Annotated in this window: 40 protein-coding genes and 1 pseudogene; 23 read left to right on the top strand and 18 right to left on the bottom strand. The window is 52.2% G+C overall.

What is annotated here, in order from left to right; genetic code table 11:
• The 4 genes from B157_RS36030 to gndA all read left to right on the top strand — a co-directional run.
• On the top strand, nucleotides 1-265 hold a 265-nt coding region (locus B157_RS36030), incomplete at its 5' end, for a transposase (RefSeq protein WP_041952281.1).
• Between the two features lie 191 nt (nucleotides 266-456).
• Nucleotides 457-1,713, top strand: coding sequence for an Hsp70 family protein (locus B157_RS0125960; protein ID WP_020606237.1), 1,257 nt, complete (start codon nucleotides 457-459; stop codon nucleotides 1,711-1,713).
• A gap of 133 nt (nucleotides 1,714-1,846) precedes the next feature.
• On the top strand, nucleotides 1,847-3,886 hold the full coding sequence (locus B157_RS0125955; RefSeq protein ID WP_020606236.1) for an alpha/beta hydrolase domain-containing protein: 2,040 nt from the start codon (nucleotides 1,847-1,849) through the stop codon (nucleotides 3,884-3,886).
• Nucleotides 3,887-4,195: 309 nt separating this feature from the next.
• The gene (gndA, locus tag B157_RS0125950) at nucleotides 4,196-5,641 is read left to right on the top strand and encodes an NADP-dependent phosphogluconate dehydrogenase (protein ID WP_020606235.1); all 1,446 of its coding nucleotides are present in this window, start codon (nucleotides 4,196-4,198) and stop codon (nucleotides 5,639-5,641) included.
• Between the two features lie 212 nt (nucleotides 5,642-5,853).
• On the opposite strand, the gene B157_RS38550 is transcribed toward gndA, so the two are convergent.
• Complete coding sequence (locus B157_RS38550; RefSeq protein ID WP_020606234.1) at nucleotides 5,854-6,018, bottom strand: hypothetical protein; 165 nt, start codon at nucleotides 6,016-6,018, stop codon at nucleotides 5,854-5,856.
• A 197-nt stretch (nucleotides 6,019-6,215) separates the two neighbouring features.
• On the opposite strand from B157_RS38550, the gene B157_RS0125940 reads away from it, so the two are divergent.
• The 4 genes from B157_RS0125940 to B157_RS0125925 all read left to right on the top strand — a co-directional run bounded on the left by B157_RS0125940 (nucleotide 6,216) and on the right by B157_RS0125925 (nucleotide 11,319).
• Nucleotides 6,216-8,687, top strand: coding sequence for a TonB-dependent receptor (locus B157_RS0125940; RefSeq protein WP_020606233.1), 2,472 nt, complete (start codon nucleotides 6,216-6,218; stop codon nucleotides 8,685-8,687).
• Between the two features lie 21 nt (nucleotides 8,688-8,708).
• Nucleotides 8,709-9,551, top strand: coding sequence for a DUF4249 domain-containing protein (locus B157_RS0125935; protein WP_020606232.1), 843 nt, complete (start codon nucleotides 8,709-8,711; stop codon nucleotides 9,549-9,551).
• Nucleotides 9,552-9,744: 193 nt separating this feature from the next.
• The gene (locus B157_RS36990; protein WP_020606231.1) at nucleotides 9,745-10,956 is read left to right on the top strand and encodes an OmpA family protein; all 1,212 of its coding nucleotides are present in this window, start codon (nucleotides 9,745-9,747) and stop codon (nucleotides 10,954-10,956) included.
• 60 nt (nucleotides 10,957-11,016) lie between these two features.
• The gene (locus B157_RS0125925; protein WP_157618594.1) at nucleotides 11,017-11,319 is read left to right on the top strand and encodes a hypothetical protein; all 303 of its coding nucleotides are present in this window, start codon (nucleotides 11,017-11,019) and stop codon (nucleotides 11,317-11,319) included.
• 184 nt (nucleotides 11,320-11,503) lie between these two features.
• Here B157_RS0125925 and B157_RS0125920 read toward each other — a convergent pair whose 3' ends face one another.
• Entirely contained in the window at nucleotides 11,504-12,055 is a 552-nt protein-coding gene (locus tag B157_RS0125920; RefSeq protein WP_020606229.1) for a hypothetical protein, read from the bottom strand.
• 850 nt (nucleotides 12,056-12,905) lie between these two features.
• Here B157_RS0125920 and B157_RS0125915 point away from each other — a divergent pair.
• Nucleotides 12,906-13,742 carry a lytic transglycosylase domain-containing protein gene (locus B157_RS0125915; protein WP_020606228.1) on the top strand — a complete coding sequence of 279 codons (837 nt, stop codon included), beginning with the start codon at nucleotides 12,906-12,908 and terminating at the stop codon, nucleotides 13,740-13,742.
• Between the two features lie 68 nt (nucleotides 13,743-13,810).
• On the opposite strand, the gene B157_RS0125910 is transcribed toward B157_RS0125915, so the two are convergent.
• Complete coding sequence (locus tag B157_RS0125910; protein WP_020606227.1) at nucleotides 13,811-14,662, bottom strand: CvfB family protein; 852 nt, start codon at nucleotides 14,660-14,662, stop codon at nucleotides 13,811-13,813.
• Nucleotides 14,663-14,984: 322 nt separating this feature from the next.
• Between B157_RS0125910 and B157_RS0125905 the strand changes: the two genes are divergently transcribed.
• The 3 genes from B157_RS0125905 (at nucleotide 14,985) to B157_RS0125895 (ending at nucleotide 17,670) form a co-directional block, all read left to right on the top strand.
• On the top strand, nucleotides 14,985-15,722 hold the full coding sequence (locus B157_RS0125905; RefSeq protein ID WP_020606226.1) for an MlaE family ABC transporter permease: 738 nt from the start codon (nucleotides 14,985-14,987) through the stop codon (nucleotides 15,720-15,722).
• Between the two features lie 17 nt (nucleotides 15,723-15,739).
• Complete coding sequence (locus tag B157_RS0125900; RefSeq protein WP_020606225.1) at nucleotides 15,740-16,507, top strand: ABC transporter ATP-binding protein; 768 nt, start codon at nucleotides 15,740-15,742, stop codon at nucleotides 16,505-16,507.
• A gap of 107 nt (nucleotides 16,508-16,614) precedes the next feature.
• Nucleotides 16,615-17,670 (top strand): MlaD family protein, encoded by a 1,056-nt coding sequence (locus B157_RS0125895; RefSeq protein WP_020606224.1) that lies wholly within the window; start codon nucleotides 16,615-16,617, stop codon nucleotides 17,668-17,670.
• 87 nt (nucleotides 17,671-17,757) lie between these two features.
• Here B157_RS0125895 and B157_RS0125890 read toward each other — a convergent pair whose 3' ends face one another.
• Nucleotides 17,758-19,203, bottom strand: coding sequence for a glycoside hydrolase family 125 protein (locus tag B157_RS0125890; RefSeq protein ID WP_020606223.1), 1,446 nt, complete (start codon nucleotides 19,201-19,203; stop codon nucleotides 17,758-17,760).
• A 134-nt stretch (nucleotides 19,204-19,337) separates the two neighbouring features.
• On the opposite strand from B157_RS0125890, the gene B157_RS0125885 reads away from it, so the two are divergent.
• Nucleotides 19,338-19,961, top strand: a complete 624-nt coding sequence (locus B157_RS0125885) for an HAD family hydrolase (protein ID WP_020606222.1) — start codon at nucleotides 19,338-19,340, stop codon at nucleotides 19,959-19,961.
• 262 nt (nucleotides 19,962-20,223) lie between these two features.
• Here the strand turns inward: B157_RS0125885 and murI are convergent, their stop codons facing one another.
• From murI to alaS, 3 genes are all read right to left on the bottom strand, one after another.
• Complete coding sequence (gene murI / locus B157_RS0125880; protein WP_020606221.1) at nucleotides 20,224-21,072, bottom strand: glutamate racemase; 849 nt, start codon at nucleotides 21,070-21,072, stop codon at nucleotides 20,224-20,226.
• A gap of 24 nt (nucleotides 21,073-21,096) precedes the next feature.
• Nucleotides 21,097-22,371, bottom strand: a complete 1,275-nt coding sequence (locus B157_RS0125875) for a M20/M25/M40 family metallo-hydrolase (RefSeq protein ID WP_020606220.1) — start codon at nucleotides 22,369-22,371, stop codon at nucleotides 21,097-21,099.
• A gap of 77 nt (nucleotides 22,372-22,448) precedes the next feature.
• Nucleotides 22,449-25,109 (bottom strand): alanine--tRNA ligase, encoded by a 2,661-nt coding sequence (alaS, locus tag B157_RS0125870; RefSeq protein ID WP_020606219.1) that lies wholly within the window; start codon nucleotides 25,107-25,109, stop codon nucleotides 22,449-22,451.
• Nucleotides 25,110-25,344: 235 nt separating this feature from the next.
• On the opposite strand from alaS, the gene B157_RS0125865 reads away from it, so the two are divergent.
• The 4 genes from B157_RS0125865 to B157_RS0125850 all read left to right on the top strand — a co-directional run bounded on the left by B157_RS0125865 (nucleotide 25,345) and on the right by B157_RS0125850 (nucleotide 28,300).
• Entirely contained in the window at nucleotides 25,345-25,731 is a 387-nt protein-coding gene (locus B157_RS0125865) for a MerR family transcriptional regulator (protein WP_020606218.1), read from the top strand.
• 89 nt (nucleotides 25,732-25,820) lie between these two features.
• Nucleotides 25,821-26,288: an FKBP-type peptidyl-prolyl cis-trans isomerase gene (locus B157_RS0125860; RefSeq protein WP_020606217.1), complete on the top strand. Its 468-nt coding sequence runs from the start codon at nucleotides 25,821-25,823 to the stop codon at nucleotides 26,286-26,288.
• A gap of 100 nt (nucleotides 26,289-26,388) precedes the next feature.
• Nucleotides 26,389-27,342, top strand: coding sequence for an L-threonylcarbamoyladenylate synthase (locus tag B157_RS0125855; protein WP_020606216.1), 954 nt, complete (start codon nucleotides 26,389-26,391; stop codon nucleotides 27,340-27,342).
• A gap of 76 nt (nucleotides 27,343-27,418) precedes the next feature.
• The gene (locus B157_RS0125850; RefSeq protein WP_020606215.1) at nucleotides 27,419-28,300 is read left to right on the top strand and encodes a sugar phosphate isomerase/epimerase family protein; all 882 of its coding nucleotides are present in this window, start codon (nucleotides 27,419-27,421) and stop codon (nucleotides 28,298-28,300) included.
• A 167-nt stretch (nucleotides 28,301-28,467) separates the two neighbouring features.
• On the opposite strand, the gene B157_RS0125845 is transcribed toward B157_RS0125850, so the two are convergent.
• The 5 genes from B157_RS0125845 to B157_RS0125825 all read right to left on the bottom strand — a co-directional run bounded on the left by B157_RS0125845 (nucleotide 28,468) and on the right by B157_RS0125825 (nucleotide 34,643).
• A complete protein-coding gene (locus tag B157_RS0125845; RefSeq protein WP_020606214.1) occupies nucleotides 28,468-28,662 on the bottom strand; it encodes a hypothetical protein in 195 nt (64 codons plus the stop codon).
• Between the two features lie 147 nt (nucleotides 28,663-28,809).
• On the bottom strand, nucleotides 28,810-30,384 hold the full coding sequence (locus B157_RS0125840; protein WP_020606213.1) for a M81 family metallopeptidase: 1,575 nt from the start codon (nucleotides 30,382-30,384) through the stop codon (nucleotides 28,810-28,812).
• A 48-nt stretch (nucleotides 30,385-30,432) separates the two neighbouring features.
• Nucleotides 30,433-32,055: an amidase gene (locus B157_RS0125835; protein ID WP_020606212.1), complete on the bottom strand. Its 1,623-nt coding sequence runs from the start codon at nucleotides 32,053-32,055 to the stop codon at nucleotides 30,433-30,435.
• A gap of 73 nt (nucleotides 32,056-32,128) precedes the next feature.
• Nucleotides 32,129-33,217 carry a phosphotransferase family protein gene (locus B157_RS0125830; protein ID WP_020606211.1) on the bottom strand — a complete coding sequence of 363 codons (1,089 nt, stop codon included), beginning with the start codon at nucleotides 33,215-33,217 and terminating at the stop codon, nucleotides 32,129-32,131.
• Between the two features lie 142 nt (nucleotides 33,218-33,359).
• Nucleotides 33,360-34,643 (bottom strand): acyl-CoA dehydrogenase family protein, encoded by a 1,284-nt coding sequence (locus B157_RS0125825; protein WP_020606210.1) that lies wholly within the window; start codon nucleotides 34,641-34,643, stop codon nucleotides 33,360-33,362.
• A 340-nt stretch (nucleotides 34,644-34,983) separates the two neighbouring features.
• Between B157_RS0125825 and B157_RS0125820 the strand changes: the two genes are divergently transcribed.
• On the top strand, nucleotides 34,984-35,754 hold the full coding sequence (locus B157_RS0125820) for an SDR family oxidoreductase (protein ID WP_020606209.1): 771 nt from the start codon (nucleotides 34,984-34,986) through the stop codon (nucleotides 35,752-35,754).
• A gap of 45 nt (nucleotides 35,755-35,799) precedes the next feature.
• Nucleotides 35,800-36,669 carry a helix-turn-helix domain-containing protein gene (locus B157_RS0125815; RefSeq protein ID WP_245565263.1) on the top strand — a complete coding sequence of 290 codons (870 nt, stop codon included), beginning with the start codon at nucleotides 35,800-35,802 and terminating at the stop codon, nucleotides 36,667-36,669.
• Between the two features lie 241 nt (nucleotides 36,670-36,910).
• On the opposite strand, the gene B157_RS0125810 is transcribed toward B157_RS0125815, so the two are convergent.
• The gene (locus B157_RS0125810) at nucleotides 36,911-37,807 is read right to left on the bottom strand and encodes a 1-aminocyclopropane-1-carboxylate deaminase/D-cysteine desulfhydrase (RefSeq protein WP_020606207.1); all 897 of its coding nucleotides are present in this window, start codon (nucleotides 37,805-37,807) and stop codon (nucleotides 36,911-36,913) included.
• A 47-nt stretch (nucleotides 37,808-37,854) separates the two neighbouring features.
• Here B157_RS0125810 and B157_RS0125805 point away from each other — a divergent pair, with 47 nt between their 5' ends.
• From B157_RS0125805 to B157_RS0125790, 4 genes are all read left to right on the top strand, one after another.
• Nucleotides 37,855-38,883: an RluA family pseudouridine synthase gene (locus B157_RS0125805; protein ID WP_020606206.1), complete on the top strand. Its 1,029-nt coding sequence runs from the start codon at nucleotides 37,855-37,857 to the stop codon at nucleotides 38,881-38,883.
• 94 nt (nucleotides 38,884-38,977) lie between these two features.
• Entirely contained in the window at nucleotides 38,978-39,430 is a 453-nt protein-coding gene (locus B157_RS0125800; RefSeq protein WP_020606205.1) for a GNAT family N-acetyltransferase, read from the top strand.
• Nucleotides 39,431-39,577: 147 nt separating this feature from the next.
• Nucleotides 39,578-41,818, top strand: a complete 2,241-nt coding sequence (locus B157_RS0125795; protein ID WP_020606204.1) for a transglycosylase domain-containing protein — start codon at nucleotides 39,578-39,580, stop codon at nucleotides 41,816-41,818.
• A gap of 23 nt (nucleotides 41,819-41,841) precedes the next feature.
• Nucleotides 41,842-42,213 carry a hypothetical protein gene (locus tag B157_RS0125790; protein WP_020606203.1) on the top strand — a complete coding sequence of 124 codons (372 nt, stop codon included), beginning with the start codon at nucleotides 41,842-41,844 and terminating at the stop codon, nucleotides 42,211-42,213.
• 35 nt (nucleotides 42,214-42,248) lie between these two features.
• Here the strand turns inward: B157_RS0125790 and B157_RS0125785 are convergent, their stop codons facing one another.
• From B157_RS0125785 to B157_RS39445, 5 genes and pseudogenes are all read right to left on the bottom strand, one after another.
• Nucleotides 42,249-42,881 carry an NAD(P)-dependent oxidoreductase gene (locus B157_RS0125785; protein WP_020606202.1) on the bottom strand — a complete coding sequence of 211 codons (633 nt, stop codon included), beginning with the start codon at nucleotides 42,879-42,881 and terminating at the stop codon, nucleotides 42,249-42,251.
• A 35-nt stretch (nucleotides 42,882-42,916) separates the two neighbouring features.
• On the bottom strand, nucleotides 42,917-43,615 hold the full coding sequence (gene trmD, locus B157_RS0125780; RefSeq protein WP_020606201.1) for a tRNA (guanosine(37)-N1)-methyltransferase TrmD: 699 nt from the start codon (nucleotides 43,613-43,615) through the stop codon (nucleotides 42,917-42,919).
• Nucleotides 43,605-44,231 carry a ribosome maturation factor RimM gene (gene rimM, locus B157_RS0125775; protein WP_020606200.1) on the bottom strand — a complete coding sequence of 209 codons (627 nt, stop codon included), beginning with the start codon at nucleotides 44,229-44,231 and terminating at the stop codon, nucleotides 43,605-43,607. The genes trmD and rimM overlap by 11 nt, the downstream gene beginning before the upstream one ends.
• A 126-nt stretch (nucleotides 44,232-44,357) precedes the next feature.
• On the bottom strand, nucleotides 44,358-45,182 hold the full coding sequence (locus tag B157_RS0125770) for a 30S ribosomal protein S16 (protein ID WP_020606199.1): 825 nt from the start codon (nucleotides 45,180-45,182) through the stop codon (nucleotides 44,358-44,360).
• A 198-nt stretch (nucleotides 45,183-45,380) separates the two neighbouring features.
• Nucleotides 45,381-45,679, bottom strand: a pseudogene (locus B157_RS39445) (IS4 family transposase); the annotation flags it as partial.

Raw genomic sequence — 45,679 nt, 5'->3', positions numbered from 1 at the left:
CTCACTGAACTTGCCCATTCAGTTATTGCCTTTACCGACCTATGCCTCCTGGCTCAATCCGATTGAGCGGTTGTGGAAGTTTCTCAAGAAAGAGGTCATTCATAATCATCGCTGGTCGGCTTGTGCCGATTTGCTCAAGTCCCGTTTAGGCAGCCTGTTGACTGGTTTGGAGGGCGGTTCTGATGAATTGCTTTCCTACTGTGGTCTGTTCAATCCCAAGGGTATCTATGCCCATGCCCTCAAAAGGAACTCGGCGGTTAATTAATTCAAATCAATAATTCGCCCGCTTACGGAAAATGGCGGGTAATCGGCTCCGCAGGCCGACATATCATTGCTTTCGGCGTACATTTACGCCCTTTTTCTCTCAAAATCTGACCGACCCTGCTCTGGTTGCTCGTAGTCTCCTGACACAGCAAAGACCGGATTCAGGACCGATACATGAAGACACCAGTGAGCATGACAACCTTTTCCTGCGGAATTGACTTCGGCACGTCCAATTCAAGTATTGCCCTGGCCAGAAACGAAGCTATCAGCCTGGTTCCGGTAGAGGGAGCGCAGGTGACGATACCAAGTGCCCTTTTTTTCCAACGTGTCGATAACAAGGCATTTTATGGCCGAACGGCCGTCGCGATGTTCTTTAACCGGCAGCCGGGTCGGTTCATGCGGAGTTTGAAACGGGTGCTCGGCACACCCCTAATGAAGCAGGGAACGCTCGTAAACGGGGCATCGATGGGCTTTTCGACCATCATCACCGACTTTCTGAAGCACCTCAAAACAAAGGCCGACCTGGTAGCCGGGCAGGAGATCGAACACGTGGTGATGGGGCGGCCCGTCCACTTCGTCGATAATGACCCCGGGGCCGACACCCGGGCGCAGGCAGAACTGCACGCCATTGCCCAGCGACTCGGGTTTAAACACATCGAGTTTCAGTTTGAACCCATTGCAGCGGCCTTCGCGCACGAAGCCCGGCTGCGCGGAGAGAAGCTGGCGCTGGTAGCCGATCTGGGTGGGGGTACATCTGATTTTACGGTGATCCGGCTCTCGGCTGAATCGAGGCATAAACCAGACCGCTCGTCGGATATTCTGGCCAATACGGGTATTCGGATAGGTGGCAACGATTTCGACAAGGCGCTGAGTCTGGCCACCATCCTGCCCGAACTGGGTTACCGGAGCACCTACGGCCCCAAGAATCTGGAAGTACCCCTGAAACCATACCACGATCTGGCAGAGTGGAGTAAGGTTAACTTTCTGTACACCCCCAAACTCATCATGCAGATCCGGCAACTGCTCCATGAGTCGCACGACAAAAAGCGGTACGCCCGCCTGTTGAGGGTGCTCGAAGACGAAACCGGGCACACGCTGCTGGCGGTTGCCGAAAACGCTAAAATTGCCCTCTCGGCACAGACGATACACTACGCCGGATTCGACTTTATTGAACCCGATTTTTCCATCCCGATTCAGCGAACCCTCTTCGACGAAGCAATCCGGGAGGATGTCACTGCCATCGTTGCGTCAGCGAAGCAGTGCCTTCAGGATGCGGGAATTAGTCGGGAAGCCATCGAACTGGTTATTCTGACGGGGGGCTCCACCGAGGTGCAGGCGATTCAGGCCGCTTTCCGAAGCCTGTTCCCGAAAGCGGCCATCGCCGACGAAAACAAACTCTCCAGCGTTGGTCTTGGTTTGGCCTACGCCAGCCACTACACCTTCGGCTAAAGGCCGTTAGGCCGCCCGGCAGTGCATCCGGGTACGGGCTAACAGCATTGGGGCGCGCGTTAATTCATACCTATTGCGGCTGTATTGAGTAGGTCAGCCGAGGGAATGGTTTCTTACGAAAATAAATCACCCAATGCCTACCCTCACATTCCTTCGCTGCATCCTGCTGGTTACCCTGTTCGTTTTGTCGGGCTGTCTGGCGTGGGCGCGTATCATTCGTATCGAAATCACCAGCCGGGAGTCGCCAACGTTCGGAGGGAAGTCGTTCGGAATGGTGGGCGCGTACGAAAAACTGCGCGGCAGAGCGTATGGCGAACTGGACCCCAATAGTCCACAAAATGCGCTCATCACCGATATTCAACTGGCTCCCCGCAACGCGAAGGGTATGGTGGAATACGCCATGGATATTTATATCCTCAAACCCATCGACCTCACAAAAGGCAATCACAAACTATTTCTGGAAGTGAACAACCGGGGTAGTAAACTGGTCGGTGGACTGAATAAAAGCAGCGGGGGTAACGACCCAACGACAGAAGCCCATGCCGGAGACGGCTTTCTGATGAATCGGGGCTACACGCTGGTCTGGAACGGCTGGGACCCGTCGGCCGCGCCGGTCAATAATAACCTGACCATTAGCGTACCACTGGTCAAAAATCCGGACGGTTCATCCATTACTGGCCCGTCCTACGAGTACATTGTGTATGATAACACCACCACGCTGACTCATCCCCTCGCCTACCCGACCGCTGCGCTGAACAAAGCAACAGCGACGCTCACCGTACGCGACCACCTTGCCGATGCTCCCACGGTCATTCCGGCAGATGGCTGGGAATACGCCGATGACCACACGATTCGTCTGCTGCCCATCGGTACCCCATTTCGGCAAAGTGCCATTTACGAATTCAGCTACACCGCCCGCGACCCAATGGTGGCGGGCATTGGACTGGCCGCTACGCGTGATTTCGTTTCGTTCCTGCGGTATGCCACCGCCGACGACGCCGGAAATCCGAACCCACTGGCGAGTGACATTCAGTTTACGTTCTCTTTTGCCCTATCGCAACCCGCCCGATACCTGAACGATTTCCAGACGCTGGGATTCAACGCTGATGAAAAAGGCAGACGCGTACTCGATGGCATCGAAAACTGGCTGGGTGGCGGTAACGGTATTGGGCTGAACGTTCGGTTTGCCCAACCCGCCCGTACGGAGCGCAACCGGCAAAATCAGTTATACCCGGAAGCCGGTTTCCCCTTCGCCTACCCCGTCCTGACCGACCCGCTTACGGGTAAAACCGCTGGTCGGCTGGCGGCCTGTTCGGCCACGAATACCTGTGCGAAAGTGTTCGAAATTAACTCCGCCAATGAATACTGGGTGAAAGCCGCATCGCTACTTCACACCGATACGCAGGGCAACGACCTCCCCGACCCCGCTACTGTACGGTTCTACCTCGTTTCGGGTGCTCAGCACGGCACGGGGAATGCCACCTCGCGCGGGACCTGCCAGCAGTTCCAGAACCCGACCAATGCCGAACCGCTACTACGGGCACTTTTCGTAGCCCTGGACGATTGGGTTACGAAAGGTACTCCTCCCCCACCGAGTGCAGTACCCCGCCGGGCAGACGGCAACGCCGTTCTGGCTTCACACCAGCCCGGCTCACCCACGGGCATCGTGCCCAGAGAGGCACTGGGCTGGCCTGCCATTCCCGACGTTACCTATACCGGGCTTATCACCACCCGCTACCAGCTTGACTTTGGCCCGTCGACCAGCCAGGGCATGCTGACTACCTTCCCGCCCACCATAACCGGGAGGCCGGTTTACGTTAATTTCGTTTCCAAAGTCGATCAGGATGGCAATGAAGTGGCCGGTATCCGGTTGCCTTCGGTAGCCGTTCCGGTGGCAACGACTACGGGCTGGGCCTTACGGCGGGCGGGCTTTGGCGAGAATGACGGGTGTGAAGGGGCCGGGCAATCCATCCCGTTCAAAAACACAAAAGCCGAACGGCTACAGGTAAACGATCCCCGTTTATCGCTGGAGGAGCGCTACCGCACCCACGATGGATACGTTCGGGCCGTTACGAAAGCAACAGACGAACTACTGAAACAGCGCTTGCTCCTGCCCGCCGATGCACGGCAGTACAAGCAGGAGGCCGAAGCCAGTCCGGTATTAAGTAGGTAGTTACTTGTTGTCAGGTATTGTCATGACTTGTCATTTACTGGTAAGTTTTCGATCGTTATCAGCGTACGATCGATGCCAGATGACAACTCCTGACTACCAAAGACAACGTACGTAAAGTAGGCATGGTGTCGGTTTTAATCGGGCGGAGAAATGCTATACTAAGGACCGGTTAATCCGTTTATAGTAAGTTAATGGCACTGTTTCCTGCCTTCCGCCCGATTTTCCGTAAATTGGCCCCGCGCCCCTGATCAGCCTTTGCCGACAGGGATATGCTTACCTTACACAGACGCTTTAACTTACTCTTCTCCTATGATGAATACCAACTCATCCGCCGACCAGTTTACGTTTGGCATGATTGGCCTGGGAACGATGGGCCGCAATCTCCTGCTCAATATGGCCGACCATGGATTTGCCGTGGCTGGTTACGATAAAGACCCTGAAAAATCGGTCCTGCTGGAAAAGGAAGGAGCCGACAATGTAGTGAAAGGCTTTACGGATATAAAATCCTTTGTCAATAGCCTGCAGCATCCCCGTTCGATTATGATGCTGGTGCCTGCCGGTCCCATCGTTGACAGCGTTATTGCGGAATTGACACCGCTGCTCGACAAAGAGGATATTGTTATTGATGGGGGCAACTCGCATTTTACCGATACGACCCGGCGCGATAAGGAAATGGCCGACAAAGGGTTTCATTTCTTCGGGATGGGTATTTCGGGGGGCGAAGAAGGAGCACGGAAAGGCCCCAGCATGATGCCTGGTGGCGATGAAGATGCCTACCAGTTTGTTGAGCCGATTTTAACTGCCGTAGCCGCCCACGTAAACGGTGACCCCTGCGTAACGTACATTGGACCGGGTGCCGCCGGGCACTTCGTAAAGATGGTCCATAACGGCATTGAATACGCCATCATGCAGTTACTCGCCGAAACCTACGAAGTCATGCGGAAAGGGCTGAAGATGGATAACGAAGCGATGCATGCCGTTTTCAAGAGCTGGAATGAAGGGCGCTTACAGTCGTTTCTGCTGGAGGTAACCACCGATATTTTTGCTTACAAAGAGCCGGGTTCTTCAACCCTGTTGCTGGACGGTATCAAAGACGAAGCCAAATCGAAAGGTACCGGCAAATGGACATCGCAGGTGGCCATGGACCTGGTAACGCCCATTCCGGCCATCGACAGTGCCGTTTCTATGCGTGACTTATCCAAGTACAAAGCCATGCGTGTTGAAGCCGCTTCGCTGTATGCCGATGAACAGGCGGGTCTATCGGTTGATAAGGCCGCTTTTCTGGCGCAGTTGGAACAGGCCTTTTTCTTTTCCATGATTACGACCTATGCGCAGGGCATGCACCTGCTGGCATCGGCATCGACGCAGTTTGCGTACAACCTGAACCTGGCCGATATTTCCCGCATCTGGCGCGGAGGCTGTATTATCCGGTCGGCCTTTTTGGAAACGATGCTCAGTGCCTGGGAGAAGAACCCTGAACTTAAGCACCTGCTGCTCGCTCCGGCCGTACAGGAAACTATTAAGGAAACCCAACCCGGCGTTCGGGCCGTGGTGACTACGGCTATAGCGGCTGGCATTGCCGTACCGACTTACGCTACCTGCCTGAGTTATTTCGACGCGTTCCGGAGTGCCAGTATGCCGTCGAACCTGATTCAGGCGCAACGGGATTACTTCGGTGCCCACACCTTCGAACGGATTGGGCAGGAAGGCGTTTTCCATGCCGATTGGCAGGGCGAAGCATCGGTTCAGCCGTAGTCGATTCAGAATACATCATTGAGAAGCCGTGCTCTTTCAACAAGGGCACGGCTTTTTCCATGCGATTTCTTCTATCATTCCGCGTCCCGGTCGAAATGACCAAAAAGCGATTCGGTTTTAACTAACTCCGTATTCACGTTAAAATAGGTTCAGGAATAGAAATTCATACCCCGCCCGGGCTATGGCCTACACAACAGCCGGTTTCATACGTGTTATGACCGGCTATTTTTCTGAACGACAAGGCCTGATGCACTCCCCCAGCCAGCCGTGCCTTGTAGCCAGTCTCCATCCATCGCCGTCAAACCTGTCAGCACATAGTCTATACCATCCTGAAAGCAACCATTTTTTGCAGAAGCCGTAACAAAGTTGTCGGTCATAATCGCTCCACTGAATACCAGATGTAAAACCCAAAAGGAAAGAGGGTTTAAGCAGCAGGGAGCCGTCTTTTATCCGGTGGTGAAAGCCAGCAGACTTTAACAGCATTTTAAGAATGATTAGCAACGCATTGCGTAGTATTGGCGTATTCCTCTCTCAGAGGTACCCCTCCCCATTCATTTACCTGCCGTAAGTCATTATGAACCTACCCTTTACTGTCTTTTTCTACTTACTGCTTGCATTTTCTACGTCCGGGCTGGCTCAGGAATTACCACCCATGCGGACGCAGAACATCAGGCCCGGCCGGTTCGATTTCACCGTAAGCGGACGCATATTCGACACCAAAACGGGCGAAAGCCTGCCCTACGCCTACGTCCGGCTGGCCACCACCCGAAAACTAATCCATACAAACGTGGACGGGTATTTTACCCTGCTCCGGGTACCAACGGATACGTCCACCCTGGTGATTAGTTATTTAGGCTACCACGACCTCCGGTTACAGCTGCACCCCGACGAGTCGGTGCGTAACCTCAGGATCGAACTGGAACCCTCAGTCGTTGACCTGACGGCGGTGACAGTGGCCGCTCAGAAAGCCGAGGTCATGAAAATACCGACCGACGAAGTAGGCCTGATTCAACTGACACCCCGCAACCTGACCAGATTGCCCAACATTGGCGAGCGCGACGTGTTTCGCGCCCTGCAACTGATGCCCGGCGTGAGCGCAGCCAACGAATCGTCGTCGGGTTTGTACGTGCGGGGTGGTACCCCCGACCAGACGCTGGTGCTGTACGATGGCTTTACAGTTTATAACGTCGACCACCTCTACGGCTTTTTTAGTGCCTTCAATTACAACGCTCTGAAAAGTGTGCAGCTCTACAAGGGCGGTTTCGACGCCAAATACGGAGGTCGTTTGTCGGGCGTGGTCGAACTGACCGGTAAAGAAGGGAACCGCAACCGATTCAATGTCGGGGGTGATGCCAGTTTTCTGAGCGTCAACGCGTTTACTGAAGGCCCTATTGGCAATAAAGTGACGTTTATGGTAGCCGGTCGACGGTCGTTTAAGGGACCGTTATACCAGAAATTGTTCGATCAGTTTCAAACTGCCACCACCACGCAGCAGGTACCTGCCCGCGTTCGGCGAAACGGCAATCAGTTGCAGACCAGTCAGCAGGTAGCGTCCTATTTCTACGACCTTAACGGCCGGGTCACGTTTCGACCTACCGAACGCGACCAGGTGACGCTCAGTGTCTATAATGGACAGGATCATCTGGATAATTCGCAGTCGATTACCCTGCCTGCTTTTGGTCGGCAGGGGCAGGCCGCAGCGGCCACCGGCACCACCAACAACAGCCTGAGCAACACCGATTTATCGAACTGGGGAAATACGGGCAGCAGCCTGAAATGGTCCCGCCGGTGGAGTGATCGGTTGTATATCAATACCTTAGCCAGCTACTCCAACTACTTCAGTGAACGCGATTTGTCGAATACTACCTCTATCCGGCGGGCCGCCACGAGTGCGAATCAGACGGTTAAATTTGGTACGTTCGAGCAGAATAACCTAACCGATCTTACCGCCAAAAGTGACCTTGAATTCAAAGCCTCCGAGCATCATTTTTTCGGGGTGGGCGTTCAGGTAACGCAGAACACCATTGACTACACCTACAGCTCGAACGATACGGTTACCCTGCTTCAGAAACACGACCGGGGCACCTTTGCAGCCGCCTATGTACAGGACCAGATTCGGCTGCTGGACAACCGGCTGACCCTGAAACCCGGTCTGCGGGCCACGTATTACAACGTGACGGGGAAACTCTACTCCGAACCCCGCCTGTCGGCGACGTACCAGGTTACGGATCGGTTCAGGTTGAAAGGGGCCATCGGGCAGTATTACCAGTTTGCCAAGCAGGTGACGCGGGAAGATATTTCGCAGGGCAACCGCAATTTCTGGCTGCTGGCCAACAACGATTACCTGCCCGTGGGGTCGGCGGTGCATTTTCTTGGGGGAGCGAGTTACGAAACAGCTGGATACCTGTTCGATGTAGAAGCCTACGCCAAAAACCTGACTGGCGTTACGGAATATACCCTGCGCTTTGCCTCGCAGATTGGCCGGGGTCTGCTCCCCACCGAAACGTTCTATACCGGCACCGGCACCGTGCGGGGCATTGATTTTCTGGTGCAGAAAAAACTGGGTGATTATACCGGCTGGGTGGGCTATACCTACGCGGTGACGCTCAACAACATAGCCGCCTACTCCGACAAACCCTACTACGCCAATCAGGACGTTCGGCACGAATTCAAGTCGATCAACAACTACCACTGGAAACGGTTCGACTTCGCCCTGACCTTCATTTATGCATCCGGTCGGCCTTACACCTCCATTGTGGGCGAGTATTCGGTTACGCTGCTGGACGGATCGAGTCGGACGTTTACGAATCCATCGGCCAAAAATGCCAATCGGTTTCCGGCTTATAACCGCCTGGATGCATCGGTCACCTATACCCACAAGTACGGCAGCATCGGCCTTTCGTGCTTCAATCTTTACAACCGGGAGAACGTCTGGTACAAAAAATTCACCTCGGTCAGCGACGGGCAAACCAGTCAACTGGTCGTTTCGGACATTACATATCTTGGTATCACTCCCAACCTGACGCTGTCGTTCCGGCTTCGGTAGGCTTCCCTCCTTTTCACGATCATGCTACATAGTTCTCCTTTTTTTCTGTTTATTTTTTCGCTCGCAGCAATCAGTGCCTGTACGCCCGACGTTCAGGATACCCTGTCACCCGATGTGCAGCCCGTGGTGCAGGCGTACCTGACTCCCGGTCAGCCCATTTCGGTGCAGGTAACGAAGCAAATTCCTTTCGTGGCCGATACCACCGGGCAGGGTGAGCCTATCAACGGGCTAACGCTATCCATCAGTACGGCGGGCAAAGCCTATACCCTACGGGCAATGGGCAACGGAACCTACGTGGCAAGCCCCGATCTGGTAGTAAGAACCGGGCCAACCTACCAACTGGATTTCGACTATTCGGGCAGGCACGTATCGGGTAGTACGGTTATACCCACCCACCCCGTTAGTTTTTCGGCGGATCAAACCGTGGTGTACCGAACGGCCATTACCCTTGGAGGGGGCGTGGGTGGTTTTGCCGGAGCGGGGGCACAGGCGGCTACACCCGTTCGGCTAACCTGGCTCAACCCCATCGGTGATTACTACTTTGTGGTTGTCGATAACATCGAAGCTAATCCGGTAGAGATTATCACCCGTCCAAACGGCAGCAATACGCAGGCTGCCAATCGTCGCTTTCGTAGTCAGCCGGTGCAGAGTGATTTCACGACCATTCAGGCGCAGAGTTTTCAGTACTTCGGGCGGCACCGGGTGGTATTATTTCACCTCAATCCCGATTATGCGGCCCTGTACAAACAGAACAGCACCTCTACCCAAAACATCAGCACTCCGCCCACCACACTCACCAATGGCCTTGGCCTGTTTACGGGCATCAATACCGATACGTTGTACGTAAATGTAAAGCAGCAATAGATGAGGAAGGGGCATAAACGGTGAATTCAGGCGTATGTACAGCATACATTCCCCATTTATTTACCCCCGCAAGGAAGTTGATTTTACCTTCACCCTGCTCTACAGCCACCCACATTAATTTGATTATTTTTATAATTTCTTTAAACATACCGGACAGAGGACAGTTTTTTTACTAGTACTCAATCTGTTCGTTATGACAAATACGCTCCTAAATCATATACAATCCGTTTTTACGCCTTCCGCTGCCAATGGTCTGGCGGGTACCCTGAACGAAACAACGGTAGCCACCCAAAAAGCCCTCGACGGACTGTTACCAACCATAACGGCTGGCATCCTGAATAAAGCCCAGACCGATGAAGGTGTTTCCTCGCTGTATAACCTGTTCAAAAGCACACCTTTTGGTACTGACCCGTCCATTGAGGAACTGGTTGAAACAAACAGCCACCGGCAAAAAGCCGCCGAATCGGGAAACGACCTGCTGAAACAGCTGTACGGAAATCGCGTTCATGAGGTTTCAGAAGTGACCGCTCAATACAGCGGTGTTAGCTTAGGTTCAGCCATTACCCTGACGGGCCTGGTTGCGTCGGTACTGATGGGTTATCTGTACCGACAGGTAGCCGCTGCTAACCTGACCGAAGCGCAGTTGGCAATCCTGCTCCGTGGCGAAGTAAACGACACCCGTCTGGCCGTGCCGGCAGCTATGGCCGGGCCGCTGGGTTGGTTTATTGGTTTAGTTACTGTTCGGGAAGTACCCGCAGCCGTGCTCGCCAACGATGACAAAGGCGGTGCAGCCTGGTTGCCCTGGCTGTTGCTGGCCTTAGGCCTGATAGCTCTGTTCTGGTTTCTGACCAAAAGCTGCAGCAGCGATACGAGCACTACAGCCGTTGTGCCGGTGGTTGTCGATTCCGTTGCCGTCGTACCCTACACTGCCGAAAGAAACGATACACTACCCAAGGTGCGGGTCGCCGTTGATGTGCCGGGTGGACGCAAACTGTTACTGGCCGATAGTTCATTCAACTACGAACTGGCGCAGTATCTGGCAACGGAAGGCAGCGAACCGAACCGGGTTTTCTTCTTCGATGACCTGACTTTCCCGCTCAATACCGACCGCCTTGACGAGTCGTCCCGTGAGGAAATAAACAACCTTGTCGAGATTATGAACGCCTATCCCAGGATGAAAATCCGCGTTGTGGGGCATACCGACAGTCAGGGGCCTTCCTCCATTAATCAACCTCTTTCCGAAGCGCGGGCAGAAGCCGTAAAAACGGCTCTGGTAAACAGCGGTGTTGACGCGAGTCGCATTACAACGCGGCATCAGGGAGAAACCGAACCCATTGCCACCAATGAAACAGCAGCCGGTCGACGGAAGAACCGGCGTATCGACATTATAGTAACAGAGCTGTAAAAGTCCCCTGGTGTCAACTCTCCAGTTCAGTAAATCGGGGCGTTGACACCAGGGGATCTTTTGGATAATCATTCAGAATTGCAACAGGCTGTTGACCAGTTCTTCAGTCACGGTTTCGACCATAATGCGATTGCCATCTCAACTCAGAAGGGGCAGTTTTCCAACCGGGATGCAAAGGCAGGCCATTCGGATGATAGATTCGGTAACGAACAGTTTGGTGTTATGACCAGCCTGACCCAAAAACCCAGTACATCAAGGAGGGCTGTTTTTCTGAGCGATAGGGAACCTACCGGAGTTCCGGTTACGTCCAAAACAGCGTGTATTGTTGACGAGATCATCGTAAGCAGAAAAACAGGTGTGTAGGAGGAGGTAATCAGGGATACCAGAGGTCGATGTCGATCAACTTAACGCCACTGACCGCACTGGCCTGGATCCTGATAACACGCCCGACCAAATAACCGATGCTGGTTTTGCATCACGATCAAAACAAAAAAGGGAACAGCTTCGCGAAGCTGTTCCCTTTTTTGTTTTGATCGACTATATGGATTTAGTGAAATCCGTTTTGCCGCAGGAAGTTTGCATCGTCCTGGTTTCTGGGATACACACCCATAACGATAGCTCCATTCTTGAGGGCCGTTTCATATTCTTTGGCCCGATCTTCCGGAATACCTGAACCAACTAAGGCGCCAATGATGCCGCCGGTTAAACCACCAGCACCGGCACCGGCAAAGGCAGCCGCCAGCGGTCCCGCTACAACTAAGCCTAAACCGGGCAAAATCAGGTTTGTACCAATAGTGGCAATAGCGGCTACTACCGCCCCAATAGTGCCTCCTATTGCCGAGCCAACCCCAGCCTTCTCCATAGCCTTGTTGCCCAGATCCGTATCGTTATCGTCGTCATCATCATGGCGATCGGCAAAATGGCTATCGCGGGTTTCGTTTGTCATCAGCAGATTCACGTCCTTGTCAGAGTAGCCCCGACCGCGTAACATATCGTAAGCTTCTTCAGCACGGTCACGATCGTTGAACATGGCTGTCATCATCTGGTCACTGTAACGGGTTGTTGTAGTGCCCACAGTTTCGTTTGTGTACGTAGTCATACTAGTTGAGTTAAGAATAGTTAAATTAAGCGTTAAATAAATTGCATCTAAATTCATAGAGTACATATAGTAAACAGCTCTAGCTGGTCAATGTTTGGCAAAATCAGCTCTTTTTTTTATAAAATCAATTGCCTGACGGACGCTTCTGACTAAACAATCGCTTAGCCAAAGAAGCCACCAAACGGAAGATACTGGTCGACTTCCAGGGGTGTTCTACGCTCGAAGGCTGGGGTGTACCCGCACAAACCATTAACTGTTATGTACGCACATATTATTCAGGTTCACCTCATTCCCGGCTAGGCTACCGATTACTTTCGTGATTCAGTCGGACCTGCACTCAAGCAGCAGCCTGGTTTTGCCAACAGTTGCGCACTATTCAATGAAGAGATGAACAAATGCCTGCTGGTCATACTCTGGGAAACCGCCGAAGCGCGGACGGCATCAGAAACGAATGGGTTCCTTCAGAGAGTCATGACGAGCGTAAACAATTTTTTGCCAGTCCACCAGCTATTGATTATTACGAGGTAAAGGTTCAGGTTGTTTAACGAACTGGCTTCTTTGAGCGGAAAACAGTCCGCTGTTTTTCCCAGTTTAAGACACCACACTCTTTAGAGAATGTGGTGTTTTTTATTCGCGGTTAAGCACCGGATTTCGGGACGACATACTCTCCATTGTCTATTTTATTGATACGCTCTTCCGGTCGTACAACTCAATCGGCACATTGTCCAACTCTCTGTTAAAATAGGATAATCATTTCATCATCAGTAAACTATTCTGTCCCCGACGTACGTTAACCAACATTACCATCCTGAAATTAGATTTGTTTAATCGAGTTCAATTCCCCTTACTGATGGCCATCGTTCGTCCGGCGGTCACGGTTGCGGCCAAGCTAATTGCTCCTGCGGTGGGGTCATCCGCGGTTCCCCAGTCTTCATTTTCCAACGCCCATGCAGTAACCCGGTCCGATGCGACCGCTCTGTTCAACAGCCGGTCCGGCGACCGGGGTCTGCTCAAGCCGGTAGTCACCAATTCGCCCGAATTGCCCCTGCTGGATGTTAATTTTTGTGGTGAGTGTCTGCCCTTCGGGCAAACCGACGTGGTGAGCCGCTGGAAACATGTCTTCACGCTTTTCCGGAGTAGTACCGGCGACCTGAGCAAACTACGGGCGCGGGCCGATAAATTCTTCCCGATTATCGAGCCGATCATGGAGAAGTATAATATTCCCGACGATTTCCGCTATATCCCGATGGCCGAGAGTGACCTGCGCCCCCGGGCCGTATCCAGAGCGGGTGCCGCCGGGTACTGGCAGTTGATGCCGGGCACCGCCCGCGGGCTTGGTCTAAAAGTAGGGGGTCGGAACGATGAACGCTTCGATGCCCGGAAATCGACCGAAGCCGCCTGCAAACACCTGCGTGATTTGTACAAACAGTTTGGGTCCTGGTCTTTAGTGGCTGCGGCTTACAACGCCGGTTCGGGCTACGTAAAAAACCAGCTTCGGCACCGGAAAGACAGTGATTACTACAGCATGAAACTCCCGCGCGAAACCCGCTATTACCTGTTTCGGGTGCTGGTGTACAAGGAAGTAATGTCGCGTCAGGACGATTATGCCTCGTTCCTGTGGCCGGATTCCGGACTAAAGACAGCGTACGTCCATCTGCCGGGTATGGGATTAGGATATTCTGGTTGATACGTTGAAATGTCCTCTTTGTCATGACGTGACAAAGAGGACATTTCATTAACACATACAAGGCTTTATCAAACCAGACGGATACCTGTATCTTCAATCAGAATCTTCCGCTCTCGATACAGGGTACCGATGGCCTTTTTGAACGTTTTCTTGCTCATTTCGAGCGATGCATAAATCGCTTCGGGGGGGCTGTTGTCGTTCAGGGGCAGGAAACCGTTTTCGGCTCTGAGCGTGGCCAGAATGCGCTGGGCGTTCGGTTCTACGTTCTCGAAACCAACTTTTTGCAGGCTAATATCCACCAGTTTGTCATCCCGAACTTGCTTGACGTAGCCAATAAGTGGATCGCCGGGCCGAACGGTACGGAAGATTTCGTTACCGTACACCAGCCCTTTATGACGGTTATTGATAATGACATTCACGCCCAAATCGGTGATTTCGTAGGCCAGTAGCTGCACCTCTTCACCCGCCTGCAGGTAACTCACGTCGGGGTCCAGAAAACGGCTCAGCTTGCTCGATGCCACAAGCCGGTTTGTGACCGTATCGAGGTACATGAACACCACGTACCACTGGCCGGTTTCCATGGGCCGGGCCTGTTCGCGGTGGGGCACTAGCAGGTCTTTTTCCAGCCCCCAGTCCAGAAAAGCCCCGGCACTGCTGACCGCCACCACCTGCAGGGCGGCAAACTCGTTGCGATGAATAGCCGGGGTCAGCGTAGTGGCAATGGGTCGGTCTTCGGAATCAGTATACACAAACACGTCAATGTCGTCATCAACGGAAAGCGTGTCGGGAACGTATTTATTGGGCAGCAGGATATCGTTGTTAAAGTCCTGGCTTTTCCGGTCCGACAAATCGCCAAGAAAAAACCCGACGCTGGTCTGGCGCAGGGCCGTTAAGGTGTTTATTCGTCCAATGTCAATCATAAGTAAAGGCTTACTGGCTCTTTGTCGAACAAAGGTCGTTTTTTTATGTTGATGTAACGCTGTCCGTTATTCGATTGGTAGGGTATTGGTTTACGGCGCTGGTCAACTATTTCTTGGGTTCTAACCGTTTCGCCAATACATTGACAGGGACTGTTTAGTAACTTGCCGGTAAAATAAACCCTAACCCGTTAATCTGGTTATTAATCAAAAGCCGCCGGGCCTGTCCGACGGTTCGCCTTTTTTTAGTCTTTAAATGCCGTCAGACACGACTAAATCTACTTCTTCACCATCGGGCAGGGCCACGCCTGGTCGGTTCGAGCGAATGTTTCTGGCGCTGGCCGATGTGTTCGCTTTTATCAGTCGTTTCTTTCGGGAGCTTTTTCTCCCCCCGTACGAATTCAAGGAAATTATCCGGCAGTGTTACGAAGTGGGTTTCCGGTCGTTGCTACTGATTTCTACGACGGGCTTCATTACGGGTATGGTATTCACCAACCAGTCGAGGCCCTCTTTGTCCGAATTCGGGGCTACTTCCTGGCTTCCGTCACTGATTTCGATTGCCATTGTGCGGGCACTGGGGCCACTGGTAACCGCCCTGATTGCGGCTGGGAAAGTGGGGTCGAGTATTGGGGCCGAAATAGGATCCATGAATGTAACCGAGCAGATCGACGCCATGGAAGTGTCGGGCACTAATCCGTTCAAATTTCTGGTCGTTAGTCGGGTACTGGCCACGTCCATTACGGTTCCGATTCTGACGATGTACACCATCTTTGTGGCCCTGATTGGGGCTTTTCTGAATGTTAGCATGAACGAGCAGACGAGTTTTACTTCCTATATCCAGGAAGTATTCGGCGCTATTTCGTACGTCGATATTTTCGCATCGTTGCTCAAATCCATTGTGTTTGGTTTCACCATCGGCATTGTTGGCTGTTATAAAGGATATAACTCATCGAAAGGCACAGAGGGTGTTGGGAAAGCAGCCAACGCGGCAGTGGTAACGTCCATGTTTTTAGTATTCATTGAAGAGATGTTATCGCTACAGATTGTACAGTCATTCCGGTGAGCAGAACGAATTCAGCTATGAGTAAAACCAGTAAAACCGGCGAGGAGTCTGTTATCTCCATTCGTAACCTGCGCAAATCGTTTGGTGATTTGCACGTGCTTCAGGGTATCGACCTGGAAGTAAAGCAGGGCGAAAACGTAGCCGTGCTGGGTCGGTCGGGAACGGGAAAATCGGTCCTGATAAAAATCGTCGTCGGCCTGCTCAAACCCGATTCGGGCAGCGTTATTGTTCTGGGTCAGGATGTGGAGCGGCTCACCGCCAAGGAAATGGACGCTTTCCGACAAAAGGTAGGCTTCTCGTTTCAAAGCAGTGCACTGTATGACAGCATGAGCATTCGGGAAAATCTGGAGTTCCCGCTGGTACGAAACATTCGGAACTTGAGCCGGGCCGACATCAATAAGGCCGTTGAAAAAGCCCTGGATGATGTGGGCCTGTCGCAAACCATCAATCAGATGCCGTCGGAACTATCCGGTGGGCAGCGTAAACGTATAGGTATTGCCCGCACCCTGATTCTGAATCCCGAAATTATGCTGTACGATGAGCCAACCTCCGGGCTTGACCCCATTACGAGCATTGAAATCAATAACCTGATCAACGAAGTACGGGAGCGCATCAACGCAACCTCCATTATCATTACCCATGACCTGACTTGTGCCAAAACCACCGGCGACCGGGTAGCCATGCTGCTGGACGGCAAATTTGAACGTATAGGGCCTTTTGATGAAGTATTCGCCGACCCCGATGAACGGGTGAGGCAGTTTTATAATTACAATTTTATTAACTGAACTAGTTTGTCGTTTGTGGTTTAGTGTTTGTTGTCCCTCCGTTGGCAGGTCTGACGGGACGATAAATGAAAACATCAAACTACAAACGACAAACCACAAACTAGCATATGAGTACAGATTCAACTAAGCGTAATGTCACGGTCGGTGTTTTCGTGCTGTTAGGTATTATCATTTTTGTTGCCGGCATATTTGTGCTGGGGGGGCAGCAGAAACGCTTTACCAAGAGTATCAAGATAATAGCGGTTTTTAGCGACGTAGGCGGCCTCAAGGCAGGGAACAACGTCTGGTTTTCGGGAGTCAAGATCGGCACCGTCAAGCGCATCAGTTTTTATGGTGCCGCGCAGGTGGAAGTAGACATGAACATCGAGCAGAGTTCGCAACAGTTTATCCGCAAAGATGCCAATGCCACCATCAGCAGCGATGGCTTGATTGGCAACAAGATCGTGGTTATTACGGGCGGAACAACCAGCCATCCCGAAGTAGAAGACGGCGACCGGCTGAAAACGGTAGCGGCCCTTAGTTCGGACCAGATTCTGGAAACCCTTCAGGAAAACAACAATAACCTGCTGCGGGTCACCAAAGACTTTAAAGAACTGGTGGGTAATCTCCGTAAAGGGAAGGGCACCGTGGGGGCAGTACTGACCGATTCTGTCGTAGCCGATAATTTCAAGCGGGCCATGAGAAACCTGGAAAGGGCCTCCGATAATACGGTTAACCTGACGGGTTCGGTATCGAAATTTGCGTCCAGACTTAACACGCCCGGTAGTCTGGCGAATCAGCTGGTGACCGACACGACCGTGTTTCGGAGCTTGAAGCGGTCGGCCACCCGGTTTGAATCCGCCATGACCTCGGCCGACCAGAGTATCAACACCCTGAGCCGGACAGCCGAAAACGTGAACAGGGCATCCGAAAAACTGAACAACACGAACAGCCCACTGGGCGTGCTGCTCACCGATAAGGAAACAGCCCAGAGCCTTAAGTCTACGCTTAAAAACCTGAATACCAGCACTGTATTACTAAATGAAGATTTAAAAGCGGCCCAGAACAACTTCCTGCTGCGGGGATTCTTCAAAAAGAAGGCAAAAGCCGAAGAAAAACAAAGAGCCGACAGTCTGAAAGCGGTACAGCAGCAAATGGCCGATAGTACGGCCAACAAACCCTGATTTGGCACGCAAAGTAGAATACGGGTTAATGGTTACTGAATAAAGTAAATCGCCCCGGCTATGCACTAGCCGGGGCGATTTACTTTATTAAAGCACCTGACTCAGGATGTCGGGATGTTCGGCCGCTACTTTCAGCACCATCTCGCCGAATAGCGTGTTGGCCCAGGCAAACCATTTCCGGGTAAATTTCGTCGGGTCATCTTTGTCGAAGGATTCGTGCATGAAGCCAGTGCCCGCGTGGGTCCGCTTCAGCATCTGTAACTGCTGTTTTATTTCGGCGGGGTCGGTGGAGGTAAGTGCCCGCATTGTTACGCCGATGGGCCAGATGTTGTTAATCAGCGTGTGCGGACTGCCAATGCCTTCGCCCGCTTTGCCCCGGAAGAAATACGGGTTATCTTCACTCAGCACAAACCGGCGCGTGTTTTTATAAATCGGGTCGGTGGTTGAAACAGCCCCCAGGTACGGGAGCGAAAGCAGATTGGGCACGTTGGCATCGTCCTGCAACAGGCGATTGCCGTACCCGTCCACCTCCAGCGCATACATCTTGCCGTATTTCGGGTGGTCGTATACCGCGTATTTTTTCAGAGCGGCTTCTACCTCGTCGGCCAGTGCCCGGCACTCCTTACTAAACATAGCATCGGGCGTGGACTCGCCCCGCCGGATGCTATCGGTCATATCGGCCAGTTGCCGTAGCGATACTACCGCAAACCAGTTGGACGGTACGTAGAAGGGGAAAATCGTGGCATCGTCCGATGGGCGAAAAATGCTGTGAATCATTCCAACTGGCCGCGTCAGGTTACCGTATCCATCACCCGGCACAGTGTCCGTCGACCAGAAGGTATCGCGGCCAAATTTGTAGGGGCCACGGTCGTTTTTGCGTTGTTGCACCCGCATGGTCTGCACCGCCAGTTGCATGGTTTTTGCCCAGTTCTCGTCAAACGGACTTGTATCGCCGGTGCGCTTCCAGTAGCCATGCGCCAGCCGGATAGGGTAACACAACGAATCGAGTTCCCATTTGCGCTCGTGCAGACCGGGCTTCATATCGGTCCGGTCTTTTTTCCACTCGCCCTCCTGCTTAGGATCGGCGTAAAAAGCGTTGGCATAGGGATCGCGCCGGATGCACTGCGTTTGCCGACGAATCAGCCCGGCCACCAGCTTTTGAAGGGTAGCATCAGTTTTGATGAGCGATAAATAGGGCCACACCTGCGCCGTGCTGTCGCGGAGCCACATGGCGTCGATATCGCCGGTGATAACGAATGAATCCGGCTTCCCGTCAATGACCGAATAGGTAACGGTTGTGTCAATGGTGTTGGGAAAGCAGTTTTCAAAGAGCCAGGCCAGTTCAGGGTCGCGAATCGTTTTTCGCATCCGCCCGATGGCCTGCTCCACGGCTTCACTGGTGAAATTGCGTTTGGCGGGCGCTTCCCGCACCACCGGGAACGTGGGTTCACCAGCCTGCACCTGCCTCAACCCACCCACTAAAACACCGACTCCCATACCGGCTGACTGCTGAACAAAACGACGACGATTCATGACTATCTCTGCTGTAAAAAACGTTTGGCCTGTAAACTAACGACCGTAAGCCGCCATTTGCAACGCACGGGCAACTTTTGCTACGACACGAAAAATTCATGCGCCCATCTCAGCCGAAACTGTTTACTTGCAGTATGACAACGCAACAACCCATTCGCGCGCTCTTTTTAGACATCGGGGGCGTGTTACTCACCAACGGCTGGGACCGCAACGCCCGCCGACGGGCCGCTCAGAAATTTGATTTGGATTATGAACAACTCAACGAGCGGCACCACCTGACCTTTGACACCTACGAATCGGGCAAACTAAGTCTGGACGAGTACCTGAGCCGCATCGTTTTTTACCAGCCCCGTGCCTACACCCGGGCCGAATTCACGCAATTTATCATGGACCAGTCGGAGCCTTTTACCGATATGATCGATCTGGTTTGCCAACTCAAAGCACAGCATAACCTGAAGCTGATGGCGGTGAATAACGAAGGGCGGGAAATAAACGAGTACCGGATCAGACACTTTGGGCTGGGTACCTTCATCGATGCCTTCGTATCGTCCTGCTACGCTCATTTTCGCAAACCCGACACCGATATTTTTCAGCTTGCCCTCGACATCGCCCAACTCGACCCCGCACAGGTGCTTTACATCGACGACCGGCTGATGTTTACGGAAGTAGCCGGTACGCTGGGCATGCAGTGCATCCATCATCTCGACTATGCAACAACACGGCAACAACTGGCTAATGCCGGACTAGTGCTTGGGTAAAAAATTGGGGCAATTCCGTCCATTACGTGCGTTCGTTCCGTAAGCGGGCGAATTATTGATTTGAATTAATTAACCGCCGAACCAACAATCGCTTTTTCGCCCATGCTGACCACCCCCAACCCCCTCCTAAAACAGGAGGGGGCTACGCTGAAGGGTCCCCTTTTTCAAGTCCCCTCCTGTTTTAGGAGGGGGTTGGGGGTGGTCGCAATCCGGCGGTTATTTGCGTCAAATCAATAAGCCGCCTGCTTATGGAAAGGTCTGACTACAAAGCCAGATGCTCCGAACGAACGGACTCGCCATAGAAAACTGTGGCCTGCCGGTCGAAATCCTCCGTTGAGTCCGTGGTCAGGAAGGTACGCCGACCATGCTGACTGATTTGCTGTTCCAGTTCGGGGTGGCGGATCAGGTAGTCGGCCAGGCTATAGGCCACAATGCTACCCTGCGTCAGAATCGTAGTATTGTCAGGACCATCCAGTCCGGGTACATACTGCCGGATTTTATCCAGCAGTAACGGGTAGTGCGTACAGGCCAGCAGGATGGTATCAATGTCCGGCGATTGGGCTACCAGCCGGTCAATATGTTGCTGCACAAAATAATCGGCTCCGGCACTGGCATACTCGCCATTTTCGACCAGCGGTACCCACATCGGGCAGGCTTCCTGAAACACCTGTAACCCCGGAAAGAATTTCTCAATCTCTACCCGATACGACTCCGAGGTTACGGTTCCCCGCGTAGCCAGAATCCCGACCTGGCCAGTTTTCGAGTAGGTACCAATCACTTCCGTTGTGGGTCGAATCACGCCCAACACCCGCCGGTCCGGACCATCCAGTCCGGGATACATGGTCGGCAAATCCAGCTGCTGAATGTTGCGCAGGGCTTTGGCCGATGCCGTATTGCAGGCCAGTATCACCAGCCGACAGCCTCGGTCGAACAGATGACGAACACATTCGAGGGTGTACTGGTACACCGTATCGAAGGAGCGGGTTCCGTAGGGCGTACGGGCATTATCGCCGAGGTATAGGTAATCGTATTGAGGGAGTGTATGAACAATCTCCCGCAACACGGTCAGGCCACCGTAGCCAGAGTCAAATACACCAATAGGTTGATTCATAGCAAGATAAACTACCCGTGTCGGCTAGCGCGTTAGCCGGTAGAGCAGAATGGCCGTGCGCTGAATCAGTTTCGGAAATTCGGCCATATTCATGGTTTCTTCGATGCTGTGCGCCCCCTTGCCCGACGCGCCCAGCCCATCCAGACAGGGTACGTAAGCCGCCACGAACGATACGTCGCCCGCACCACGCGAGCCGGGGTCACCCGCCGTAACCGGGCCGAAGCCCATGTCCCGACTGACGTTGTCAACAACCGCACGAAGTTTGTCATTAGCCGCTGACGGCTCCATGGACGGAATACCATCGGCGAACGTGATTTTCGAGCCAGTGAGGGGCAGGCTTTTTTCCACAATCTCCTGCATCCGGACGCGGGCTTTTTCTTTCTGGGCTTCGCCGAGGAAACGTAAATCGCCCTTGACCAGTGTTGATCCGGCCACGATATTGGTTTTGCCGATGGCATCGGCTTTGGCCGTTTGGGGGTCGTAATGCACCTCGGAGCCCCCCACAATAAGGCCCGGATTGAAGGTGAGGTACTGCTCCTGCCCCAGCGTCCGCCGAAACTCGGTGAGCACGCGGGCTGCTTCATAGATGGCCCCATAGCCGAGGTCGCTGAAGATGCGCGACGAGTGACCGGAGCGGGCTTTTACGGTTAGTGTCCAGCTACTCGACCCCCGCCGACCCGTTGTAACACTCTTGAGGCCCTGCGCCGTTTCAAAGGCCAGAGCCGCATCGGACTGTTTGGCCCGCTCGATGAAATCCAGGCGGCTTTCGATTCCGCCCGAACTCTCTTCGTCGCCGGTAAAATAAACGGTGATACTGGTATCGTCCAGCAGTTTTTGGGTATGCAGTGCTTTAAGGGCGGCAATAACCAGTACGTCGCCCCCTTTCATGTCGTTTACGCCCTGCCCCGAAGCGGTCGAGTCGTTCAAGCGGGTGAATGGCTCCATCGGCAAACTCTTCTCGAACACCGTATCCAGGTGGCCAATCAGGAACAGTTTTTTACCCTTGTTACCCCGCCGGGTGGCTACCAGATGCCCCGCCCGGTTGAGCGAGTCGGGCAGGGTAACCCACTCGATGGTGAAGCCAAGTTTTTTCAACTCATCCCCCATCATATCGCCTACCTGCCGTACGCCCTCCTTGTTGAGCGTGCCGCTGTTTATATTGACAACCTTTTCCAGAAAGGATTCGGTTTGCGGCATTTGCGCTGTTACGGTAGTCAGAACACTTTTTTCAGCGGCAGAGAGTGACTGGCCGACAACAGCCTGACTAACCAACGCCAGCAATAACACGAGTTTTTTCATGGACTTTGTTACGGTTATATAAAAACCCTACAAGGTCTCAAAGACCTTATAGGGTTGAAAAATCATCAAATAATGGGTTACCCCAGCAACTCTTTACCCTGCGCCAGAGCGGCATCCAGCCCGGATGAGTCAGTCCCGCCCGCCGTGGCAAAGAAAGGCTGTCCGCCCCCGCCCCCTTTGATGTTTCTGGCGAGTTCTTTCACGACCTGACCGGCGTTCATTTTCTTGTCCTGAATGAGCGAATCGGGCAGCATCACCGCCAGTTGCGGTTTGCCGTTGATGTCGGCACCCAGCACCAGCGCGAGGTTATCCACTTTGGCCTTCAGGTCGTAGGCCAGTTGCTTCAGCGCGTCGGCGTTGGGAACGTCTACCCGCTCTACCAGTCTGCTGTGGCCATTCACAGCTTCTATTTTCTCCAGCAACTGGTTTTTCAACTGCTGGACCTTTTCATTTTGCAGGGCTTCAATCTGTTTCTGCAACGCAGTCCGCTCATCGAGCAACGACTGCACCGCTTTTATGATGTCTTTAGGGGCTTTCAGTAGCTCTTTCAATTCCGAAACCACCGCCATCTGCTCATTGATAAGGGCTTCGGCACCCGCCGAGGTTTTGGCCTCCACTCGCCGGATACCCGTCGAAACAGACCCTTCGCTGGTGAGTTTGAACAGACCAATGTGGCCCGTAGCCGGTACGTGCGTGCCCCCGCAAAGCTCCACCGAGTAGCCGGGATCGAAGGTGATGACGCGAACAAAATCGCCGTATTTCTCACCAAACAGGGCCGTAGCGCCCAGTGCTTTAGCCTGTTCGATGGGCACGTTGCGTTTCTCATCCAGCTTGATATTCTCCCGGATTTTCTCGTTTACAATGCGCTCTACTTCGGTTAGTTGCTCGTCTGTCACCTTGCTGAAGTGCGAGAAATCGAACCGCAGGGCATCGGGACCAACGTACGAACCCTTCTGGGCTACGTGCGTACCCACCACCTCGCGCAAAGCAGAATGCAACAGGTGCGTAGCCGAGTGGTTGCTGGCGACCAGGTCGCGACGCTGGACGTTGATGGCGGCATAGACCGAATCAACTTCGGTCAGCAGCTCGTCAATACCCGTCACGGCCTCCACGATATGAATGACCAAGTCATTTTCTTTCTTCGTATCCAGCACCGTAAGCGAACCAATCTCTTCTGGCCCAACGAACAGACGCAGCGTGCCCGTATCGCCGATCTGCCCGCCCGATTCGGCGTAGAACGGCGTTTTATCGAGCACGACCTGTATTTGAGTCCCCTGTTTATTCTGGATTTTACGGTATTTCACCACATGCGCTTCCGTTTCGGGCTGGTCGTACCCAACGAATTCGACTTTATCATCCAGTTCAGCCAGTTCAATCCAGTCGCCTGCCGACGAGGTAGCATCTTTCCGCGACCGGGCCTTCTGCTCCTGCAACGCCTTCTGGAAGCCGGCTTCGTCGATACTTAGCCCCTTTTCGCGGGCAATCAGCGCGGTCAGGTCAGCCGGGAAGCCGAAGGTATCATTGAGTTCAAAAACCGTTTCACCGGGAATCTCTATCTTCCCGTCTTTGCCCATATCAGTAATAATCTGATCCAGACGGCCCAGACCGGTACCAAGCGTCCGCAGGAACGCGATTTCTTCTTCGCGGATGACGGTAGCCACAAAATCGCGCTGGGCGTTCAGTTCGGGGAACACATCGGCAAACTGCAGGGCCAGCGTGGGCACTAGTTTGGTCATGAACGGCTCGGTCAGGTTCAGGTATGAGTACCCGTAGCGGATGGCCCGGCGCAGAATCCGCCGGATAACGTACCCGGCTTTGGCGTTGCTGGGCACCAGCCCATCGGCAATGGCGAACGACACCGCCCGAATGTGGTCGGCAATAACGCGCATGGCTACGTCCTGCTTGCTGGTTCCTGCTTCGTAGGTAAGGCCTGAAATCTCTTCGATAACACGAATCGTTCCGGTAAATACGTCGGTATCGTAGTTCGAGCGCTTCTGTTGAATGGCCATGCACAACCGCTCGAAACCCATACCCGTATCGACGTGGCGGGCGGGTAGCGGGTCCAGTGAGCCATCGGCCTTGCGGTTAAACTGCATGAATACCAGATTCCAGATTTCGACCACCTGCGGATGGTCAGCGTTGACCAGTTCCTTACCCGATTTTTCGGCGACTTCTTCCGGCGACCGTAAATCGACGTGAATCTCGGAGCAGGGACCGCAGGGACCGGTCTCGCCCATCTCCCAGAAATTATCTTTCTTGTTGCCGTAGATGATCCGCTCTTCGCCCACGATGGGTTTCCAGAGGTCGAACGCTTCCTGGTCGAAGGGTACATTGTCTTTCTTATCGCCTTCGAAAACCGACACGTAGAGCCGGTCTTTGGGCAGGCCATATACGTCCGTAAGCAGTTCCCACGCCCATTCGATGGCTTCTTTTTTGAAGTAATCCCCAAACGACCAGTTACCGAGCATCTCGAACATGGTATGGTGATAGGTATCGAAGCCTACATCTTCCAGGTCGTTATGCTTTCCCGATACGCGCAGGCACTTTTGGGTATCGGCCACCCGTTTGGCCGGGGGAGTGCCGTTGCCGAGGAAAAAATCCTTGAACTGCGCCATGCCTGAGTTGTTGAACATCAGGGTGGGGTCATTCTTGGCAACGAGTGGGGCCGACCCCACAATCAGGTGTTGTTTGGATTGGAAAAATTCGAGAAAGTGCCGACGTATTTCGTGGGAAGTCATAATACAGTTTATCAATCAGTCAGACAGTTAGTGAGTCAGACGGTTTATTAGTCAAACAGTTGATAAATCAGTAAATCGATCAGTCAGTAGGTTAATCCAATAACTAAATGCTGGCTAACTTGTTGACTCAGTAAGTGGTTAACGGATCGACTCACCGACTGGCTAACTTACCAACCGAACGACAAATTTACGCCAAAAACTTGCAGGTTTACCCGAAGGTCAGCAAGTTTGTAGCATGGAAGGTAGCGGCAAATTGTATTACAGCATCACAGAAGTAGCCGAGCGATTCGGCATCAATGCCTCCAAGCTTCGTTATTACGAAAAAGAGTTCAAAACGCTCCAGCCAAAGAAAAACCGCTCCGGCGACCGCATTTACGCCCAGGCCGACATCGACCACCTCACGGAGATTCTTGACCTGATCGACCGGCAGAAATATACCCTTCCCGGTGCCCGCGAATACCTGAAACAACGGGATGAACGGCGACGAGAAAACGCCCGCTACATCGGGAAGCTGCAAAAAATAAAGTCGTTTCTGGAAAAAGTCCGCGATACGCTTGACGACGAACCCGAAGAATTCGACGACAAACCAACCGACCAGTCAATGACCGAATTGCCGGAATAAATCAACCTTTCAAAAATTATGACCCGATCAAAAGTAACTTTGTCTATTCTGTTGTTGTAGTAAAGAAAAAAAATTCAGCAGAAAATACCATGATTATAGCAAAAGACAAAGTAGCGGGCATCCACTATACGCTACGTGATAGCAAAGGCAATGTGCTGGATACCAGCGAGGGAAGCGATCCGCTCTACTACCTGCATGGCGCTAACAACCTGATTCCAGGCATGGAAGAAGGGCTGGAAGGACATAGTACAGGCGATCATTTCCAGATTGACGTTTCGCCCGAAAAGGGCTACGGGGTAAGCGATCCCGCTCTATTGGAAGAAGTACCCCGCAAAGCGTTCGGCGGACAGGAGATCGAAGTAGGTATGCAGTTTGAAACCAACGAAGGGCAGGTTATTACCGTCACGAAAGTTGACCCCGAATTCGTAACTGTCGACGCTAACCACCCGCTGGCTGACCAGAATCTATTTTTCGACGTCGAAATTATGGAAGTTCGGGAAGCCACTGAAGACGAACTGGCGCACGGGCATGTTCATGGACACGGCGGAGATCATTAAACCAGTTTATGGTTTATGATTTGCGGTTTACGATGGGCTGACGCATCAGAATTTTACGCGTCAGCGCACCGTAAACCGCAAACCATAAATCCAAAACCGAATGGCACAGATTGGTACCGATATAGCGGCAGCAAAAGCATTTCTGGAAGCAGGCCATGTGGTAGGCATTCCTACCGAAACCGTCTACGGCCTGGCGGGCAACGCTTTTGACCCGGATGCTGTACTGACGATTTTCCGGGTCAAAAACCGCCCCTCCTTCGATCCGCTCATTGTTCACACGGACTCCCTCAGTAAACTGGACCGCTTCGTTACCCATATTCCCGAACCGATCCGGCGGCTGGCCGAAACGTTCTGGCCCGGTCCACTCACGCTGCTCCTGCCCAAACGCGACCTGATTCCCGACCTCGTTACGGCGGGGCTACCAGCCGTAGCGATTCGTATTCCAAGGCATCCGCTGACCCTTAGTCTGCTACGCTCACTCGATTTCCCCCTGGCCGCGCCAAGTGCCAATCCGTTTGGCTACATCAGCCCCACCACGGCACAACACGTGGCCGATCAGCTGGGCGACCAGATACCGTATATTCTGGACGGTGGTTCGGCAGACATTGGTCTTGAATCCACCATTATTGGTTTCGAAAATAACCAGCTTACCGTGTTTCGGTTGGGAGGTATGGCCCTGGAACAGATTGAAGCCGTTGTTGGCTCCGTTTCGGTTCGAACGCATTCTACCTCAAATCCGGCTGCACCGGGGATGCTCAGCAGCCACTACGCCCCCCGTAAACCGCTGATACTCCTGGCACCGGGCGAGAGTCCGAAGCCAGCCGAACGCATCGGTGCGCTGGCCTTCCGGCAGCCTTTCGGCGGGATAGCCCCAGACTGTCAACGAGTGCTCTCCCCTACCGGCGACATAAACGAAGCGGCCAAAAACCTCTTCGCCCACCTCCGCATGCTGGATTCCTTACCCATTGACACCATCTACGCGGAACAGGTCCCCAACCAGGGATTAGGGGGAGCCATCAATGACCGATTGCGCCGGGCCAGTATGCCCGCCTGAGCCGATACAGAGAGCCTGTTACGGGTAGGCGCAGCGTTATTTTTTCTTCTAATGCTGTCTCTAAATCCCAACCCTTATGTCCCTTATCGATAGAAAAACATTCCTGAAAGACATTTCCCTGATGGCGGGTGCCTCCCTGCTGGCAGGACCCGCTTTTGCGGCTGAAGCAACACGGGCGAAACCGGCGGTCAAACTCGGTTTTGTCACCTATCTGTGGGGTAAAGACTGGGATTTGCCGACCGTAATTAAAAACTGTGCGGATACCGGTATTCACGGGGTGGAGTTGCGGGTGGAGCATGCCCACAACGTGATGCCCAATCTGAATGCGGCCCAGCGGCTGGAGGTGAAAAAACGATTTGCCGATAGCCCGGTGCAGCTCATTGGCCTGGGAACAAACCAGCAGTTCGATTACGTAGACCAGGGCAAGCTGAACGAGTCGATTGAGCGGGCAAAGGAGTTTATCCGGCTGAGTGCCGATGTGGGGGGAACGGGCGTAAAGGTGAAGCCCAACGCCCTGCACAAAGAAGTCCCCGTAGAGAAAACCATCAACCAGATCGGCGAATCGCTCAACGAACTGGCCCGGTACGGCGCGGAACTGGGCCAGCAGATCCGGCTGGAAGTTCACGGCGAAGAAACTCAGGAATTGCCGATGACAAAGCGGATTATGGACGTGGCTAACCATCCCAACGCTACCATATGCTGGAACTGCAACCCGCAGGATTTGAACGGAAAGGGGTTTCAGTACAATTTCGACCTGGTCAAAAACCGGTTCGGGGCTACCTGCCACGTTCGCGAACTGGACCGCACCGATTACCCGTACCAGCAATTACTGAACAATATGGTTAAGATGAAGTACAATGGCTGGGTACTCCTCGAATGCCATACCGACCCCGCCGATAAGGTCGCGTCTATGAAGGAACAACGCGCAGTATTCGACCGGATGATTGCCCGAGCCTGATAGCTGGCGGCACCAGTTTGCCACTTAACCCTATTGCTATTACAGCAGAAAGCGAATGACCCGGTGAGAAAACAGTATTCTCAGGGTATTCGCTTTCTGCCTTTTCGCACGATTTATTGGCTATGTGTGCGAGGAAAATTTAACCGCATCAGGGCACTCATCCCCCATCATTCGAGTGTCAGACCACGTTTGGACATGTACGTTCGCAATACCTGTTCTCTGATAAATTCCGTTCGGCCAATGCGTTCGCTGATCAACCGACTCTGGTCCAGATAACCTTTCAACCGTCCAATCGTAATGTGCAATTCCTGAGCTGCTTCCGGAAGGGTATAAAACACCGTTCCTTTAATGGCTTTAGGCATGACTCAACTGATTTAACTTGTACCTCCTGTCAATGTAGGCAGGTACTTATAGCAATAGTTTGTCTAATTACTTTGTTCCGCCTATCCCAACAGGACTTTTAGAACAATCATAAAAAAATATCAACTACCATCATCACCGTAGCATGACTACTTCGACGCGCCCGAAAGCGGTACGAACTGGGCCGACAGATTTGGATCAGGCATGTTTTTGTTGAGCGGGAACATGGGTCGTTCGATGCGTTTGTAGGGCAGACTGGCTAAATCCTGATTGACACCGCCGGGTGTTAACGCCATTATCCATCCGGCCTGCATGGCATATAGTTCGGGTTCCAGATAACCAATTTTCACGACCACGATGTCGGCGGTTCGGGGATTGAGGCCCAGGCGGGTAAAATCAGCTTCCTTATGGTAGGGTTTGCGTTTCTGCGTCACGATGACGTGGATACTACCCACCTTCACGACTACCTCAACTTCCGCATTTACATCACCCTTCACAATTGACTCGACGGTTCCTTTAATGGGAACGGGTGGGGCAAAACGGGCATCAACCCGCGCACCGGCCACCCCGTCAACCTGACCACCCACACCGGCGGCCATAGCTTTTTTAACCAGTTCGGGGTCGGGAATGGACGCGTAAATCAGCGAAGGGCCGTCGGCCTGTTTGAACTCAGGCCGGGCGAGTAACTGCGTGAGTGTCCAGGTCACGTCGCCCGCGCCACCGGCCGTTGGGTTATCGCCGGTATCGCTGATAAAAAAGGGGTGTTTTTTGCTGGCCAGGGCATCGGCGAGGGATTTCTCCAGCGTGCCAACGGGCGCTACGAAGTCGAACTGGTTTCGTGCGTTCCAGAAGGCATTCGCCAGCTGCTCAGCCGCTTTGGTCACCCTGGCCTTATCATCGCCGGTCACCATGACCACGGCGTGGTTTCGCGGTTCATCGGCCCAGGCGTAGCCAATCCAGATGGCGGCATCTACTATACCCGGCTGATTATCGGCCAGGGGAGCTACCTGATGATACAGGCTTTTTCCCGGCTCGATGCGCGTACTGGTTTGTTCTCCCGGCAGCAGAATCGGGATAGGAATCCAGGCTTTGTAGGCAGGTTTGCCTTTACCGCTTTTCAGGCGTTCCAGCAGATTAGTTACCGCCCGCTCTTTCGTTTGCATAGCATCCTCGTGCGGGGCCATCCGGTAGCAGGTCATCAAATCCGTATTTTTCGCCAGCCGCCACGACACGTTACCGTGCAGATCCATAGACGTGGAAATGAGTGTCTTATACCCGATTACCTTACGGATGCGGGTAATAAAATCCCCTTCCGGGTCATCCAGTCCCACAACGCTCATGGCTCCGTGAATGTCGAAATACAGGCCATCGTAAGGCCCATTTTTTTTGAGCGAATCCAGCACTTTCCCCACCAGCGACTCGTACGCTTCCCGCGTTACGGCACCACCGGGCAACGATTTGCCAACCAGTGCCGGTAGCCACGTAGCCTGTTGCCGCAAAGCAGAGCTGGCACTCAGGAACGGATAAGACGTAAACACCTCCGGGCCATATTTGGCGTGAAAAGCTTCTTCGTGCGTAACGGCCGGAGAAAACGTGCTGGATTCGATGCCCAGCCCCGCAATACCGATGCGCGGTAATGGCTTTCCATTACTGACAGAAGATTGAGAAAAGCCCGAACTAACGGCAAGAAAGCAGGCAATAAGTCCTGGAATAATTGATTTCATGTGTCCAATTTATGTGATTCAGTGAAACAAGCCATTATTCGGGACAAATCAGCCCGGAATCAGGGAGGTAATGAATGTCGGTTTAGTTCGTTTTTTCGATGCCTGTTCGTAGTCGTAGGCCATCGCCAGGAGCGGTCCTTCCTGCCAGGCACCGGCAATAAACGAAAACCCAACGGGTAATCCATGAACGTTGCCCATGGGAACGGTGATGTGCGGATATCCCGCCATAGCCGCCGGGGGACAGAAGTAAAAGCCGGTGTCATAATCGCCGTTTACCAGGTCGATGCACCCCGCAAAGCCGATACTGGTCCCACAAATGGCATCCAGTTTATTGTCGGCCATCAGCTTATCGATAAGCTGGCGTGAACCCCGCGTTTTGGCAACCGCGTCGGTGTACTCTTTACTGGATAAACCGCCTTTGGCCTCACTGCTTTCGAGCGTTTCCTGCTTAAAGAAGGGCATGGCTTTGGCTTCGTTCTTTTTGTTGAAGGCAATCACATCCGCCAGCGTCTTAACGCCCTCGTTGGCAGTAGACAGGTAGTTGTTCACCCCATCTTTAAATTCGTATTGCAACACGGTAAACTCGGCTCCGCCCACCGTCCGAATACTCTTGAGCAGTTCTACCTCAATGACCGTTGCGCCCTGTTTTTTCAGTACGTCGATAGCCTGTTTGTACAACGAGACTACGCCCTCCTGCCCTTCCATAAACGACTTTTCGACACCGATACGCTTGCCCGACAACCCACCGGTTTTCAGAAACGGCGTATAGTCGGTAGCACTCTTACCGGTGCTTTCTATCGTGGCAGCATCGGTTGGGTCGACACCGGTCATGGCACCCAGCAAAATAGCGGCATCCGTTACGGTTCGGGCCATCGGCCCGGCGGTATCCTGCGTTTTGGAGATGGGAATAATCCCACTGCGGCTCACCAGACCCACCGTGGGTTTGATACCGACCAGCCCACAAAACGACGAGGGCGCAATGACCGACCCATCCGTTTCGGTACCCACAGCAACGGCACATAGGTTGGCTGCGGCAGCCGCCCCGGAACCCGAACTGGACCCGCACGGGCTACGGTCCAGCACGTAGGGGTTACGCGTTTGCCCGCCCCGGCTGCTCCACCCACTGCTCGACCGGGTGGAGCGGAAGTTGGCCCACTCACTCAGGTTCGTTTTACCCAGTATCACTGCCCCGGCTTCCCGTAATTTTTTAGCGACAAAAGCATCGTTGGCTGCTTTGTGGCCTTCCAACGCTAAAGCCCCGGCGGTCGTCATCATCTGGTCTCCAGTGTCGATGTTGTCCTTGATGAGGATAGGGATACCGTGCATTGGTCCCCGCACTTTACCCGCTTTTCGCTCCTCATCCATCGCTTTGGCCATCGTCAGCGCATCGGGATTGATTTCAATGACGGCATTCAGGCCAGGACCTTTTTTATCGACAGCGTCTATCCGGTCCAGATACTGTTGGGTTAGGGACGCAGCCGTAGCCGCCCCCGACTGCATTTTTTTCTGCAACTCGCCGATGGTTACTTCGTTCAGATCAAAGTCGTCGGTAAAAACGGTGGTATCCGTTGATGAATCGGCCTTTTTGGGAGAAGCACAGGCTGCGGCCGTAAGCGAAGCCGCCGAAACACTCGCTACAGAGCTGCTTTTAATAAAATTCCGTCTGTTCATGAAATAGTTTTAGTACTGAGTTATTGATAGTATTGGTAAAAAGGAGCAGGCTAACCACCACCTGCATAGTCGGTTAATGGCTTAAAAACAGGTCATTCTCCCGCTCGATGGAGTCAGCCGCTTTCTGGGCGAGTTCCATAATCATGGGCAACAGGTGACCGAAGCGGGCATCCTGACTGTGGCCCTGCTTCCAGCGAGCGTAAATCTGCTGGGCAATCACGGCATTTTTATACAGCCCAAACACGTAGTAGAACAGGATACCGCTCAGGTCGCGGCCACTACGTTCGGCGTACCGGGCTACCACTTCCTGCCGGGTCAGGTTACCCGGTAACCACGTCAGGTTGAAGTTTTTATAGGCGGGGCTATCCGTTACTTCCGACCAGTAGGCCAGGGTAGCTCCCAAATCCATGAGCGGGTCACCCACGGTAGCCATTTCCCAGTCCAGTACGCCCGTTATTACGGGAGTTGGTTCGCCCGTTACTGGGTCAGGGGCAAGCAGGACGTTATCAAATTTGTAATCGTTATGCAAAAAAGCCGGTGCCTGTTCGGTGGGGTAGTTCTGGTGCAGCCATTCCCCCACCCGATTCATGGCCGGAATTGAGTCCGTTTCGGCATTACGGTAGCGTTTGATCCACCCCTCCACCTGCCGTTGTACGTAGCCATCGGGCTTACCCAGTTGAATCAGCCCGGTCGACTCGATGGGCAGGGCATGAATGGCGACCAGATTGTCAACCAGGGCTTCGGACAACTGACGCATCCGCTCCGGGGCGATGTTCAGGGTTGGTGCCATCGAAGCCCGCAAAATAATGCCCCTCACCCGGCTCATAATGTAGAAGGGGGCACCCAGCACATCGGGCAATTCGCAGTAAACGATCGGCTCCGGAATTTTGTCGTAGTGGCCTTTCAGCAAGGACAGCACCCGAAATTCCCGGCCCATATCGTGCCCGCCTTTAATGTTTGCCCCAACGGGTGGACGGCGGAGAACGTACTCCCCACTGGCCGTTTTGAGCCAGTACGTCAGGTTGGAGAACCCCCCTGGAAACTGTCGAACCTCCAGCACATCGACCATATCGGAAGCATTTTGCGCCAGGTATTCATTCAGGGTAGTCAGGTCAAGTTCTTCGCCAGTACGAACGGAACGGGGTGCATCGAGAGTACTCATCTATAAAAGCAGTGGTGTTTAATCTAAAAAGGAAAAGTTTGGTCAGTTGAGGGCGATTTAACCTGGCTGTTCCGTGCGTTCCATCAGCGGGTGATTTAAATCGCCCGCTGATGGAACGCACGGAACATAGACATTTAAGTATCTACCCTTTACCAGCCGTTTCCAGTACCACCTCCCCCGCCATCATCTGCCGGAATTGGCGCAACTCTTTGGCCTTTTTCTTGATGTCCAGACCGTATTTTTTGAGGATGCTGGCCGCCAGATTCTGCTTGTGTACCTCATCGGCTCCGTCCCAGATACGGGCACCCCGCTCGTGCCGGTACATGGCCGACAGCACCACATCGTCCGTTACGCCGAGGGCACCGTGTACCTGAATAGCCCGGTCGAGGACGCGCAGAAAAGCGTTGGCCACGTAAAACTTGATGCCAGACACCGCATCGCGTACGTTGCCCACGCCTACCGTGTCAATCATGTGCGCCGTGTTGAGCACGTACAGCCGACTGGCGTCAATTTCGGCCCGGCTCTCGGCAATAAAATCCTGAATAAACTGCTTCTCGCCCAGCATCACCCCGTCTTCAATTTCGCGGGATGCCGCCCGTTTGCACAACAGGTCGAGGGCTTTTTCGGCGTTGCCAATCCAGCGCATGCAATGGTGTACCCGTCCCGGTCCCAGCCGCTCCTGCGCCAGTTTGAAGCCCATGCCTTCGCCCACAATAATGTTCGACACCGGCACCCGGCAATCGGTGTAGGTCACTTCGGAATGACTGAACCAGCCTTCACCCGCTTCGCCGAAGACCGGAATATTGCGTTCGATGACAAAGCCCGGCGTATCCGTCGGCACGATAATCATGCTGGCCCGCTGGTGCGGTGCCGCATCGGGATTCGTAACGGCCATCACTACCGCAAAAGCCGCCCCATCAGCCGACGAGGTAAACCACTTTCGCCCGTTGATCACGTACTCGTCGCCATCGCGCACGGCGGTGGTGGCCATACGCGTTGGATTCGACCCGGCAAATTCGGGTTCGGTCATGGAAAAACAGGAACGAATTTCGCCCGCCATCAGCGGTTTGAGGTAGCGTTCTTTCAATTCCGGCGACGCGAAGTTGTGCAGCAGTTCGGTGTTGCCGATGTCGGGAGCCTGACAGCCGAACACGTAATGCCCGAAGAACGGCGCGTAGGCCAGCACTTCGCTGATTTGTCCAAACTCGCAGAGCGTCAGACCATGACCCCCGTCGGCTTTGGAGAGGGCAAGCCCCCACAGCCCGGCGGCTTTGACCGCGTCTCGCTTCTGGTCGAGGATGGGAATTAGCGCACCAAGGTTTTGATGCGAAAAGCCCACTTCCAGCGGAATCAAATCGGTTTCAACAAAGTCCCGAACCCGCGCCAACAGTGGTCTGACGCGCTCGGTCGTAAAAATCGTATCCATGAAAGCAAGGTAAGGAATTTACGGGACAACTGGCTTTGGAAAAAAGAGTAGAAATTACGTTTTAACGAATAAATAGTACGTTTGCCAGGGTTAGCCAACACAACGATAATATAAAAAGTACAGCAGAAATAGTACAATACTATATTGAAAAGATACCAAAAAACACAGAAAGTACTGCAAAACTTTCATATATTCAGGAGTTAGCGGTAATATCAGAGCAACACCATAGCGACAACTATACAGTTCGACAATATCAGATTTGGCTACCAGAAAGACAGATTTGAACACAAATAACTTTAAGTTGTTTCAGACTTTTGCATTGACATAAAAATGAAATAATATGGACTTAAATAATAATACTATTTTAATTACAGGTGGCACAAGTGGCATCGGACTAGAATTCACCAAACAATTACTTGCTTTGGGAAACACTGTTATTATTACAGGCAGAAATCAAGAAAAACTTGATGAAACAAAAAAGCTATTACCCAAAATTTATACATTTCAAAGTGATGTAAGTGATCCAAAAGCAATAACTGAACTTTACAAAAAAGTAATCACTCAATTTCCAAATCTTAATATGCTTATAAATAATGCTGGTGAAATGAGGAAAATTAATTTAAACAATCTTAACATTGGATTAGAAGACATTACCAGAGAAATAGATATAAATTTATCGGGTCCAATTAGAATGGTACAACAATTTCTCCCGCATTTGAAAACACAAAAAACATCTGCCATAATCAATGTTACATCTGGTCTTGCACTTGTCCCATTTCCAATATCACCCATATACGGTGCAACAAAGTCAGGATTACGATCCTATACAAAATCCTTGCGTGTACAATTGAAAAATACAAGTATTAAAATATTTGAGTTGGTAGCTCCAGCAGTAAAAACACCATTGAATGACAAATTTACAGATGATGTTGACAATAAAACGTTTATGAATCCTGATAAATTGGTTTCGATTACTTTAAAAGGTATAGCAAAAAATCAGCTCGAAATATCACCAGGTTCTGTAAAAGCAATAAAGATTTTAAGCAGATTGGCACCAGCTTTTTTATTGAAACAGATAAGTAAACCAGTAGATAAATTATTAAAATCTTAAATGATAATCACGCAAAATATAAAAACCATAAATCAGTTCCATCAAATGATGGAATTACCCAAACCTATGCATCCGTTAATTAGTTTAGTTGATTATGAATCCATCAAAAGGGAACCATTTGAAAGTAAAGTAAACCTAAAACTTGATTTCTATTCAATTTCACTAAAAACAAATTTCAACGGAAAAGTAAAATACGGACAATTGGAATATGATTTCGATGAAGGGATTTTTTCATTTATTGCTCCCAAACAGGTATTTAGAGTAGAATTTGAAAAAGGGATTGAATTAAAACTTTCGGGATGGCTCTTGCTAATTCATCCAGATTTTCTTTGGGGAACTGCATTAGCAAAGAAGATAAAACAATATGAGTTTTTTAGCTACGATGCAAACGAAGCGTTATTTTTATCAGACAAAGAAGAAAAAAAAATTATAGAAATTATAAAAAACATAGAGCAAGAGTACCACTCTAATATCGATAATTTTAGCCAAAGCGTAATTATTGCAGAACTTGACTTATTACTTACTTATTCTGACAGATTTTACAATCGACAATTCATTACAAGAAAAAAAGACAATCACAGGATTTTAAATCAGCTGGACACTTTTCTAACAGGATATTTTAATAATGTCGATTTAGCAATTAAAGGAATTCCTACAGTAGAACTCATTGCTGGTAATCTAAATATTTCAGCAAATTATCTAAGCCATTTACTGAAAATGCTAACAGGACAAAGCACTAAACAATTTATTCACGACAAGTTAATAGATTTGGCCAAAGAAAAACTATCAACGACAGATTTGTCCGTAAACGAAATTGCATATAGCTTAGGATTTGAACATCCTCAATCATTTAGCAAATTGTTTAAGAGTAAGACGAATTTTTCTCCAATAGAATTTAGACAATCATTTAATTAAAAGGAAAATTAGATGAATAGCAAAAATACTACCGCTAACAGGCGTTTGGCAAAAACGCGGGTTTTGCGGTTTACTGAAGCTTTCTGCTTCGTATCAAGTTCAGTTCAATGTGGCAGACAATTTAGATCTTCGAAATCCGCTTCTTCGCCAAGCGCCAAAACGTTGTTGTAAGATATCTTCCTGAAGCGGAACGTAGAACCCCGATCGTGTAGCTACGCATTCTCGTATGAGAATCCAGACATCACGCATCCAACTCTCCGCTCCGTCCCTGTAAGCCCCCCGTATGCACGGCCACTACGGTAGCCCCGGCTGGGAAATACCCGGTTCGGGCAAGGTCGTAAATTCCGTACAGCATCTTACCGGTGTATACCTGCTCCAACAGAATGCCATTTTTTTGTTCAAAAGCGCGAATAAAACTCAGCAGTTCGAGCTTGGTTTTCGCGTAGCCACCGAAATGGTAATCAGTCAGTTGAACCCAGTTTAGGTTGGGCGTAGGCTCCGGGAGTTTGAGGGCCATAAATCCGAGTACAGTTGTTTCGGCCGGGGCAGACTGCGCCAATCCGGCTACTGTACCACCCGTGCCCACCGGGCAACAAACGTAATCGGGGGCAAAACCAAGTTGTGTTATTAATTCGGGTATAAGGTCGGCTGTACCCCGGATGGCCAGTTCGTTGGTGCCGCCTTCGGGCAGGATGTAGCAGAGCCTAAACAGCTGCATCAATTCAAGTTGAAATGCCGGGTCGTCTTTGCGCTGATAGTCCAGTCGGGTCACAAAATGCAGGTGCATCCCGCACGACTGGCAAAAACTCAGCGTAGCATTCAGCGGCTTATGGGCCAATTCGTCGCCCCGAACTATGCCAACGGTGTTGAAACCAAATACCTTCCCGGCAGCCGCTGTGGCGTAAAGATGGTTCGAGTAGGCACCGCCAAACGTCAGTAGCGTGGATAACCCCTGCTGACGGGCGGCCAGCAGGTTGTATTTCAGCTTGCGCCACTTGTTGCCCGATACCAGTGGATGCAGCAAGTCGTCGCGTTTCAGTCCTAAGCGGATAGTAACCGGTTCAGGAAACGGGTCCGTAAGCCACTGAATGGGAGAGTTTCCGGTCAATTGAGCCAGTTGCCGGGCAAGTTCGTCCATAATCCGTATTTTTGCGGTTTGACTGGTAAGCTTGCAAAGCTGAGAAAATGGTAGCGGAAACAGAAGACGAATTACCCGAAGACGACGAATTATACGAACACCACCGCATTGTGGTGGACAAAGGCCAGAGCCTGTTACGGATTGACCGCTTCCTGATGGACCGGTTGCAAAATGCCACGCGTACCAAAATCCAGGCCGCTATCGATGCCGAATCGGTTCGGGTGAATGGGAATCTGACGAAGGCCAGTTATAAAATAAAACCGTCGGATGTCATTACCATCTCGCTGCCGCACCCGCCCCGCGATACGGACATCAAACCCGAAAATATTCCGCTCACTATCGTCTACGAAGATGACGAGTTGCTGGTGTTGAACAAACCGGCGGGCATGGTGGTACACCCGGCTCACGGTAACTGGGATGGTACGCTGGTCAACGCGCTGGTCTATCATTTTCAGAACCTGCCCACTACCCGAAACGGGAACATCAGGCCGGGTCTGGTACACCGAATCGATAAAGACACGTCGGGGCTGATGGTGATTGCCAAAACCGAGTTCGCGATGACGCACCTGGCCCGGCAGTTTTTTGAACACACCATCGAACGAACCTACAACGCACTGGTTTGGGGCATTCCCAATCCACCCGATGGCACCATTACAGGATACATTGGCCGCAGTCTGAAAGATCGAAAAGTACAGACCATTTACGACGATGAAAGCAAAGGGAAATGGGCCGTTACCCATTTCAAAACGCTGGAAGAACTGCGTTACGTCACCCTGCTGCAATGCAACCTGGAAACGGGCCGGACGCACCAGATCCGGGCGCACCTGAAGCACCTTGGCCATCCCCTTTTCAATGATGCCATGTACGGGGGCGACCGTATTTTACGGGGTAATCCGGTGGGCAGCTACAAAGCCTTTGTGGGCAACGCCTTTACCCTGTTACCCCGACAGGCACTACACGCCAAATCGCTGGGTTTTACGCACCCCCGGACTAAGGAATGGATGCAGTTCGATTCCGATTTACCCGACGATTTTCAATCGGCCCTGCTGAAATGGCAAAAGTATATAATTGCCTAGTGCAAAAGAGTATATCGGAGCCACCCGCGTATTGAGTATCTTGCGAACGCTACTTATTCAACCTGTTATCTACCATTCTATCGCTGACAAACCTATGATTTCAATTCGCCCGGGTACCCTCGAAGATGTACCAGAAGCGTTTGCTTTAGTGAACGAACTAGCCGTTTATGAACTGGCTGCCGACCAGGTGACCAATTCCATTGAACAAATGGCACTCGACGGTTTCGGACCCAGCCCGTTGTTCGGGATGATTATGGCCGAAGACTCCGATAGTGAGAAGATTGTTGGTATGGCACTCTATTTCTTTCGCTATTCGACCTGGAAAGGAAAACGGCTGTATCTGGAAGATATCATCGTGACGGAGGCATTCCGGGGGTTTGGTGTTGGTAAACTGCTCCTGGATGCAACCATTGAAATGGCCCGTGAAACAAACTGTACGGGTATGATGTGGCAGGTGCTGGACTGGAACGAACCCGCCATCGGCTTCTACAAACAGTTTGGTACCCGCTTCGACGATGGCTGGACCAACTGCCATCTGGATTTCTGAAAGACAGTGTAAAGACAGTATTAGGAGTGAGGAGTGAGGAGCGAGGAGTTGCTGACGCAAGAGAGGGTCAACGCGTCAGCAACTCCTCGCTCCTCACTCCTAATACTAAAAAACTTATCTTTGCAGCTACGAGCATAAACAGTAAGCATGACGTATCGTCAACAGAAAGCCCTGCGTATAGCAGGCTGGGTGTTTTTAAGCCTTTTTTTGCTGGCTCTCGTCGGCGTAGGCTTCGCCTATATCAAGCGGGAGAGCCTGCTAAAAACGGCCCTCGAACGGGGCATTCGGAAAGCTAAACGCGATTATCAGCTCGACGTTCGTATTGGTTCAGCAAAATTCACTGGTTTAACTTCGCTGGCCTTCACGGATATTTCGGTTGTACCCGAAAAACGCGATAGCCTCGCCCGTATTCGTCGGGTTGAACTGGGCGTTCGGTTCTGGCCCCTGCTGGCAGGAAAAATCGGACTATCGGAGATGACGCTCGAAAACGGGCTGATTCAGGTCGTAAAACGGGATTCGATTAGCAACATAGACTTCCTGCTGCATCGCAAACGAGATTCGACGGCTACAGTATCAACCGTATCCGAGAAAACTCAGCGTACCAATCTGGCCGACATTGCCGAGGATCTGATTGATAATATCCTGTCTAAAATTCCCGACGACCTGAATGTCAGCAATCTGGAATTCAGGGCCATGGACAACAATGACACTCTCAGTTTACTCACCAGAACGGCCCTGATCGACAACGGAGACGTTACCTCCACCATTAAATTGAATGGCAATCAGGCAACCTGGCACCTGACGGGAACCGCCGACCCCGGCGACCGGGAGTACGATCTGGCATTGTACGCCGAGGGGCAGGGTGGTCGGCCGAAGCCGATTGAAATTCCGTACATCGAGAAGAAATACAACCTTAAAATACAGGCCGATACCCTGCGGGCCGAACTCCGGGATGTGGACCGCACGCGGGGCGAGTTTCGGCTGGAAGGAGCAGGGTCGGTCGCCAATTTACGCATCAACCACCCCGCCATTGCCCGTACGGATGTATTTGTGCCCCGAGCGGCCATTGATGCCAACCTGTTTGTCGGTGAAAACTACGTGGGCGTGGATAGCTCATCGACGCTGCACCTGGGTCAGGTCAGCGCACATCCATTCGTAAAATACACGCTTAAACCCGTCAAAATATACGAGGTTCAGCTGCATACCGGTGCCATAAATGCCCAGGCTCTCTTCAATTCATTCCCGCAGGGATTATTCGAGTCGCTGGAAGGCATGCAGGTTGCAGGCAAACTCAGGTATGACCTCGCTTTTCAGCTAGACACAGCCTTACCGGATTCCGTCAAATTTGAATCGGGCCTGACAGCCGATGGGTTCCGCATTCTGAAGATGGGGCAAACTGATTTCTCTGCCATCAACCGACCATTCGATTATACCCCCTACGAGAAAGGGAAACCCGTACGCACCATTCGGGTTGGCCCGGAAAACCCGGATTTTACGCCCCTGAACCAGATTGCTCCCGATCTGCGTAATGCGCTTCTAACGTCAGAAGATTATAATTTCTTTACCCACAACGGGTTCAACGAAAAGGCATTCCGGGTATCGATTGCTACCAACTTTAAAGAAAAATCCTTCAAAAGAGGGGCCAGTACGGTTTCCATGCAGCTGGTTAAAAACGTGTTTCTAAACCGAAATAAAACCCTGTCGCGGAAGGTAGAGGAGATTTTAATTGTCTGGCTGATCGAAAATGAACACATCGTTTCTAAAGAACGGATGTATGAAGTGTACCTCAACATCATTGAGTGGGGACGCAACGTATACGGCATTGGCGAAGCAGCCCGGTATTACTTTGCCAAAAGCCCGGCCAATCTGAATCTGGGCGAAAGTATCTTCCTCGCCTTTGTAGTTCCCCGACCCAAAGCAGCCTTGAACTGGTTTATTCCGGGCGGTACCCTTCAGGCCCGTGGCGTACGCGGGTATTTTAGACTCATTGGCCGCATCATGGCGAAGCGTGGCCTTACTGCGCCCGACTCCGGAGCCTATGGTTTCTACGATGTTCGGCTACGGGAAGGACTCCGCCGGGAAGTGGCGCCGACCGATTCGCTGTCGTTACCCGACAGTCTGATGACCGACCCGGCAGACATCGACCTGGATGAGGGAGAAACGGGTATCGGCAACTTCTTCCGTCGTTTGTTCAAAGGCCGGAAAGCAGACGAGAAGCCAACCGATACGGAACAGACTACAGTGCAGCCTGAGCGCCCGGACAGAGCCACTGGAGAACCTGCCCCTGCCGATACCGTAAAGACCCGCAAACAACTACGGCAGGAACGCCGGGAGCAGAAACGCCGGGAACGGGAAGCCCAGAAAGCGCTGGAAGATAGTAACCCCTAGCTTGCATCAATTACTAACCACTCATGAAATCACTAGTCAGAATTGTATTGCTTATCGTCCTTGTAGGCGGTGTTGCCCTATTTATTATTTCCCGTCAGAACAACACGTCTCTTTTGCCCGAAACGATTGACCTGACGGTAGACTGTTCAAACCTGGATAATATACTGGTCACCTCCACGGTCAACGTGGCCGTTCATAACTTATCGAACCGGTCTCATAAGGATATATCCGTAAAAATCGTGGCTTTCGATGAATCGGGAAAGGTGTTGAAGGAGAAATACACGACCTTTTCCCGGAAGCTGGACCCCAAAAGCATCTTCGACAAGCCCGTTACGTTACCCGCCGAAACCAAACGCTGCGACTGCAAAATTGTGAGTTCGCATCCGGTGGAATAGTGCTTATAGGGCCGGTTTCCTAAACCCACTACAAGTCATTTATCCGTGATGGTCACGGCTTTGTGAAGATACTGGTCACTCGTGAGTTGGTCGAGCAGGAAAGCCGCCACGTCGGCCCGGTTGATGCGGGGCATGTTGAAGACCGAAAAATCCATAGTTTCTGCCACCTTGTAATTACCCGTTGCCTTCCCATCGAGCAACCGGGTTGGGCGGGCAATCAGCCAGTCCAACTTACTCTCCCGAATGGCCTGTTCCTGAATCTCTTTCTCCGCCATGGGGCCACTCAGGAATGTTTTGATGAATAGTTTACTGAGTAGTGGGGCACTCGCGTAACTATCGCCCACCCCCAGAGAGGAAACCACCAGCAACCGACGGACACCAGCCAGTCTCATGGCCTCAATCAGGTTCTTCGTCCCTTCTGATACGGAGTGGTCCAGCTGACCAGGTCGGCCGCCGAGCGAACAAATCACGGCGTCCTGCCGACGAACGGCGGGCAACAGCGTTTCAGGGTTCAGTACATTGCCGGTCAAAACAGTTAGGTTTGGGTGCTGAATACCTAATTTGGCGGGATCACGGACAAAGGCAGTAACGGAATGACCCCGTTCCAGTGCCTGCTGAACGGCCTGCTTTCCGGTCCCACCCGTAGCCCCTACGACTAAAAGTTGCATATAATTGGTTGATTGTCTACAAATACAACCAGAAATCAGGCGTTCGGTTCGGGAGCCTGTTCCTCCAGCAAATCCGGCCTTCTTGTTCGCGTACGTTCAAGGGCCTGTTCGTGACGCCACGCATCAATCTTAGCCTCATGCCCCGATAGAAGAATAGCGGGTACCTCATGCCCTTCAAAATCAGCCGGGCGGGTGTAGACGGGGGGGGCCAGCAAGTTATCCTGAAACGAATCTGTGAGGGCGGATGTCTCATCATTCAGTACGCCGGGCAACAGCCGGATCAGGGAATCGGACAGGACACAGGCCGCCAGTTCGCCCCCGCTCAGTACGTAATCGCCAATGCTGATTTCGCGGGTAACGAACAGTTCCCGAACGCGCTCGTCAACCCCTTTGTAATGGCCGCACAGGATGATCAGATTTTGCCGCAGCGATAACGCATTCGCCGTTTGCTGATTCAGACGCACACCATCGGGCGTCATATAAATAACCTCATCGTAGGTGCGTTCGCTTTGCAGAGCCCGGATGCAGCGGGCAATCGGGTCAATCTGCATCACCATACCGGCTCCTCCACCAAAGGCGTAGTCATCTACGCGCCGGTGTTTGTCGGCAGTGTAGTCGCGCAGGTCATGTACTACCACCTCCACGTAGCCGCCCTGCTGCGCCCGTTGCAGAATAGAATGGGCAAAAAAGCTTTCCAGGAGCTTTGGCAGGCAAGTGATAATATCAATCCTCATCGGTATCGTCCGGGGTTTCATCACCATGAGCGGCATCCCGCTGGTCAGCATCCTCTTCCGTTTCGGGTTTATCCGTCTCCTTTCCTTCCTCCATATAGATGGCCAACAACCCATCGGGCAGGGCCACGTTGAGCTTCTGACTGGCCCGGTCCACCGTTCGAACGATGTCGCTGTTGATGGGAATCAGCACTTCTTTGCCGAGGTAATCCATCGCAATCAGGTCCTGGGCATTCATGGCATATACACCCCGCACAGTGCCGAGCTCGCCCGCTTCGGCATCAACGATCTGATACCCTACAATTTCATGAAAGTAAAAGCGGGTTGCGTCGGTAATAGGTTCCAGTTCATCCAGCGGCAGGAACGCTCCGCAATTGATAAGCCGCTCGGCCTGCTCCATGGAGTCGATATCCTCGAAGGCCACAATAGCCCGACTACCCTTTACGATAGCAATCGACTCTATAAAATACGGAATCAATTCACCCCGTACCTCCAGCAGTACTGAGGCCAGGTCGGCATACTCGGCGGGGGTATCAACATCCAGAAAAAGTACCAGTTCACCATTGACGCCGTGCGTTTTGGTAATGTGGCCCAGTTGGTAGCAATCGTCTTTTGTCATAAGTAACGCAACTAGAGAGTCGCAGTTGTTGGCGGCTTTCCACCGGGACACCGGTTAACCGCGTTGTTCACAAAAAGAGCCTGTCCAGAATCGAACAGGCTCTTTCTTACCGATTTTGTCGAAAAATTATTCCGCTTTGGGTTTTTCCTCAGCAGCTGCTTCCGTTGCCGGTGCTTCTTCAGCAGCAACGGGGGTTTCTGCCGGTGCGGCTTCTTCTACCGCTGGAGTCGTTTCTTCGGCTACAGGCGCTTCGGCGGCTGGTGCTGCTGGCTCAGGAGCCACTTCTTCAGCAACAGGCGACGCTTCGGCAGCTGGAGTTTCAGCCGCTACAGGAGCCGCTTCCACTACAGGAGTTGTTTCTTCCGCTACAGGAGCTTCGGGCGTTGCTTCCACTACGGGCGTTGCTTCTGCTACAGGCGCTTTGGCAACCGGAGCCGTTTCTTCCTCAACAACAGGAGCTTCCACTACCGCAGCTTCCACTGTGGGTTCTTCTACCTTGTTCTTTTTGGCAATTGCTTCCGCACGAGCCTCGCTCACCTTTTTCTCAGTCTCCAGACGAGTGGCACGAGCCTGCTCTTTGGTCTGCGATTTGGTTCCGGCAGCAGTGTCTTTACGACCCTGTTTGCCTTCCTGCCAGGTCAGGAATTTCTCATCGGCCTGCTCCTGCGAAATAGCGCCTTTGTTAACGCCCACCTGCAGGTGCTTGCGGTACATGATACCTTCGTGCGACAATACCGAACGCGCGGTATCCGTCGGCTGGGCACCAACCATGAGCCAGTAAACAGCCCGTTCCGACTTTAATACGACCGTCGAGGGGTCGGTGTTGGGGTTGTACGTACCGATTTTCTCGATAAACCGGCCATCGCGTGGGGAGGTTGACTCCGCGATCACGATGTCGTACATCGCCATTTTTTTGCGTCCACGACGCGCTAAACGAATTTTAACAGCCATTTGTGCTTGTAAGTTTTGATTGGAGGACGAACCCCCTGCGTAAAACGTGGCCGCAAAGGTACGAAAAAAAAATGCGGTTTACCGTTTTCGTACCTGAAAATGATTGGTCAATACCAGAAGATCACCCTGTCGGGCATATGGTAGTGCCTGAGCGACGTACCAGGAACAGCCGTCACGTTGATTTTTTATGTAACGAACCTAAGTACAGGACAAAAGTGGTACAAGGTGGCCAACAGGTTGGCCTTTAAGGATTCTATCGCGCAGTTCATCTAAACCGTGACGGAATAAACTAAACAACGCTTGGCATCGGCCTGTCAAGTTGCGGGTTGGTATTTTATGACCCGCTTTGATGAGCCACTCGCCCGTTTCAAGGGCCCAAATCAGACTCATTGACAAGATAAACAACAGCCGACGAAGGCGATGATGCTTGGTTAGGCCACACCCTTCTAAATCAAAGCCTCTGGATTTGAAGGCACCAAACAGGGTTTCTATCTGCC

Origin of the sequence: Spirosoma spitsbergense DSM 19989 (genome assembly GCF_000374085.1) — a bacterium.
Lineage (GTDB): Bacteria > Bacteroidota > Bacteroidia > Cytophagales > Spirosomataceae > Spirosoma > Spirosoma spitsbergense.
Note: the sequence above shows the minus strand (reverse complement) of the source record. Positions and strands in the feature narration are given on the sequence as shown.

What these genes read in the sequence shown, in the direction of transcription:
- B157_RS0125960 (WP_020606237.1), top strand. Translation starts at nt 457, where the DNA reads ATGACAACCTTTTCCTGCGGAATTGACTTCGGCACGTCCAATTCAAGT.
- B157_RS0125955 (WP_020606236.1), top strand. Translation starts at nt 1,847, where the DNA reads ATGCCTACCCTCACATTCCTTCGCTGCATCCTGCTGGTTACCCTGTTC.
- gndA (WP_020606235.1), top strand. Translation starts at nt 4,196, where the DNA reads ATGATGAATACCAACTCATCCGCCGACCAGTTTACGTTTGGCATGATT.
- B157_RS38550 (WP_020606234.1), bottom strand. Translation starts at nt 6,018, where the DNA reads ATGACCGACAACTTTGTTACGGCTTCTGCAAAAAATGGTTGCTTTCAG.
- B157_RS0125940 (WP_020606233.1), top strand. Translation starts at nt 6,216, where the DNA reads ATGAACCTACCCTTTACTGTCTTTTTCTACTTACTGCTTGCATTTTCT.
- B157_RS0125935 (WP_020606232.1), top strand. Translation starts at nt 8,709, where the DNA reads ATGCTACATAGTTCTCCTTTTTTTCTGTTTATTTTTTCGCTCGCAGCA.
- B157_RS36990 (WP_020606231.1), top strand. Translation starts at nt 9,745, where the DNA reads ATGACAAATACGCTCCTAAATCATATACAATCCGTTTTTACGCCTTCC.
- B157_RS0125920 (WP_020606229.1), bottom strand. Translation starts at nt 12,055, where the DNA reads ATGACTACGTACACAAACGAAACTGTGGGCACTACAACAACCCGTTAC.
- B157_RS0125915 (WP_020606228.1), top strand. Translation starts at nt 12,906, where the DNA reads ATGGCCATCGTTCGTCCGGCGGTCACGGTTGCGGCCAAGCTAATTGCT.
- B157_RS0125910 (WP_020606227.1), bottom strand. Translation starts at nt 14,662, where the DNA reads ATGATTGACATTGGACGAATAAACACCTTAACGGCCCTGCGCCAGACC.
- B157_RS0125905 (WP_020606226.1), top strand. Translation starts at nt 14,985, where the DNA reads ATGTTTCTGGCGCTGGCCGATGTGTTCGCTTTTATCAGTCGTTTCTTT.
- B157_RS0125900 (WP_020606225.1), top strand. Translation starts at nt 15,740, where the DNA reads ATGAGTAAAACCAGTAAAACCGGCGAGGAGTCTGTTATCTCCATTCGT.
- B157_RS0125895 (WP_020606224.1), top strand. Translation starts at nt 16,615, where the DNA reads ATGAGTACAGATTCAACTAAGCGTAATGTCACGGTCGGTGTTTTCGTG.
- B157_RS0125890 (WP_020606223.1), bottom strand. Translation starts at nt 19,203, where the DNA reads ATGAATCGTCGTCGTTTTGTTCAGCAGTCAGCCGGTATGGGAGTCGGT.
- B157_RS0125885 (WP_020606222.1), top strand. Translation starts at nt 19,338, where the DNA reads ATGACAACGCAACAACCCATTCGCGCGCTCTTTTTAGACATCGGGGGC.
- murI (WP_020606221.1), bottom strand. Translation starts at nt 21,072, where the DNA reads ATGAATCAACCTATTGGTGTATTTGACTCTGGCTACGGTGGCCTGACC.
- B157_RS0125875 (WP_020606220.1), bottom strand. Translation starts at nt 22,371, where the DNA reads ATGAAAAAACTCGTGTTATTGCTGGCGTTGGTTAGTCAGGCTGTTGTC.
- alaS (WP_020606219.1), bottom strand. Translation starts at nt 25,109, where the DNA reads ATGACTTCCCACGAAATACGTCGGCACTTTCTCGAATTTTTCCAATCC.
- B157_RS0125865 (WP_020606218.1), top strand. Translation starts at nt 25,345, where the DNA reads ATGGAAGGTAGCGGCAAATTGTATTACAGCATCACAGAAGTAGCCGAG.
- B157_RS0125860 (WP_020606217.1), top strand. Translation starts at nt 25,821, where the DNA reads ATGATTATAGCAAAAGACAAAGTAGCGGGCATCCACTATACGCTACGT.
- B157_RS0125855 (WP_020606216.1), top strand. Translation starts at nt 26,389, where the DNA reads ATGGCACAGATTGGTACCGATATAGCGGCAGCAAAAGCATTTCTGGAA.
- B157_RS0125850 (WP_020606215.1), top strand. Translation starts at nt 27,419, where the DNA reads ATGTCCCTTATCGATAGAAAAACATTCCTGAAAGACATTTCCCTGATG.
- B157_RS0125845 (WP_020606214.1), bottom strand. Translation starts at nt 28,662, where the DNA reads ATGCCTAAAGCCATTAAAGGAACGGTGTTTTATACCCTTCCGGAAGCA.
- B157_RS0125840 (WP_020606213.1), bottom strand. Translation starts at nt 30,384, where the DNA reads ATGAAATCAATTATTCCAGGACTTATTGCCTGCTTTCTTGCCGTTAGT.
- B157_RS0125835 (WP_020606212.1), bottom strand. Translation starts at nt 32,055, where the DNA reads ATGAACAGACGGAATTTTATTAAAAGCAGCTCTGTAGCGAGTGTTTCG.
- B157_RS0125830 (WP_020606211.1), bottom strand. Translation starts at nt 33,217, where the DNA reads ATGAGTACTCTCGATGCACCCCGTTCCGTTCGTACTGGCGAAGAACTT.
- B157_RS0125825 (WP_020606210.1), bottom strand. Translation starts at nt 34,643, where the DNA reads ATGGATACGATTTTTACGACCGAGCGCGTCAGACCACTGTTGGCGCGG.
- B157_RS0125820 (WP_020606209.1), top strand. Translation starts at nt 34,984, where the DNA reads ATGGACTTAAATAATAATACTATTTTAATTACAGGTGGCACAAGTGGC.
- B157_RS0125815 (WP_245565263.1), top strand. Translation starts at nt 35,800, where the DNA reads ATGATGGAATTACCCAAACCTATGCATCCGTTAATTAGTTTAGTTGAT.
- B157_RS0125810 (WP_020606207.1), bottom strand. Translation starts at nt 37,807, where the DNA reads ATGGACGAACTTGCCCGGCAACTGGCTCAATTGACCGGAAACTCTCCC.
- B157_RS0125805 (WP_020606206.1), top strand. Translation starts at nt 37,855, where the DNA reads ATGGTAGCGGAAACAGAAGACGAATTACCCGAAGACGACGAATTATAC.
- B157_RS0125800 (WP_020606205.1), top strand. Translation starts at nt 38,978, where the DNA reads ATGATTTCAATTCGCCCGGGTACCCTCGAAGATGTACCAGAAGCGTTT.
- B157_RS0125795 (WP_020606204.1), top strand. Translation starts at nt 39,578, where the DNA reads ATGACGTATCGTCAACAGAAAGCCCTGCGTATAGCAGGCTGGGTGTTT.
- B157_RS0125790 (WP_020606203.1), top strand. Translation starts at nt 41,842, where the DNA reads ATGAAATCACTAGTCAGAATTGTATTGCTTATCGTCCTTGTAGGCGGT.
- B157_RS0125785 (WP_020606202.1), bottom strand. Translation starts at nt 42,881, where the DNA reads ATGCAACTTTTAGTCGTAGGGGCTACGGGTGGGACCGGAAAGCAGGCC.
- trmD (WP_020606201.1), bottom strand. Translation starts at nt 43,615, where the DNA reads ATGAGGATTGATATTATCACTTGCCTGCCAAAGCTCCTGGAAAGCTTT.
- rimM (WP_020606200.1), bottom strand. Translation starts at nt 44,231, where the DNA reads ATGACAAAAGACGATTGCTACCAACTGGGCCACATTACCAAAACGCAC.
- B157_RS0125770 (WP_020606199.1), bottom strand. Translation starts at nt 45,182, where the DNA reads ATGGCTGTTAAAATTCGTTTAGCGCGTCGTGGACGCAAAAAAATGGCG.